This is a genomic window from Pseudomonas sp. PDM17, from assembly GCF_014851985.1.
In the GTDB taxonomy this organism is placed as follows: domain Bacteria; phylum Pseudomonadota; class Gammaproteobacteria; order Pseudomonadales; family Pseudomonadaceae; genus Pseudomonas.
Window position 1 is genome coordinate 283834 of the sequence record NZ_JACVAT010000005.1, and the last position, 54384, is coordinate 338217.

Consider the following 54384-nt stretch of genomic DNA (forward strand, 5'->3'; position numbering starts at 1 on the left):
CCTACGCCAAGCCCTTCGTCGAGGGCGGCGATCTGGTGTCGTACGTGCTCGGCACCTACTCCGGCCGCAAGCTGGGCATGCCCAGCACGGCCAACTCCGGTGGCGTACACAACCTGTTCGTCAGCCATGGCGATGAGGACCAGGCCGCCCTGATCCGCCGGATGGGCCGTGGTCTGCTGGTCACGGAGCTGATGGGGCAGGGCGTCAACCTGGTGACCGGCGACTACTCCCGTGGCGCTGGCGGTTACTGGGTCGAGAATGGCGAAATCCAGTTCCCGGTGCAGGAAGTCACCATCGCCGCCAACCTGCGCGACCTGTTCCGCAATATCGTCGCCATCGGCAACGATGTGGAGTACCGAGGCAACCTGCATACCGGCTCCGTGCTCATCGAAAAGATGATGGTCGCCGGCAACTGATCCAGTCGCCGCGGCCCTGCTGGCCGCGGCTTTCAGCCCTTCTTCGATTCCCTTCTCCAGGCGAGCCACTCCGCGCAATGCGTTCGGGCGGCTTGTTTTTTTGTCTTTCGGAAACAATAATCAATCTCATTATCGATTGAGAGATTGCCATGTTCGCCGAAATCGACAGTTCAATCACCGACCGCTGGTATCGCCTGGGCACGCGTATCCGCTGTGCGCTGGAGCCGAACGAGCCGCGCCTGATCGAGCAGTATCTCGGCGAAGCGCGCTACCTGGCCGCCTGGGAGCCGGTGCCGGCTTGGCGCCTGTTCGAGAAGTGCTTCGGGCTGCTGCTCGACAGCAGCCGCGACATCGCGCTGCCCTGGCACTGGCGCGTGCTCTGCCTGGACCACGCCTATCTCCCTCTGCGTGAACTGCAACGCCTGGCGACTTCGACCGCCCAGCGCCAACGCCTGTGCCTGCTGGCCCGGCGCATGGCGCAGCAGGAGATGGCGCCTTCCCTGAGACTGCAAGAAGGAATCGAGAATGACTGACAGCCGTATCGAACGCGACAGCATGGGCGAACTGGAGGTGCCGGCTTCGGCGCTGTACGGCGCCCAGACGCAGCGGGCGGTGAACAACTTCCCGGTGAGCGGCCAGCGCATGCCGCGTCCGTTCATCCGCGCGCTGCTGCTGGCCAAGGCGGCCGCGGCGCGCGCCAATGTCAGCCTGGAACAGCTGGACGCAGAAACCGGCGCCGCCATCGTCGCCGCCTGCGAAGAGCTGCTGGCCGGTGATCTGCAGCAGCATTTCCCGGTGGACGTGTTCCAGACCGGCTCGGGCACCAGTTCGAACATGAATGCCAACGAGGTGGTCGCGACCCTTGCCAGCCGCCGCCTCGGCAAGCCGGTCAATGCCAACGACCAGGTCAACTGTGGGCAGAGCAGCAACGACATCATCCCCTCGACCATCCACATCAGTGCGGCGCTGGAGATCCATCAGCATCTTCTGCCAGCGCTTGACCACCTGCATGCCACCCTGGAGAGGAAAGCCAAGGTTGTTCACCAGCACGTAAAGACCGGCCGGACCCATCTGATGGACGCCATGCCGGTACGCCTGAGCCAGGTACTCGGTGGCTGGGCCCAGCAGGTGCGCCAAGCATTGCAGGGTATCGAGGCACAACTGCCGGCGCTGCAGCAGCTAGCCCAGGGTGGCACTGCGGTCGGTACCGGGGTGAACGCCCATCCGCAGTTCTCCGCGCGCTTCTGCGAGGAACTCAATGGCCTGACCGGCCTGCTGTTCCGCCCCGGCGACGACTTCTTCGCGCTGATCGGCGCGCAGGACATTGCCGTAGCCACCTCCGGCCAGCTCAAGGCTCTGGCCGTGGCGCTGATGAAAATCGCCAACGACCTGCGCTGGATGAACTCCGGGCCGCTGGCCGGCCTTGCCGAGATTGAACTGGAGGCGCTGCAGCCGGGATCTTCGATCATGCCGGGCAAGGTCAACCCGGTGATCCCCGAAGCCACCGCCATGGTCGCCGTCCAGGTGATGGGCAACGACACCACCATCGCGGTCGCCGGGCAGTCCGGCAACTTCGAGCTGAACGTGATGCTGCCGGTGATCGCCGACAACCTGCTGCACAGCATCCACCTGCTGGCCAACGTCAGCCGCCTGCTGGCGGACAAGGCCATCGCCAGCTTCAAGGTCAACGAGACGAGCCTGCGCGAGGCGCTGTCGCGCAACCCGATCCTGGTCACCGCGCTGAACCCGATCATCGGCTACCAGAAGGCCGCGGAGATCGCCAAGCAGGCTTATCGCGAGGGCCGGCCGATCATCGACGTTGCGCTGGAGAACACTGACCTGGACCGCGCCCGCCTCGAGCAACTGCTCGATCCCGAGAAGCTCACCGCCGGCGGACTCTGAGTCCGCCCCACCCGCTGGAGGAACCTGCCATGCGTCATTGGCAACGCACCATCGAACTGGGCAACCGCTGCTTCATTCGTCAGGAATTGATCGATGCCCGTGAGCACTACCTCCACGCTCTGGCGCTGGCACAGGTGCTGCTGGATCGCTGGCATGACGCCGAGGAGGCGGTGATGGCCTTCGTCATCTCGCACCACAACCTCGGCGACCTGCACTTACAGCTGGGCCAGCCCGAAGAGACCGCCGAGTACCTCTGCGCCTGCCACGAGCGCCTGCTGGCGCTGGGTGAGGACCTGCGCAAATGCTCGGAATTGCGTGCGGCTGCTGTTCAGCACAGCCGCCGCACCTACGTCGAGCTGCTCAACTTCATCGGTGAACACGGCACCTACCCGCGCACCCAGCGCCTGCTGCGCCGCCAGGGTGCGGTAGAGCTGCGTCCGGGGCTGTTCACTGCCGTGCATTCGATGCGTTACCACTAGTCGATGCGCTATCGCTGAGTCGATGTGCTACCACTGATAGAAGGTTTGAAGATGCCTCACGTCCTGCCTGCCTTGCCCTATGCCTACGCTGCGCTGGAGCCGCACATCGATGCGCAGACCATGGAAATCCACCACAGCAAGCACCACCAGACCTACATCAACAACCTCAATGCCGCGTTGGAAGGCACCGCATTCGCCGAAGTGCCGGTGGAGCAGCTGCTGCAGCAGCTAGACAGTCTTCCCGCCCCCCTGCGCGGGCCGGTGATCAATAACGGCGGCGGCCACGCCAACCATTCACTGTTCTGGACCGTGATGGCGCCGGATGGCGGTGGCCAGCCGCAGGAAGAGCTTCGCCAGGCGATAGACGCTGAACTGGGCGGCTACGACGCCTTCTGCCAGGCTTTTACCAAGGCGGCGCTGACTCGCTTCGGCAGCGGCTGGGCATGGCTGAGCGTCGATCCGCAGGGCCATCTGGTCGTAGAGAGCAGTGGAAACCAGGACAGCCCGCTGATGCAGGGCAACCTGCCGATCCTCGGCCTGGATGTCTGGGAGCACGCCTACTACCTGCGTTACCAGAACCGCCGGCCGGAATATATTGCGGCTTTCTACAACGTGGTCGCCTGGCCGGAGGTGCTGCGCCGCTACCGTGTAGCCCAGCAGGCACGAGGTAAAGGATGAAACCGAAGGCGGCAGCATGCGTCTGATCGTGCAGAGTCTGCGTGAAAGCGGAGGACGCAATTTGCGTTGGTTGCTGGGACTGAGCATCGTCCTTGGCGGCGGTGTGCTCGTGGTCCAGCACCTGATGGAACTGGCGCGGCTGCAGCTGTCTCCGCCGATGTACCTGGCCCTGCATGGCGGCATGCTCTGCGCGCTCGGGACGGCCCTGGGCGCTCTGCCGGTGTTGCTGGTGCGCAGCATGCCGGCGCGCATCGCCGACACCATGCTTGGCTTCGGCGCCGGGGTCATGCTGGCCGCCACGGCCTTTTCCCTGCTGCTGCCGGCGCTGGAGGCGGCGGAAGCTTCCGGGCGCCCGACCTGGCTGGCCTCGCTGCTGGTCAGTCTTGGCCTGGCCCTGGGAGCCTTCGGTCTGGCGGTGTTCGGTCGGGTGCTCGAAGACGCCCAGGCGAATATTCAGGGCGTGGCCGAAGGCAAGGTGCCCGCGCGCATCCTGCTGTTCGTCGCCGCCATCGTTCTGCACAACATTCCCGAAGGCATGGCCGTGGGGGTTGCTGCCGGAGGAGAGGTGCAGGGCGCAGGCGGCCTGGCGTTGGGGATCGCGCTGCAGGATGTGCCCGAAGGGCTGGCGATCGCGCTGGTGCTGGCCGGGGCGGGCGTTTCGCGCGGCAAGGCGGCGCTGGCGGGTGCGGCTTCCGGGTTGGTGGAGCCGCTGTTCGCGGTACTTTGCGCCTGGTTGATCGGCATCTCGCGGATGTTCCTGCCCTGGGGGCTGGCCGCGGCGGCGGGCGCGATGCTCTACGTGGTGGTGCGCGAGATCATTCCCGAATCGCAGCGGCGCGGCCACGCGGCGCAGGCCACCCAGGGGCTAATCATCGGATTCTGTCTGATGATGGTGCTGGACACTTCGCTGGGCTGAGCGCCCGGCGTGTCACTCGCCTTCGTCGAAGTAGTTGTTGATCAGGTCGACGAGCGCCTTGATCGCTTCGTCTTCCTGCTCACCGTCGGCGGCGAGGTGCAGATTGGTGCCCTTGCCGGCGGCCAGCATCATCACTGCCATGATGCTCTTGCCGTCCACCGTACTCTCCGGGTTGCGGCCCACGCGAACCTGGCAGGGGAACCGCCCTGCGACGCCGACGAATTTGGCCGCCGCGCGGGCGTGCAGGCCAAGCTTGTTGATGATGGTGACTTCGAGGGCGGGCATCGCGAGGGGCTGTCCTTTTGTTGTCTGTCGCTGCTTAGCTCAGGTCGCGGTGGCGAATCTGTACGTTGGTGAGAGTTTCCTTGAGGGCCTGACCAATGCGCTCGGCAATGTAGGTCGAGCGGTGCTGGCCACCGGTGCAGCCGATGGCGATGGTCACGTAGGCCCGGTTGCTCGCGGCGAAGCGCGGCAGCCATTTGTTCAGGTAGGCGAGGATATCCTGGTACATCTCCTCGACGTCCGGTTGCGCCGCCAGGTACTCCTGGACTTCCGCTTCCAGCCCGGTGTGCTCGCGCAGTTCGGGCTTCCAGTACGGATTGGGCAGGCAGCGCACGTCGAATACCAGGTCGGCGTCCACCGGCATGCCACGCTTGAAGCCGAAGGATTCGACCAGGAATGCGGTGCCCAGTTCGGGCTTGTTCAGCAGGCGCAGCTTGAGCACGTCGCGCAGCTGGTAAAGGTTCAGGTTGGTGGTGTTGAGCTTGAGATCGGCCAGGTCGGCGATCGGCGCCAGCAGGTTCGACTCGTCGCTGATGGCCTCGGCCAGGGAGCGGGTGTCGGTGGTCAGTGGGTGGCGCCGGCGAGTCTCGGAGAAGCGTTTGAGCAGCGTCTCATCATCAGCATCGAGGTACAGCACGTCGCACTGGATGTGCTTGTCGCGGGCTTCCTGCAGCAGCTCGGGGAAGCGCTGCAGCTGGCTGGGCAGGTTGCGCGCGTCGATGGAGACGGCGACCTGCGGGTGCAGCAACTCGGTATGCAGCAGTGCGCGCTGGGCCAGGTCCGGGAGGAGGCTGGCCGGCAGGTTGTCGATGCAGTAGAAGCCGTTGTCCTCGAGCACGTTGAGCGCAGTGCTCTTGCCCGAGCCGGATCTCCCACTGATGATGATCAGGCGCATGATCAGTGCCCGTTGTTCTGGAAGTCCACGACGATCCGGTACAGGTCCTCGCCGTTGGCGGCGTGACGCAGGCGGTCGCGGACGTCGGAGCGGTCGAGCATGGAGGCGATCTGCCGCAGCAGTTCCAGGTGCTCCTCGGTGGCCGCTTCCGGCACCAGCAGCACGAACACCAGGTCGACCGGCGCGCCGTCGAGGGCGTCGAAGTCTACCGGGTGGTCAAGGTGCAGGATGGCGCTGATCGGCGACTGGCAGCCGGGGAGGCGGCAGTGCGGAATGGCGATGCCATTGCCGAAGCCGGTGGAGCCCAGGCGTTCCCGGGCCACCAGGCTGTCGAAGATGTCTTGGGAATCGAAACCCGGCAGCTCGCGAGCCACCAGGTTGGCGATTTGTTCGAGGACACGTTTCTTGCTGCCGCCCGGCACGTTCACGAGGGAACGGCCGGGGGTCAGGATTTGCTCAAGTCGGATCATAGGGAGGGGTTAACGGACGCCAACACCTTGCTGGCGTTCGAGGTATTTTTCCTTGTGCTTGATCAGTTGGCGGTCGAGCTTGTCGGTGAGCAGGTCGATGGCCGCGTACATGTCTTCATGTTCGGCGCAGGCCACCACTTCGCCACCGGCGATGTGGAGGGTGGCTTCAATTTTCTGCTTCAGCTTCTCGACCTCCATGATGACCTGAACATTGGTGATCTTGTCGAAGTGGCGCTCCAGTCGGCCAAGTTTCTCGCCGACATAGTCGCGCAGGGCGTCGGTCACATCCAGTTGATGTCCACTGATGTTGACTTGCATACCGCTTTCTCCTTGTTGCCCGTGTGTAAGTGGCAGGTTAGGGGGCCTGCCGCCGGAACACCTTGGCGTGGATCAACGTCACACCAGCCGCTTGCGCTCGCTCGAGGGAGAGATTCCTAGGGACTCCCGGTACTTGGCGACGGTACGACGTGCCACTTGAATGCCCTGTGCCTCCAGTAAACCAGCGATCTTGCTGTCACTCAATGGCTTTTTCGGACTTTCCGCCGCGACCAGTTTCTTGATGATGGCGCGAATCGCGGTGGACGAGCACTCGCCGCCTTCGGAGGTGCTGACGTGGCTGGAGAAGAAGTACTTCAGCTCGAAGATGCCACGCGGCGTGTGCATGAACTTCTGCGTGGTGACGCGGGAGATGGTCGACTCGTGCATGCCCACCGCCTCGGCGATGTCGTGCAGGACCAGCGGCTTCATCGCTTCCTCGCCGTACTCGAGGAAACCGCGCTGGTGCTCGACGATCTGTGTCGCCACCTTCATCAGCGTCTCGTTGCGGCTCTGCAGGCTCTTGATGAACCAGCGCGCTTCCTGCAACTGATTGCGCATGAAGGTGTTGTCGGCGCTGGAGTCGGCTCGGCGCACGAGGCCCGCGTACTGCGAGTTCACGCGCAGTCGCGGCACCGCTTCCTGGTTCAGTTCCACCAGCCAGCGGTCGTTGTTCTTCCGCACGATGACATCCGGAACGACGTATTCGGCTTCGCCGGATTCGATCTGCGAGCCGGGGCGCGGGTGTAGCGACTGGATCAGCTCGATGGTCTCGCGCAGCTCGTCTTCCTTGAGCTTCATGCGGCGCATCAGCTGGCTGTAGTCGCGGCTGCCGAGCAGGTCCAGGTGATCGCTGACCAGGCGGACAGCCTCGGCCAGCAGGTAGGTCTTGGCCGGCATCTGGCGCAGTTGCAGGAGCAGGCATTCGCGCAGGTTGCGCGCACCGACCCCTGCGGGTTCGAGTTGCTGCACGCGGCGCAGGACGACTTCCACTTCATCCATCTCCACGCCCAGTTCCGGGTCGATGGAGGCGAGGATGTCGTCGAGGGACTCGTCGAGGTAACCGTCATCGGTGATGCCGTCGATGATGCTCAGGGCGATCAGGCGGTCGGTATCGGACATCGGCAGGAGGTTGAGTTGCCACAGCAGATGGCTCTGCAGGCTTTCGCCGGCGGAGGTGCGAGAGGTGAAGTCCCACTCGTCGTCATCGTTGCTCGGCAGGCTGCTGGCGCTGGTCTGATAGATGTCTTCCCAGGCAGTGTCGACCGGCAGCTCGTTGGGGATGCGCTCGGCCCACTGGTCCTCGTCGAGGCTGTCGGCGTTGGGCGTGGTGCTTTCCTGGAAGTTGTCCTGGGAGCTGCTGCTGGTGCCGTTGGCGCCCGACTCGGCACCGTCTGCCATGGGATCGCTGTTGTCGAAGTCCTCGCCTTCTTCCTGGCGCTCCAGCATCGGGTTGGACTCCAGGGCTTCCTGGATTTCCTGTTGGAGGTCCAGCGTGGAGAGCTGGAGCAGTCGGATGGCCTGTTGCAGCTGCGGAGTCATCGTCAGCTGCTGGCCCATCTTGAGGACTAGCGATGGTTTCATGGCTGGAACTAGGCACCTTGTTCGCTGGCGCGAAGCGCGCCATATCCACGACTACGGACACCGGGGTGCCGCGAGGAAGCAAATTATATGCCTGAGTTTGGACGCTTTGCCTAGGGGCTGTCGACCTTTCGTTACAACCCGGTTGCGCCAGGGCAGCCCAGGCAGCCGGGTACGTCGCGGAACGGCCGACGAGCCGCGCCACGCTTGGGGGAGAGGTGGAGCTGCTGTGCCCTGGAAAGGGCGCGCCGCAGGGGCTTAGAGGCGGAACTCGTGGCCCAGGTAGACTTCCTTCACCAGGTCATTGGCGAGGATGCTCTCGGCACTGCCTTCGGCGATCAACTGACCGTCGTTGACGATGTACGCCGTTTCGCAGATATCCAGGGTCTCGCGGACGTTGTGGTCGGTGATCAGTACGCCGATGCCCTTGGCCTTGAGGTGATGGATGATCTGCTTGATGTCGCCTACGGAGATGGGGTCGACGCCGGCGAAGGGTTCATCGAGCAGGATGAACTTCGGCGAACTGGCCAGCGCGCGGGCGATTTCCACGCGGCGACGCTCACCACCGGACAGGCTCATGCCGAGGTTGTCGCGGATGTGGTGGATGTGGAATTCCTCGAGCAGACCTTCCAGGGCTTCCTGGCGGCCGGCGCGATCGAGGTCGGTGCGGGTCTCGAGGATCGCGCCGATGTTGTCCGCCACCGACAGCTTGCGGAAGATCGAGGCTTCCTGCGGCAGATAGCCGATACCGGCGCGCGCGCGGCCGTGCATGGGCAGGTGGGTGACATCCTGCTCGTCGATGCGCACAACGCCCTGATCGGCGCGGACCAGGCCGACGATCATGTAGAAGCAGGTGGTCTTGCCCGCTCCGTTGGGGCCGAGCAGGCCGACGATCTGCCCGCTCTCGATGCTCATGCTGACGTCGCGGACGACTTGCCGGCTCTTGTAGCTCTTGGCGAGGTGCTGGGCGGTTAGCGTAGCCATTACTGCGCTTGATCCTGCTTTTTCTTGGGCTGGATGACCATGTCGATACGCGGGCGCGGCGTGGTCACCTGGGAGCCGGTGGCGCGGCCTGCGTTGACGATTTGGCGCTGGGTGTCATAGACGATCTTCTCGCCTTCGAAGGTGTTGCCTTCCTGGATCACCTTGGCCTGGTCGATCAGAACGACGCGGTTCTGCGAGACGAAGTACTGGATGGTCAGGCCATAGGCCTGGGTGATCTGCTTGTCCGGCGCCGGCTTCTGTTCGAAGTAGGCGGGCTTGCCGACCGAGGTGACGACTTCGATCTCGCCGTCCTTGTTCTGCTTGAGCGTAACGGTGTTGCCAGTCAGCTTCATGCTGCCCTGGGTTACCACCACGTCGCCGCGATACACGGCCACGCCCTGCTTGTCATCCAGTTCGGCGCTGTCGGCCTGGACGCGGATCGGCTGTTCCCGGTCGGTGGGAAGAGCCCAGGCGGCAGAGCTGCCGATGGCGGCGGCGAGGCTGAAAAGAAGGGGGAGGGTGTTAACGAGCCTCATGCTGACCTCTTACGTTGGACAGCAGGAGCATCCGGCTGTCTTTCAGATACGCTTTCATGCCAACTGCCGTGGTCACACCATTGGGTTCGGTGATCTTCACGGGCTGGTCAGTCTGCGCATAGTCCTTGTCTGGGAACACCGTCATGCGTGAGGTGTTGAGCAGGAGCGTGCGCTGCTGGGCGTCGGTGCGCGCGACGCGCACATCGTCGATCAGCTCGACCTGCTTGCCTTCGGGGGCCACTTCGGCGCGAACGCTCTGGACGTGCCACGGCTGAGGCTCATTCTCCCGGTGGAAGTAGAGATCGGGCGTGGTAACCAGGGTCACGTCGCTTGCTTTCAGGTGTTCGAGTTTGTCGGCGGTCATCTCGTAGGCGAGGGAACCGTCGACGCGGTACTGAACGCTCTTGGCGTTCACTACGTAGAAATCGATGGCGTCGCTGGTCTGCGACTTGAGTTGGCGCTCGTTGAAGTCCAGGCGCACGTTCCAGTAATAGCCGAGGGCGATCAGCCCGATGGCGATCAGGGCGAACAACAGCTTCTGTTGGAATGTCTTGGGCATGTTCGGCTCTAGAGATACGCGTTCTGGGCAGCTTCGAGGTTGCCCTGGGCGCGCAGGATCAGTTCGCAGAACTCGCGGGCCGCGCCTTCGCCGCCACGGGCCTGGGTCACTCCGTCGGCGTGCTGACGGACGAAAGCGTCGCCGCTGGCGACTGCCATGCCGAGGCCTGCACGGCGAATGGCTGGCAGGTCAGGCAGGTCGTCGCCCAGGTAGGCGACTTCTTCATAGCCTAGACCCAGTTCGGCAAGCAGTTCATCGAGGGCGACCAGCTTGTCCTCGCGGCCCTGGAACAAGTGATTGATGCCCAGGTTCTTCGCCCGGCGCTCGACCACCGGGCTCGAGCGGCCGGTGATGATCGCGGTGCGCACGCCGGAGTTCATCAGCATCTTGATGCCCTGGCCGTCCAGGGTGTTGAAGGTCTTGAATTCGCCACCGTCGGGCAGGAAGTAGAGCTTGCCGTCGGTGAGCACGCCATCGACGTCGAACACCGCCAGGCGGACCGCCTTCGCGCGTTGCAGCAGGTCGGCGGTCATTCAGATGACTCCCGCGCGGGTCAGGTCGTGGACGTGCAGGACGCCGACCGGATGGTCCTTGTCGTCGACCACTACCAGTACGTTGATCTTGTGGTCGTCCATGATCTTCAGGGCTTCGGCGGCGAGCATGTCCGGGCGGGCGGTCTTGCCATGCACGGTCATTACCTGGTCGATGGTCACCTGGCGGAAGTCCAGCCCCTTGTCCAGGGTGCGGCGCAGGTCGCCGTCGGTGAAGACCCCGGCCAGGCGGCCGTCCTCGCCGAGGATGACGGTCATGCCCAGGCCCTTGCGGGTCATTTCCAGCAGGGCGCCGCTGAGCGAAGTGCCGGGAGAAACCTGCGGCAATGCTTCACCCACGTGCATGATGTTTTCCACTTTCAGCAACAATCGGCGGCCCAGTGCACCGCCCGGATGCGAGAAAGCGAAGTCTTCGGCGGTGAAGCCGCGGGCTTCCAGCAGGGCGATGGCAAGCGCGTCGCCGATCACCAGGGAAACCGTGGTGGAGGAGGTCGGTGCCAGGTTCAGCGAGCAGGCTTCGTGCTCGACGCTGGCGTCGAGATTGACTGCGGCGGCTTTGGCCAGCGGGGACTCGGCGTTGCCGGTCATGCTGATCAGGGTGATGCCCAGGCGCTTGATCAGCGGCAGCAGGGTGATGATTTCGGCGGTAGAGCCGGAGTTGGACAGGGCCAGGACGACGTCGTCCTTGGTGATCATGCCCATGTCGCCGTGGCTGGCCTCGGCCGGGTGTACGAAGAAGGACGGGGTACCGGTGCTGGCCAGGGTGGCGGCTATCTTGCGGGCGATGTGCCCGGACTTGCCCATGCCGACCACGACCACGCGGCCCTTGCAGGCCAGCAGCAGCTCGCAGGCCAGGGAGAAATCGGCGCCAATGCGCGGCAACAGAGCATCCACCGAGTCGCGCTCGAGGCGGATGGTGCGTTGTGCCGACTGGATGAAATCGTGTTTCTGGCTCATGTTCGAAAGGCGCGGGGCAAAATGAAGTGCGAGATTATAACGGGAAAGCGGCAAAGGCTTCATCACTGGTATCTCAATGTTGTGCGCATTTTGCTGAACTGTGCCTTAACAGTGGCTTAGCAGTCCTTGGGGCGTGGCTTCGCGGGGTGTTATAGTTCGCGGCCGTTCGGCCTGCCGCGCCGTGTTTCTGCCGTGTGACAGACGGGGCAACGGACAGCGCCGTGATGAAAGGAGTTCTATGAGCACCAATGACCAATACGCGGTCGAGCTGAAGGGCCTGAGCTTCAAGCGTGGCACGCGTAAGATTTTCGATAACGTGGACATCCGCATTCCACGCGGCAAGGTCACCGGGATCATGGGACCGTCGGGTTGTGGCAAGACCACCCTGTTGCGACTGATCGCCGCCCAGCTGCGTCCGGCGAGCGGTGAGGTGTGGGTCAATGGCCAGAACCTTCCCACGCTGGGTCGCAGCGATCTGTTCGACATGCGCAAGCAGTTCGGCGTGCTGTTCCAGAGTGGAGCGCTGTTCACCGACCTCGATGTCTTCGAGAACGTCGCCTTCCCGCTGCGCGTGCACACCGAGCTGCCCGAGGACATGATCCGCGACATCGTGCTGATGAAGCTGCAGGCTGTTGGTCTGCGCGGAGCGGTCGAGCTGATGCCCGATGAGCTGTCCGGCGGCATGAAGCGTCGCGTGGCGCTGGCCCGCGCTATCGCGCTGGACCCGCAGATCCTGATGTACGACGAGCCTTTCGTGGGCCAGGACCCGATCGCCATGGGCGTACTGGTGCGCCTGATCCGTCTGCTCAACGACGCCCTGGGGATCACCAGTATCGTGGTGTCCCACGACCTCGCGGAAACCGCGAGCATCGCCGATTACATCTATATCGTCGGTGACGGCCGCGTGCTCGGTCACGGAACGCCGGCCGACCTCCAGGGTCTCGATGATCCGCGGGTTCGTCAGTTCATGAAGGGCATCCCGGATGGTCCGGTGCCGTTCCACTATCCTGCTCGCGATTACCGCGCCGACCTGCTGGGAGAACGTTGATGCGCAAGACTTCACCGCTCGAGCGAGTTCGCCTGCTCGGGCGTGCGGGCCTCGATGTCCTCGAATCGCTGGGCCGTTCGACCCTGTTCCTGGTGCACGCCATCTTCGGTCGCCGCGTGCACAGCGGCGCCTTCCAGCTGCTTATCAAGCAGCTGTACTCGGTTGGCGTGTTGTCGCTGGCGATCATCGTCGTCTCCGGCCTGTTCATCGGTATGGTGCTGGCCCTGCAGGGCTACAACATACTGGCGAGCTACGGCTCCGAGCAGGCGGTCGGCCAGATGGTCGCGCTGACGCTGCTGCGTGAACTGGGACCGGTGGTGACCGGTCTGTTATTCGCCGGGCGTGCGGGTTCCGCGCTGACCGCCGAGATTGGCAACATGAAATCCACCGAGCAGCTGTCCAGCCTGGAGATGATCGGCGTCGACCCGCTCAAGTACATCATCGCTCCGCGCCTGTGGGCGGGCTTCATCTCGATGCCGCTGCTGGCAGCTATCTTCAGTGTCGTCGGCATCTGGGGCGGAGCCCTGGTCGCCGTGGACTGGCTGGGCGTGTATGACGGTTCGTACTGGTCGAACATGCAGAACAGCGTGCAGTTCACCAAGGACATTCTCAATGGCGTGATCAAGAGTGTGGTGTTCGCCTTCGTCGTGACCTGGATCGCCGTGTTCCAGGGTTATGACTGCGAACCCACCTCCGAGGGGATCAGCCGCGCCACCACCCGTACCGTTGTGTATGCCTCCCTGGCCGTGCTGGGGCTGGACTTCATCCTGACCGCCTTGATGTTTGGAGACTTCTGATGCAAACCCGCACCCTGGAAATCGGTGTAGGCCTGTTCATTCTGGCCGGCCTGCTGGCCCTGCTGCTGCTGGCCCTGCGTGTCAGCGGACTGACCATCGGCAATTCGGGCGATACCTACAAGCTGTATGCCTACTTCGACAACATTGCCGGCGTCACCGTGCGTGGCAAGGTCACCATGGCTGGCGTCACCATCGGCAAGGTCACTGCGGTAGACCTGGACCATGACAGCTATCGTGGTCGTGTGACCATGGAGATCAATCGCCAGGTCAACAACCTGCCGGACGACTCCACCGCTTCGATCCTGACCGCCGGCCTGCTGGGCGAGAAGTACATCGGCATCAGCGTTGGTGGTGATGAAGAGCTGCTGAAGGAAGGCGATACCATCAAGGACACCCAGTCGGCACTCGTGCTGGAAGACCTGATCGGCAAGTTCCTGCTGAATTCGGTCAACAAAGACGACTCGAAGAAATGAGGACTCACTCCATGTTGAAAACCTTGCGCCGTGGCTTTCTGGTTCTGCTCGCGATCCTGCCGCTGTTCGCCCAGGCCGAACAGACCGCTCAGCAGGTCGTGCAGCAGACCGTCGACAGCCTGCTGTCGGACCTGAAAACCAACAAGGCCAGCTACAAGGCCAATCCCCAGGCGTTCTACGACACCCTGAACCGCATTCTCGGCCCGGTCGTCGACTCCGAGGGCATCGCCAAGGGCGTGATGACCGTCAAGTACTCCCGCCAAGCGACTCCGGAGCAGGTCAAGCGCTTCGAGGAAACCTTCAAGAACAGCCTGTTCCAGTTCTACGGCAACGCGCTGCTGGAGTACGACAATCAGGACATCCGTGTGCTGAACAGCGGCAAGCAGGATCAGGATCGCGCTTCGGTGAACATGGAAGTGGTTGGCGGAAACGGTGCCGTCTATCCGGTGCAGTACACCATGGTCAACCAGGGCGGCAACTGGCGCCTGCGTAACGTGATCATCAACGGCATCAACATCGGCAAGCTTTTCCGTGACCAGTTTGCCGATTCCATGCAGAAGAACCGCAACGACCTGGAAGCCACCATCGCCGGATGGGGCCAGGTGGTCGCCAAGGCCAAGGACGCTGCCAAGGGCCAGCCGGAAGGCGGCGCAGAATGAGTCAGGGCAGTATCACGGAGCGTAGCGAGGGCGACCTGGCCCTCGCTGGCGTGCTGGACTACAGCACTGGCCCCGCGCTGCGTCAGCAGGGCGCGCGGCTGATCGCTTCCAGCAAGGCTGGCGCGCTGCGCCTGGACTGCTCGGCGGTGGAGCGCTCCAGCAGCGTCGGATTGTCGCTGCTGCTGTCCTACACCCGTGATGCGCGCAAGGCCGGCAAGACCCTGCAGATCTCCGGCCTGCCCAAGGACATGCAGGAAATCGCCAAGGTTGGCGAGCTCCTGGAGATCCTGCCGTTACAGCATTGAAACACTGAAAGGGCCCTCCGTCCGCGACTTCCCCTGCCGGGGTTCGCAGGCGGGGGGCTTTTTTGTATCATGGCCGACCCGCGCGCGTAGGGCGCCGAACGAGGTTGAGCATGCAGGCCGTAGAAGTCAAAAACTTCCTGGAATCGAAACTCCCAGGTACCCAGATCGAAGTGGAAGGCGAAGGCTGCAATTTCCAGCTGAACCTGATCAGCGACGAGCTCGCCGGCCTGAGCCCGGTCAAGCGCCAGCAACAGATCTATGCCCACCTGAACGAGTGGATCGCCTCCGGCGCCATCCATGCCGTCACCATGAAATTCTTCAGCCGCGCCGCCTGGGCCGAGCGTTCCTGAGCCCACGGGGAAAATAGCAATGGATAAACTGATCATTACCGGCGGCACTCGTCTCGATGGCGAGATCCGCATCTCCGGCGCGAAGAACTCGGCGCTGCCGATCCTCGCCGCGACCCTGCTTGCGGACACCCCGGTGACCGTCTGCAACCTGCCGCACCTGCACGACATCACTACCATGATCGAGCTGTTCGGCCGCATGGGTGTGCAGCCGATCATTGACGAGAAGCTCAACGTCGAAGTCGATGCCAGTACCATCAAGACCCTGGTGGCGCCGTACGAGCTGGTCAAGACCATGCGTGCGTCGATCCTCGTGCTCGGCCCGATGGTCGCCCGCTTCGGTGAAGCCGAAGTCGCGCTGCCCGGCGGTTGCGCCATCGGCTCGCGTCCGGTGGACCTGCACATCCGCGGCCTGGAGGCCATGGGCGCAGAGATCACCGTCGAAGGCGGCTACATCAAGGCCAAGGCCCCTGCCGGTGGCCTGAAGGGCGCGCACTTCTTCTTCGATACCGTGTCCGTGACCGGTACCGAGAACATCATGATGGCGGCAGCCCTTGCCAATGGCCGTTCCGTGCTGGAAAACGCCGCGCGGGAGCCCGAGGTCGTCGACCTGGCGAACTTCATCAACGCCATGGGCGGTGATGTGCAGGGCGCGGGCACCGACACCATCGTGATCAACGGTGTGAAAAGTCTGGGTGGCGGCGCCAAGTACAGCGTCATGCCCGACCGCATCGAGACCGGCACCTACCTGGTCGCCGCGGCGGCCACCGGTGGCCGCGTCAAGCTCAAGGACACCGATCCGACCATCCTCGAGGCCGTGCTGGCCAAGCTGGTCGAAGCCGGAGCGCACATCACCACCGGCAGCAACTGGATCGAGCTGGACATGAAGGGCAACCGGCCGAAGGCGGTGAACATCCGCACCGCGCCGTACCCGGCATTCCCGACCGACATGCAGGCCCAGTTCATCTCCCTGAATGCCATCGCCGAAGGCACCGGCGCGGTCATCGAAACCGTGTTCGAGAATCGCTTCATGCACGTCTACGAGATGAACCGCATGGGCGCGCAGATCCTGGTCGAAGGCAACACCGCCATCGTCACCGGCGTTCCGCAACTCAAGGGCGCACCGGTCATGGCGACCGACCTGCGGGCTTCCGCCAGCCTGGTGATCGCAGCCCTGGTGGCCGATGGCGATACCATGATCGACCGCATCTACCACATCGACCGTGGTTACGAGTGCATCGAAGAGAAACTGCAACTGCTCGGGGCGAAGATTCGCCGCGTGCCAGGCTAGGGCTGAGCCAGACAATGCTGACGATTGCCCTGTCCAAGGGCCGTATCCTCGACGACACCCTGCCGCTGCTCGCAGCGGCAGGCATCGTGCCGACCGAGAATCCGGACAAGAGCCGCAAGCTGATCATCCCCACCACCCTCGATGACGTGCGCCTGCTTATCGTGCGCGCCACCGACGTGCCGACCTATGTCGAGCACGGCGCCGCCGACCTTGGCGTCGCGGGCAAGGACGTGCTCATGGAGTACGGTGGCCAGGGCCTTTACGAGCCGCTGGACCTGAAGATCGCCAACTGCAAGCTGATGACCGCTGGTGCAGTCGGTGCGCCGGAGCCCAAGGGTCGCCTGCGCGTGGCCACCAAGTTCGTCAATGTCGCCAAGCGCTACTATGCCGAACAGGGCCGCCAGGTCGACGTGATCAAGTTGTACGGCTCCATGGAGCTGGCACCGCTGGTCGGCCTCGCCGACAAGATCATCGACGTAGTCGACACCGGCAACACCCTGCGTGCGAACGGCCTGGAACCCCAGGAACTGATCGCGCACATCAGCTCGCGCCTCGTCGTGAACAAGGCTTCGATGAAGATGCAGCACGCTCGCATCCAGGCCCTGATCGACACCCTGCGCGAAGCGGTGGAGTCTCGACACCGGGCGTAATTTCCCGCGCGGCCTCCCCGCCGCGCCGTGACCGCCATGGATGGCGGGAATGCCGAAAACGCAGGAGCAGCTTTTCGGCCCTATCCGTGTCATAGCCAAATTTTCTCGGGTGCCCGCACGGAAGGCTTGATAGTCTTGCGGCGCCCGAGATCATGCCAATTAAAGAGGCCAGCTATGACCGCACCCTTCGCTATCCGTCGACTCAACGCCGCCGATCCGGACTTCGCGCGTCATCTGGACCATCTGCTCTCCTGGGAAAGCGTGTCCGACGAGTCGGTGAACCAGCGCGTCCTGGACATCATCGCCGACGTGCGCAAGCGCGGTGACGCTGCCGTGGTCGAATTCACCCAGCGTTTCGACGGTGTCGATGCCAAGACCATGGCCGACCTGATTCTGCCGCGCGAGCGCCTGGAACTGGCCCTGACCCGCATCACCCCGGCCCAGCGCGAGGCGCTGGAAGTCGCCGCTGAACGCGTGCGCAGCTACCACGAGAAGCAGAAGCAGGATTCCTGGCGCTACACCGAAGCCGACGGCACCGTGCTCGGTCAGCAGGTCACCCCGCTGGATCGCGCTGGCCTTTACGTGCCCGGTGGCAAGGCGTCCTACCCATCTTCCGTGCTGATGAACGCCATTCCGGCCAAGGTCGCCGGCGTTGCCGAAGTGGTGATGGTGGTGCCGACCCCGCGTGGCGAGATCAATGAGATCGTCCTGGCGGCGGCCTGCATCGCCGGCGTCGACCGCGTCTTCACCATCGGCGGCGCCCAGGCTGTGGCAGCGCTGGCCTATGGCACCGAGAGCGTGCCGCAGGTGGACAAGATCGTCGGTCCGGGCAACATCTATGTCGCCACCGCCAAGCGCCATGTCTTCGGCCAGGTCGGCATCGACATGATCGCCGGCCCCTCCGAAATCCTCGTGGTCTGCGATGGCGGCACCGATCCGGACTGGATCGCCATGGACCTGTTCTCCCAGGCCGAGCACGACGAGGACGCCCAGTCGATCCTGGTCAGCCCGGACGCTGCGTTCCTCGACAAGGTGGCTGCCAGCATCGAGAAGCTGCTGCCGACCATGGAGCGCGCCGAGATCATCCGCACGTCGTTGACCAACCGCGGGGCGCTGATCCTCGTCGCTGACCAGGAGCAGGCCTGCCAGGTTGCCAACCGCATTGCCCCGGAACACCTGGAGCTGTCGGTGGAAGACCCGGAAAGCTGGCTGCCGAAGATCCGCCACGCCGGCGCCATCTTCATGGGCCGCTACACCGCCGAGGCGCTGGGCGACTACTGCGCCGGGCCGAACCACGTGCTGCCGACTTCCGGCACCGCGCGCTTCTCCTCGCCGCTGGGCGTGTATGACTTCCAGAAGCGCTCCTCGATCATCTTCTGCTCCGCGCCGGGTGCTTCCGAGCTGGGCAAGACCGCATCGATCCTAGCCCGTGGCGAGTCGCTGACCGCCCATGCGCGCAGCGCCGAATTCCGCATCCTTGACGGCAAGAGTGAGTAACCCATGAGCAAGTTCTGGAGTCCCTTCGTCAAGGAACTGGTGCCCTACGTTCCGGGCGAGCAGCCGAAGCTGGCCAAGCTGGTCAAGCTGAACACCAACGAGAACCCCTACGGCCCGTCGCCGAAGGTGGTTGCCGCGATCCAGGCCGAACTGAACGACACGCTGCGCCTGTATCCGGACCCGAACGCCGACCGCCTGAAGCAGACCATCGCCGAGTACCACGGCGTAAAGACCTCCCAGGTCTTCGTCGGCAACGGTTCGGACGAAGTCCTGGCCCACGCCTTCCACGCACTGTTCCAGCACGGCAAGCCGCTGCTGTTCCCGGACGTGACCTACAGCTTCTATCCGGTCTACTGCGGCCTCTACGGCATCGACTTCGAAGCCCTGCCGCTGGACGAGCAGTTCCAGATTCGTGTCGAGGAATACGCGCGCCCGAATGGTGGCATCATCTTCCCCAACCCCAATGCGCCGACCGGTTGCCTGCTGCCGCTCGACGCCATCGAGCGCCTGCTGCAAGCGAGCCCGGACAGCGTGGTGCTGGTGGACGAGGCCTACGTCGACTTCGGTGGCGAGACTGCGATTTCCCTGGTCAGCCGTTACCCGAACCTGCTGGTGGCGCAAACCCTGTCCAAGTCCCGTTCGCTGGCGGGCCTGCGGGTCGGCTTCGCGGTTGGCCACGAAGACCTGATCGAAGCGCTGGAGCGGGTGAAGAACAGCTTCAACTCCTATCCGCTGGACCGCTTGGCGCTGGCCGGCGCGGTGGCGTCCTTCGAGGACCAGGCCTATTTCGAACAGACCTGCAACGCGGTTATCCACAGCCGCGCAAAGCTGGTGGCCGAGCTCAAGACGCTGGGTTTCGACGTACTGCCGTCGGCGGCGAACTTCATCTTCGCCCGCCACCCGCAGCGCGACGGCGCCGAACTGGCTGCAGCCCTGCGTGAGGAAGGCGTGATCGTGCGTCACTTCAAGCAGCAGCGGATCAACCAGTTCCTGCGCATCAGCATCGGCACCGAAGAGCAGAACCAGGCTCTGATCGATGCCCTGCGGCTGAAACTGTAAGACTGTCGCTGGAAAAGAAAACGGCGCCCTCGGGCGCCGTTTTTCATTGGTCTGGAAAAGAGGACGGCATCAGTTGCCGTTCGGGGCGGGCGGTGGGCGCAGGCCGACTTCGGCGTTGAGCGTCACCGGCTTGCCGTTGCGCAGCACTTCGATGGTGATCTTCTCGCCGGGCTTGGTGCGCGCCACCTGATTCATCGAGCGTCGGCCATCGCTGGCAGCCTCGCCATCGATGTTCAGGATGATGTCGCCCGGCAGCAGGCCAGACTTGGCTGCGGGGCCGTCGCGGTAGACGCCGGCGACGACGATGCCGGCCTTGTCCTTGAGGTCGAAGGATTCGGCCAGTTCCGGGGTCAGCGGTTGGACTTCGACGCCGAGCCAGCCGCGGATGACCTGACCATGCTCGATGATCGATTGCATGACTTCCAGGGCCAGCTTGGTCGGGATGGCGAAGCCGATGCCCTGGGAGCCGCCGGATTTGGAGAAGATCGCGGTGTTGATGCCGATCAGGTTGCCGTTGGCGTCCACCAGCGCGCCGCCGGAGTTGCCCGGGTTGATCGCCGCGTCGGTCTGGATGAAGTCTTCGTAGGTGTTCAGGCCCAGCTGGTTGCGGCCGGTAGCGCTGATGATGCCCATGGTGACGGTCTGGCCGACGCCGAAGGGGTTGCCGATGGCCAGGCAGACGTCGCCGGTACGGATGCCGTCGGAGCGGCCGAGCATGATCGAGGGCAGGTCCTTGAGGTCGATCTTCAGTACCGCGAGGTCGGTCTCCGGATCGCTGCCCACCAGGCGGGCGATGGTCTCGCGGCCGTCGCGCAGGGCCACGACGATCTGGTCGGCGCCGGAGGTCACGTGGTTGTTGGTCAGCAGGTAGCCTTCGGGGCTCATGATCACTGCCGAACCCAGGCTCGACTCCATGCGCTTCTGCTGCGGCAGGTTATCGCCGAAGAAGCGCCGGAACAGCGGGTCGTCGAGCATCGAGTTGTTCGGCTTGCTGACCATCTTGGTGGTGTACAGGTTGGCCACGGCCGGCGAGGAGCGTGTCACGGCGTCGGCGTAGCTGACCGGGCCCTGCTGCAGGCGGCTGAGCAGCGGGGCCTGCTGCAGGTGCACTTCCTGCTGCGGAAGGCCGACCCATTGCGGGTTATGCTGGATGATCAGCAGCGCCAACAGGACGCCAACCAGCACGGGCCAGCCGAGGAAACGCAGGGCCTTCAGCATCGAAGAAAATCCTTGGGGTTGCTTGGCCGGGGGATGGCCGATAGGGTGGCGGCCATTATACGGGCGGCGAGCCAAGAAAATAGACGCTCGCAGCCGATGTTGGAGGAATTTCGATGGCAATCGCACTGAGCACGCTGGTCGAGGAAGCGGACCGTTTTCTCGACGCGGCGAAGATCCAGGATTACTGCCCCAACGGCCTGCAGGTCGAGGGCCGCCCGCAGGTGCGCCGCATCGTTTCCGGTGTCACCGCCAGCCAGGCGCTGCTGGATGCCGCCGTGGAAGCGGGCGCCGATGTGGTGCTGGTCCACCACGGCTATTTCTGGAAGGGCGAGGACGCCCGCGTGGTCGGCATGAGGCAGCGTCGCCTGAAGACCCTGCTGAACAACGACATCAGCCTGCTGGCCTATCACCTGCCACTGGACCTGCATCCTGAGGTGGGTAACAACGTGCAACTGGGCCGCCAGCTCGGCTTCGAGATCGAAGGGCCGCTGGAACCGGGCAACCCGCGCTCCATCGTGCTGGTCGGTTCGCTCGCCGAGCCCATGCTGCCGAGCGATCTCGCGCTGCATGTGCGCGACGTGCTGGGCCGCGAGCCGCTGCTGGTGGATGGCGGCCAGCCGATCCGCCGCATCGCCTGGTGCACCGGTGGTGCCCAGGGCTACATCGATCAGGCGATTGCCGCTGGCGTCGACGCCTATCTGACTGGGGAAGTCTCCGAGCAGACCGTGCACAGCGCGCGCGAGAACGGTATCAGCTTCATCGCCGCTGGCCACCACGCCACTGAGCGCTACGGCGTGCAGGCGCTGGGCGATTACCTGGCCAAGCGCTTCGCCATCGAGCACCTGTTCATCGATTGCCCGAACCCGGCTTGATTTTCCGGTGCCATGAAAAAAGCCGGCTCGACGAGCCGGCTTTTTTGTGTGCGCCTCAGCGGTAGCCGTGGCGCTGGCGGTCGACCGCCTTGCCCAGCTCCCACACCGCCATCGCGTAGTGCGTGCTGTGGTTGTAGCGGGTGATCACGTAGAAGTTCGGCAGGCCATACCAGTACTGGTAGGTGTTGCCCATGTCCAGGCGCAGCAGGCTGGCGCTCTGGTGGTTACCCAGCGAGCCCTGCGGACGCAGGCCGGCGTTGGCCAGTACGCTGACGGGGTACTGGGTCTTGAAGCCGTCTTCCAGGGAACGCGCCTGGCCGACGGCCGGGATCGCCACCGCATCGCCGGTAACCCAGCCGTGCTGCTTGAAGTAGTTGGCCACGCTGCCAATGGCATCGCGCGGGTTCCACAGGTCGCGGTGACCGTCGCCGTCGAAGTCCACCGCGTATTTTGTGAACGAGGAGGGCATGAACTGCCCGTAGCCCATGGCGCCGGCGTAGGAGCCGCGCATCTCCAGCGGATTGTCGCCTTCCTTGCGCGCCTGCAGGAGGAACTGCTCCAGTTCGCCGCTGAAGAACTCGGCGCGGCGCGGGTAGGAGAAGGAGAGGGTGGCCAGAGCGTCGATGATCCGCGTCTTGCCCATCACGCGGCCCCAGCGGGTTTCCACGCCGATGATGCCGACGATGATTTCCGCCGGCACGCCATAGGTGCGCGAGGCGCGCTGCAGGTCGGCTTCGTACTGGTCCCAGAACTGCACGCCCTTCTGTACGTTGTCCGGGGTGATGAACTTCTTCCGGTAGCGTAGCCACGCGCCATTCGGGCCGCTGGGCGGAGTGTAGGTCGGCGCCTGGCGGTCCATCAGGCGGATCACCCAGTCCAGTTCCTGTGTCTGGGCGAACAGGTCGTGCAGGTCTTGCCGGTTGAAGCCGTGCTTGCTCACCATCATGTCGATGAAGCGATTGGCGTTGGCATTGTTTGCGTAATCGCCGCGCAGCGGGGTGATCGGCTGCACCGAGCCGAACGCCGGATGGGCGCTCGGCGTGATCAAGTTCGGCGTCTTCGGCTTCTCGGCCGGCTGCGGGGCGGGAGTCGGTTTGCTGCTGCACGCGGAGATGAGGACAAGCAGAGGCAGGGCGAAAGCGATGCGGCGCATGGGAAATCTTCTGGGACAGGAAAACGTGTCGCTATGCTAGCGCAGTGCCGGCCGGGCACAAGCCGGGAGAGCATCGTAGAAGCCGCTGACTCTGTTGCAGGAAAAGTCCCCATGTTGTTTCCGAGAGGGTATTTGGGCCTTTGCTGCGCCTCGTTCGAGCGTCTCGGGAGCGCACCTTCAGACGCCGGTTGAAAACGGTTTTCACACTGAGCGCGTATGGCTATATCAGTATATTTTTTCGGTATAACCCGGCCGCCGGTTAGAGCCTTGCGCTGTGATAGAGTGCGCGCTCGTCTACGGCCCGCCGGCCGTCCATAAGCAATTCCGTGAGTAGCCATGGTCGACAAACTGACGCATCTGAAACAGCTGGAGGCCGAGAGCATCCACATCATCCGCGAGGTCGCCGCCGAGTTCGACAACCCGGTGATGCTGTACTCGATCGGCAAGGATAGCGCGGTGATGCTTCACCTCGCGCGCAAGGCCTTCTTCCCCGGCAAGCTGCCTTTCCCGGTGATGCATGTCGACACCCGCTGGAAATTCCAGGAGATGTACAGCTTCCGCACCAAGATGGTCGAGGAACTGGGCCTGGACCTGATCACCCACATCAACCCCGATGGCGTGGCTCAGGACATCAACCCGTTCACCCACGGCAGTGCCAAGCACACCGACATCATGAAGACCGAAGGCCTCAAGCAGGCCCTCGACAAGCACGGCTTCGATGCCGCCTTCGGTGGTGCCCGCCGCGACGAGGAGAAGTCCCGCGCCAAGGAGCGCGTCTACTCCTTCCGTGACAGCAAGCACCGCTGGGACCCGAAGAACCAGCGTCCGGAGCTGTGGAACGTCTACAACGGCAAGGTGAAGAAGGGCGAATCGATCCGCGTCTTCCCTCTGTCGAACTGGACCGAGCTGGACATCTGGCAATACATCTACCTGGAACAGATCCCGATCGTGCCGCTGTACTTCGCCGCCGAGCGCGAAGTCATCGAGATGAACGGCTCGCTGATCATGATCGACGACGAGCGCATCCTCGAGCACCTCACGCCCGAGCAGAAGGCCAGCATCCAGAAGAAGATGGTGCGTTTCCGTACCCTGGGCTGCTACCCGCTGACCGGCGCGGTGGAGTCCACCGCTACTTCGCTGCCGGAAATCATCCAGGAAATGCTGCTGACGCGAACTTCCGAACGCCAGGGCCGGGTCATTGACCACGACGCCGCCGGTTCGATGGAAGAAAAGAAACGTCAGGGCTACTTCTAAGGTTCTCGCACCATGTCGCATCAATCCGATCTGATCAGCGAGGACATCCTCGCCTACCTGGCCCAGCACGAGCGCAAGGAACTCCTGCGCTTCCTCACCTGCGGCAACGTCGACGACGGCAAGAGCACCCTGATCGGGCGCCTGCTGCACGACTCCAAGATGATCTACGAGGACCACCTCGAGGCCATCACCCGCGACTCGAAGAAAGTCGGCACCACCGGCGATGACGTCGACCTGGCGCTGCTGGTCGACGGCCTGCAGGCCGAGCGCGAACAGGGCATTACCATCGACGTGGCGTACCGCTACTTCAGCACTGCCAAGCGCAAGTTCATCATCGCCGACACCCCCGGCCATGAGCAGTACACCCGCAACATGGCTACCGGCGCATCTACCTGCGACCTGGCCATCATCCTGATCGACGCCCGCTACGGCGTGCAGACCCAGACTCGCCGGCACAGCTTCATCGCCTCGCTGCTGGGCATCAAACACATCGTCGTCGCCATCAACAAGATGGACCTCAAGGGTTTCGACCAGGGCGTCTTCGAGCAGATCAAGGCCGACTACCTGCAGTTCGCCGACAAGATCAACCTCAAGACCAACTCCCTGCACTTCGTGCCGATGTCGGCGCTGAAGGGCGACAACGTGGTCAACAAGTCCGAGCGCTCGCCGTGGTACACCGGCCAGTCGCTGATGGAAATCCTCGAGACCGTGGAAGTCGCGGGCGACCGCAACCTCGACGACATGCGCTTCCCGGTGCAGTACGTCAACCGTCCGAACCTGAACTTCCGCGGCTTCGCCGGCACCCTGGCGAGCGGCATCGTGCGCAAGGGCGACGAAGTCATCGCCCTGCCGTCGGGCAAGGGCAGCAAGGTCAAGTCCATCGTCACCTACGAGGGTGAGCTGGAGCAGGCCGGTCCAGGGCAGGCGATCACCCTGACCCTGGAAGACGAAATCGACGTCTCCCGCGGCGACATGCTGGTTCACGCCGACAACCGTCCGCAGGTGACCGACGGCTTCGACGCCATGCTGGTGTGGATGGCCGAAGAGCCGATGCTGCCGGGCAAGAAGTATGACATCAAGCGCGCTACCAGCTACGTGCCGGGCTCGATCCCGAGCATCAGCCACAAGGTGGACGTGAACACCCTGGAAGAGACCGCCGCCAGCGAACTCAAGCTCAACGAGATCGCCCGTGTGAAGGTCAGCCTGGATGCGCCGATCGCGCTGGACGGCTACGGCGAGAACCGCACTACCGGTGCCTTCATCGTCATCGACCGCCTGACCAACGGTACAGTCGGCGCCGGCATGATCATCGCCGCCCCGCAGTCGAGCCACGGCGCTGTCGCCCACCATGGTGCGAACGCCCATGTCGCTCGCGAGGAGCGCGCTGCACGCTTCGGCCAGCAGCCCGCTACGGTGCTGTTCAGCGGCCTCTCAGGCGCCGGCAAGAGCACCCTGGCTTATGCCGTAGAGCGCAAGCTGTTCGACATGGGGCGTGCTGTCTATGTGCTGGATGGCCAGAACCTGCGCCATGACCTGAACAAGGGGCTGCCGCAGGATCGCGCCGGTCGTACCGAGAACTGGCTGCGCACTGCTCATGTGGCTCGGCAGTTCAACGAAGCCGGCCTGATCAGCCTGTGCGCTTTCGTCGCCCCGAGCGCCGAAGGCCGCGAGCGCGCCAAATCGCTGATCGGCGCCGAGCGCCTGGTCACCGTTTACGTCCAGGCCTCCCCGCAGGTCTGCCGTGAGCGTGACCCGCAGGGCCTGTACGCCGCCGGCCAGGACAACATTCCGGGTGAGTCCTTCCCGTTCGACGTGCCGCTGGATGCCGATCTGGTGGTCGACACCCAGAGTCAGTCGGTGGAAGAGGGCGTCAAGGCAGTCCTCGACCTGCTCCGCCAGCGCGGCGCGATCTGATCGCCTCCGCGTTGTGAAAAAGCCCCGCTTCTGCGGGGCTTTTTTTGTTCTTTGTAGGAGCGAGCCCTCGAGACGACTCGCGAACGTTCACTGGCAGATGGCTATTGCCGCCGACCTGTATGCTGCCTAATAATGAGACTGATTATTATTTGCTGAATGGCAGGTGCGGCGGTGTCGCTATTGGGTCGTACACAACTCGCGGATCACGACATCCACCGCCTCTATGCTGATCACCATGGCTGGCTGCAGGTCTGGATTCGGCGCAAGACCGGCTGCTCGCAGCGCGCCGCCGACCTCGCTCAGGACACCTTCCTGCGTGTGCTCATGACGCGCGCCAAGGGCGTTGCGGTGTACCTCGACCAACCGCGCACCTACCTGGCGACCATTGCCCGTGGCCTGGTGATCGACCAGTGGCGCCGCCAGCAACTGGAGCAGGCGTGGCTGGAGTCGCTGGCCGCTCAGCCCGAAGCGGTGCAATCGTCGCCCGAGCAACTGGCGCTGATCCTGGAAACCTTGCATCAGGTCGATGCCATGCTGCTGCGCCTGCCGCTCAAGGTGCGTCGGGCCTTCCTGCTGGCGCAGATCGATGGCCTGCCGTACCGCGAAATCGCCATGGAGTTGGGGGTGTCCGAGCGCATGGTGAAGAAGTATCTCGCCCAGGCCTTCCTGCATTGTGCGGTGCTCGAAGCCGAGCTGGACGGAGTACTGGTGGAGTGAACGGCCACGAAAACAAACTCAGCCACGCCAGCCTGCAGCAGGCGGCGAACTGGTACGTGCTGCTGCAGGATGAAAATCCCAGCGCGCAACTCCACGCGCAATGGCGCCAGTGGTTCGAGCTGCACGCCGAGCACCAGGCCGCCTGGTATTACGTCGAGCGCATAGGCCAACGCTTCGCGCCATTACAGGGTGAGCGGCAACTGGCGGGGCGGGTGCTCAAGACCAGCGGCGAGCGCCAGCTTTCGCGTCGCCAGGGGCTCAAGAGCCTGCTGGTACTCAGCGGCGGCCTGTTGCTCGGCTGGAGCACATGGCGCGGCACGACCTTGCCGAGGCTGGTGCAGGGCTGGAGCGCCGACTACAGCACCAGCACCGCGGAGACTCGCGAGACGATTCTCGCCGATGGCACGCACCTCTGGCTGGCGGCGATCAGCGCGGTGGATGCCGATTTCGGCCCAGACCAGCGCCTGCTGCGGCTGCGCTTCGGCGAAGTCCTGGTGGACACCGCCAGGGACGCCGCGAACCGGCCCTTCCTCGTCGACACCGAGCAGGGGCGCCTGCGTGCGCTGGGTACGCGCTTCGCGGTCAGGCAGATGGGCGACGCCACGCGACTCAACGTTTACAGCGGAGCGGTGGAAATCCGCACGGCGGAGAGTGGCCAGAGGAGGGTGCTGGAAGCCGGTCAGCGCGTCGACTTCACGCGTCGTGCCATCGGCGAGGTGTCGGCAGCACAGACGGCAGGGGAGTCCTGGGTACGCCATGTGCTTACTGCCGAGAACATGTCGCTGGGCCAGTTGGTCGAGGAACTGGGGCGGTATCGCCACGGCTACCTGGGCTGTGATCCTGCAGTCGCGCAGTTGCCGGTGATGGGCGCCTTCCCGCTGGACGACAGTGATCAGGCGTTGCGCCTGTTGGCGGCGGCGTTGCCGGTGCAGGTCCAGCGCCTGACGCCCTGGTGGGTCAGCATCGAGTCAGCCTGAGGTATCGCGAAAAAACTTTCCGCAGCGGTTCCCTTTTCAGTTTCCCGTTCGGTCACTCCATGGAAACGCACTTTTACCCACTGCACCGAACCAGGGAATTCCATGTACTCGTCCACTTCCACCTCGCGCCGCTTCGCCCGGCGGCCGCTGGCGCTGGCCATCTCGTTGTCGCTCTGCAGCGTCGCTGCGCTGCCCCTGAACTCACCCGCCCAGGCGGCCTCTGGCACAGAACAGGCTGTTCTGCGCGACTACCACATCGCGCCGGGCGCCCTGGCGGCCTCGCTCAACCAGTTCAGTAGCCAGGCCGGGATCTACCTGGTCGGCCACAACGACCTGACTGCCGGCAAGTCCAGCAAGGGCCTCGATGGTCGCTACAGCGTCGAGCGCGCCCTGGCGTTGCTGCTCGATGGCACCGGCCTGCAGGCGGTGCCGCAGGAGTCGGGCGGCTACGTGCTGCAACCTGACCCGAGCGGCACGGTGTTGCAGATGGATTCGACCTCGATCATCGGCACAGGCGCTGCTGGCGCGCAGCAGGATGACAACGGCTACAACGCCAAGGTCAGCTCCACGGCTGGCAAGACCAGCACTTCCCTGGCGGAGACGCCGCGCTCGATCTCGGTGGTGACCCGCCAGCGCATGGAGGACCAGCAGTCGCAGACCCTGACCGATGTGCTGGGCTACGTACCGGGCATCTTCGCCCCGCCGTTCGCCGCCGGCGATGGCCTGGCTGGCGACCTGTTCTTCATTCGCGGCTTCAATGCCACCGACTGGGGCTATGGTCTGCTGCGCGACGGCCTGCGCGTGCAGGGCAACCGCTACGACACCACCAGCGAACCCTATGGCCTGGAACGCGTCGAGGTGTTTCGCGGCCCGACTTCGATCCTCTACGGCGAGAATGCGCCCGGAGGCATCGTCAACCTGGTCAGCAAGCGCCCGACCGTCGATCCGCGCGGCGAGGTCGAGCTGACCTACGGCTCCCATGACCGCAAGCAGCTGGGCGTCGACGTCTCCGGCCCGCTGACCGACGAGGGCAATATCCTCGGTCGCGTGGTGATGCTCGGCCGCGACTCCGACACCCAGGTCGATCACCAGCCCGATGACCGCATCTACATTGCCCCGTCGATGACCTTCAACTTCGACGATGCGACCTCGCTGACGCTGCTCTCGACCTACCAGCGCGACCGCACGCTGATGGAGCTGGGCTACCCGGCAGCCGGCACCCTGCTGCACAACCCCAACGGCAAGATCGACAAGGACACCCTGTCCGGCAACCCGGACTGGGACAAGTTCGAACGCGAGGCCTGGACGCTGGGCTATGAGTTCAGCCATCAGTTCAACGACACCTGGCAGTTCCGCCAGAACTCGCGCTACATGCAGTCGCGCATCGACCGCCGCGAGATGTGGCCGGGCAACCTGAACAACGGCGGTTTCGGCACCAACGTCAACAACACCGCTTACGACCGCTACAACAAGTCGATGACCTACTCGCTGGATAACCAGTTCGAGGGGCATTTCCAGTCCGGCGAACTGGCCAATACCGTGCTGGTGGGGGCGAGCTTCGACCGCACCTCGTTCAACCAGGACTGGGACGCGGGCGCCGGCGGCTCGGTGAACGTGTTCGATCCGGTGTGGACGACCAGGCCGACCACGCCGATCCACGTGCAGGACGCGTTGCTGGAGCAGAAGATGTACGGTCTCTATGGCCAGTTGCAGACGCGCTATGACAACTGGATCGCCCTGCTTGGCGGGCGCCTCGACGAGGTCAACAGCCAGTACCGCAACCGCGCCGGTACCACCAACGGCCTGGCCGACCTCGACTACTGGGACCATGACTTCACCTGGCAGGCTGGCCTGATGTACCAGTTCGACAATGGCCTGTCGCCCTATGTCAGCTACTCCACGGCCTTTGCACCGACCCAGCAGACGTCGAGCAAGTCCGGCACCCTCGACCCGACCACCAGCGAGCAGTACGAAGTCGGCGTGAAGTACGAGCCCAAGGGCTGGAACACCTCGATGACCGCCTCGGTCTATGACCTGCGCAAGACCGACGACGTGATCTACGACAGCACGGTCGGCGACTACCGGCAGGTGGGTGAAAGCCGTTCCAAGGGGCTGGAGCTGGAGGTCAGCAGCGACATCACCGAGAACCTCAGCCTGACCGCGTCCTACACCTACACCGATTCGCGGATTACCAAGGATTCCCCCGGCTCGCTGCTGGAGGACCACCAGATGACCGGCGTGCCGCGCAATCAGGCGTCGGCCTGGGGCACCTACCGCTTCCTCGACGGCTATCTCAAGGGCCTGCGGGTGGGCGGCGGCGTGCGGCACTTCGACAGCACCTTCGCCTACACCCCGGCCACGCTCTACGGCAAGCTGGATACCGGCGACGTGACCCTGGTGGACGCGCTGGTCGGCTACCAGCTCGACGAGCACTGGTCTGCCGAAGTGAACGCGAAGAACCTGCTGGACAAGGAATACGTCGCCGGCTGCAACAACGCCGGGCGTTGCTACTGGGGCGAGGAGCGAACGCTGCTGGGCAGCGTCACCTTCCGCTGGTAATCCCTGCCGGAATGAAAAAGCCCCGCATCGGCGGGGCTTTTTCTTTGGCGCGAGGTATCAGTACTTGCTCTTCAGCCCGTACGTCTCGTCGAGAGTGCCCGGACCGTCGCCGGTCTTGGGCGCATAGTCACGCGGCGCTTCGTTGTTTGCCGGCGGCGTCAGGCGCTCGCGGCGCTCGGGGTACTCGTCGGCGTGCAGGGCGGCCAGCAGGCGCTGCTTGGTCTGTTCGTCCAGGGCCAGGCGCTCGGCGCCTTCGGACAGGTGCTCCTGCACATCCTGATAGCTCTGGGTGAGCTTCTTCATCAGGCTGGCGGAGGTGCTGAAGTGGGTCACCACTTCGCGCTGGTAGCTATCGAAACGATCCTGCATGTCGTCCACCTGACGCTGCAGCTTGTTGGGCGCGGCGTTGGGCAGAAGACGGGCGATCAGAAAGCCGATGCCGACCCCGACGATCAGGGCGAGTAGCGGCAGCAACCAGGTGGTGAGGGACTGTTCCACGCGAATCCTTCCTCTATAGACGGCTTTGCTTTACGTTAGCGGCTTGCACCTGTGCTTGTATACCGTGGCGATTGCTTCGCCGCCTGCGCAGGTATTGAGCTAGACGAGACGACCCGCCACGGGGTCACGGAGCTGTTGTTTGACCACCCGCGAAATCCCCCTGTTCCTCGACGGCCCCGACGGCCAGCTGGAAGCCCTGCACCTCGCCACGCCCGACGCCAGGGGCGTCGCGCTGATCTGCCATCCGCATCCATTGTTCGCCGGCACTATGCAGAACAAGGTGGTCGCCACCCTGCAGCGCGCCGCACGGGATGCAGGATACGCCACCCTGCGTTTCAATTTTCGTGGCGTGGGTCAGAGCGCCGGCAGTTATGCCGAAGGCCGCGGTGAGATCGACGATGCGCTGGCCGTCGCGCACTGGCTTGCCGAGCAGCATCCGGGGCTGCCGCTGACGCTGATGGGCTTCTCCTTCGGTTCCTGCGTGGCCGGCAACGCCGCCGAGCGCCTGGAAGAAGAGGGCGCTGACCTTGCGCAACTGTTCATGCTGGCGCCGCCGGTGGAGCGTTTCGACGTCGACCTGCCCGAGCGCTGCCCGCTCACGGTGATCCAGCCGGAGGCCGATGAAGTGGTCACCCCTGAGCGCGTTTACGCCTGGAGCGCGGAGCTGAGCAAGCCCCACGAGCTGATCCGCATCCCCGAGTGCAGCCATTTCTTCCACGGCAAGCTGATCGAGCTCAAGGACCTGATACAGGCCCGGCTCGCCTAGGTCGGTCAGCCGCGTTACCATCCGGCCCGCCCTTTCATTTGCGTTGATTCCTGGATTCCCATGACGACCCGTATCCTGACCGGCATCACCACCACCGGTACTCCGCACCTGGGCAACTACGCCGGCGCCATCCGCCCGGCCATCGTTGCCAGCCGCGATCCGCAGGCAGATTCCTTCTACTTCCTGGCCGACTACCACGCGCTGATCAAGTGCGATGACCCGGCGCGCATCCAGCGTTCGCGCCTGGAGATCGCCGCCACCTGGCTGGCCTGCGGCCTGGATGCGGACAAGGCGACCTTCTATCGCCAGTCCGATATTCCCGAGATCCCCGAACTGACCTGGCTGCTCACCTGCGTCAGCGCCAAGGGCCTGCTCAACCGCGCCCACGCCTACAAGGCCTCGGTGGACAAGAACGTCGAGGCCGGTGAAGACCCGGACGCCGGCGTCACCATGGGCCTGTACAGCTACCCGGTGCTGATGGCCGCGGACATCCTGATGTTCAACGCCCACAAGGTGCCGGTCGGCCGCGACCAGATCCAGCACGTCGAGATGGCCCGCGACATCGGCCAGCGCTTCAACCACCTGTTCGGCAACGGCAAGGAACTGTTCACCCTGCCGGAAGTGGTGATCGAGGAAGACGTGGCGACCCTGCCGGGCCTGGATGGCCGCAAGATGTCCAAGAGCTACGACAACACCATTCCGCTGTTCGGCAGCGCCAAGCAGCTCAAGGAAGCCGTGGCACGCATCGTCACCGACTCCCGCGCGCCGGGCGAGCCGAAGGACCCGGACAACTCGCACCTGTTCACCCTGTACCAGGCCTTCTCCACCCACGAGCAACAGGCTGCGTTCCGCGCCGAGCTGCTCGGTGGCCTGGCCTGGGGCGAGGCCAAGCAGCGCCTGTTCGAGCTGCTCGACAACGAGCTGGGCGAAGCCCGCGAGCGTTACCACGCACTGATCACCCGCCCGGCCGACCTGGAAGACATCCTCCTGGCCGGCGCCGCCAAGGCCCGCCGCATCGCTACCCCGTTCCTCGGCGAGCTGCGCGAATCCGTCGGCCTGCGTTCGTTCCGCGAGCAGGTGCAGGTAGCCAGTGAAGGCAAGAAAAAGGCCACCAAGGCCGCGCGTTTCGTCAGTTTCCGTGAGGACGACGGCTTCCGCTTCCGCCTGCTGGATGCCGCTGGCGAGCAACTGCTGCTGTCCATCGCCTTCGCCGATGGCAAGGCTGCGGGCCAGGTGACCAAACGCCTGCAAGCCGAGGAGCTGGACCTGCACGCCGAGCTGAATGCCTTCAGCGTGCGCCTGGATGGCGAATCCGTGGCGTACAGCCCGGAGTTCTCCTCCGACGCGGAGCGCGACGCTGCCATGCAGCGCCTGCGTGAGGCTCTCGCTCCGCAGGAGTGAGGGTTGGCAGGCCGGTACGACTACCGGCCAATTGCCAAGCAACGGGGGCGCCGCTAAAGTGTGCGCCCCCGTTTTCGTTGCCTTGCTACCGATCATGACGCCTCTTCAGCGCTACCAGGAAGACCTGAAACGCCCCGATTTCTTCCACGACGCCGCGCAAGCGAACGCCGTGAAGCACCTGCAACGCCTCTACGACGACCTGGTTGCCGCCGATAAGGGCAAGACCGGCCTGTTCGGCAAGCTGCTGGGCAAGAAGTCCCAGGAGCCGGTGAAGGGCCTGTACTTCTGGGGCGGCGTCGGCCGCGGCAAGACCTACCTGGTGGATACCTTCTTCGAAGCGCTGCCCTTCAAGCAGAAGATGCGCACGCACTTCCACCGCTTCATGAAGCGCGTCCACGAGGAAATGAAGACCCTCAAGGGCGAGAAGAACCCGCTGACCATCATCGGCAAGCGTTTCGCCGACGAGGCCCGGGTTATCTGCTTCGACGAATTCTTCGTCTCCGACATCACCGACGCGATGATTCTCGCGACCCTGCTGGAAGAGCTGTTCAAGAACGGCGTCAGCCTGGTGGCGACCTCCAACATCGTGCCGGACGGCCTGTACAAGGACGGCCTGCAGCGCGCCCGCTTCCTGCCGGCCATCGCGCTGGTCAAGCAGCACACCGAAGTGGTCAACGTCGACAGCGGCGTGGACTACCGCCTGCGTGCCCTGGAACAGGCCGAGCTTTACCACTGGCCGCTGTCCGAGCAGGCCGAGCAGGCCATGACCCGCGACTTCAAGGCGCTGACCCCGGAATGTGCCGCGGCGACCCGCGATGACGCTCTGATGATCGAGAACCGCGAAATCCGCGCGCGCATCACCTGCGATGACGTGGCCTGGTTCGAGTTCCGCGAGCTGTGCGATGGCCCGCGCAGCCAGAACGACTACATCGAGCTGGCGAAGATCTTCCACGCGATCCTGATTTCCAACGTCGAGCAGATGGGTGTGGCGAAGGACGACATGGCCCGCCGCTTCATCAACCTGGTGGACGAGTTCTACGACCGCAACGTCAAGCTGATCCTCTCCGCCGAGGTCGAGCTCAAGGACCTGTACACCGGTGGCCGCCTGGAGTTCGAATTCCAGCGCACCCTGAGCCGCCTGCTGGAAATGCAGTCCCACGAATACCTGAGCCGCCCGCACCGTCCTTGACGGTCGGATGAACGAAAAAGGCTGCCCGAGGGCAGCCTTTTTCGTTTCCAGCTCTTCTACAAGTGAAGAATCAGCGCTGCGCCATCTCCTGCTGCGCCTTTTTCAGCAATTGCTGGGCATGGGCGACTTCCAACGCTTCCATGGCGTTGATCGGCTTGATCGCCACGGCCTTCTTCAACTGCTCCAGCGCCTTCTGCTCCTCGTCCTCGCCGTACACATAGCTCAGCGCGTTGGCGTATTCGTAGTGGCCGATGGGCAGGTCGTCGGAGGCGCGGAAGGAGCGGGCAAAGTACTGCTCCATCTTGTCCGCGCTGACTCCGTAGGTCATCTTGCCCACCAGCTTGCCAACCTTGCGGATCACGCCCGCTTCATAACCGCCGTAGAGCGCCAGGGCGAACGGCTGGTTCGGCTGCTTGGCCAGCAGGGCGTCCAGTTCCTTGGGGATGTCGCCGGTGTAGCCGCGCTTGAGCACTACCGGCACCGGCAGGTCTTCGGCCAGACGGGCCTTGGCGTAGGCGCGGCCGAACTGGGCGATCGGGTCGGCGTTGAGCAGCGGACCGGCCTCGTCGGTGTAGCTGATGACTTCCTCCAGCAGGCGCTGCTTCTCGTCCTGATTCGGCGCGAGGAACATGGCATAGAGTACCTGGGCGAACATGCCCGGCACCTGCCCGCCGACACCCAGAGCGAGACCGTCCTTCCTGGCCTGGGCGAAGTCGCCGCGGAATACCTTGCGCCACACGTCCTGCAGCTTCTCGGCGTAGACCTGTGCCTCTTCCGGCTTGCCGCTGAAGCCGGTGCCGGCGGTCACGGTCTTCTCCAGTGCATCCGGATGCTTGGTGGCCATGCTCACGACCCAGTCCGCATCCGGGAAGGGGTAGTTGGCGCCGAAGCCGCGAGTCAGGCGCGGCCAGGCTTCGCGCAGTTTGTCCCCGCTGTAGTCGAAGGCGCTCTGGTCGTAGGGGAAGGGTTTCCAGGTGTCGTCCGCCACAGCGTTCAGGCTGAAGACGGCCAGCAGGGCAAGCAGAAAGCGGCGCATGGCGATATCCCGTTGGGTTCTTGTTGTCGAAAGCTGCCCCGATCATAGGGCGGCCCCCGAGTCCGTGAACCCATCCTAGGGATGGCCTGTTTCAGGCTTCCTTCTGTTCGTACTGGCGCCGGTAATGATTCGGCGACAGCCCGGTGTGCTGTCTGAACAGGCGAGCGAAGAAGCTGGCGTCGTCGTAGCCGACTTCGTAGCTGATGGTCTTGATGCTCTTGCGGCTGGTCGACAGCAGATTGCGCGCGGTCTCGATGCGCAGGCGCTGCAGGTAGTGCAGTGGCTTGTCTCCGGTGGCCGCCTGGAAGCGCCGCATGAAGTTGCGGATGCTCATGCCGTGCTCGCGGGCGACATCCTCGAAGCGGAACTTGTCGCAGAAGTGTTCTTCCAGCCAGTGCTGGATCTGCAGGATCGCCGGGTCGTGGTGCAGCTTCTGCCCGCCGAAGCCCAGGCGCCCGGGCGTGTAGGTGCGCTGCACCTCGTAGAGGATGTCGCGAGCCACGCCCTGGGCCACGGCGGCGCCGCAGAAATGCTCGATCAGGTAAATGTACAGGTCGCGCACCGAGGTCAGGCCGCTGGCGCTGTAGATATTGTCGGCGTCGGCGATGTGCTTGTCCTGGTTGAGCAGCACCCGGGGGTAGCGCTCGGCGAATTCGCGGAAGAAGCGCCAGTAGGTGGTTGCTTCCTTGCCGTCCAGCAGGCCGGCCTCGGCCAGCCAGAAGACTCCCGAGACCTCGCCGCACAGCACGCAGCCGGCCGCGTGGCGCTCGCGCAGCCAGGGCATCACCTGCGGGTAAAGGGTCAGCAGTTCGTCGAAGTCGCCCCAGAAGGCCGGGAGGATGATCAGCTCCGGTTCGTCCAGGGCGCCGTGGACCGGCAGGAGGTCGCCACTGAAACTCATCACCGGCTGGCCGTCGGGGCTGACGATGCGGGTCTCGAAGCTGGGCTGCAGGCCGAGGCCCTGTTGGCGGCCGTGGCGCAGGGCAGCCATGTGGAAGAAGTCCTTGGCCTGCATCAAGGTGGAGCCGAACACGCCATGGGTGGCGAGGATGCTGACGCGGCGCAGCACGCGGGAAGCTGGGTTGGGCATCGGTTCTTGTACTTCTTATGGATGTCTTTGCATGACGCTAAAGCGGTCATGATGCGGCTGGATCGTCTTATTTTTTGGCGAAAGTGTCCAGTGCAGAGCGGTTCGTGCTTGGCCTACAGTCGGCCTTCCAATAATTCCTACAACCGATCCGCAGGTGCAGCGCATGATTCCAAGAACCCTGTTCAGTTCCGACCACGAGCTGTTCCGCGACAGCGTCCGCAAGTTCCTCGAACAGGAGGCGGTGCCCTTCCATGCCCAGTGGGAAAAGGACGGCCACATCGATCGCCAGCTGTGGAACAAGGCCGGCGAGGCCGGGATGCTCTGTTCGCACCTGCCCGAGACCTACGGCGGCATGGCGGCGGACTTCCTCTACAGCGCCGTGGTGATCGAGGAGATCGGTCGCCTGGGCCTGACCGGCATCGGCTTCTCCCTGCACTCGGATATCGTTGCGCCCTACATCCTTCACTACGGCAGCGAAGAGCTGAAGCAGCGCTACCTGCCCAAGCTGATTTCCGGCGAGATGGTCTCGGCCATCGCCATGACCGAGCCGGGCGCCGGCTCCGACCTGCAGGGCGTGAAGACCACCGCCGTGCTGGATGGCGACGAGTACGTGATCAACGGCTCGAAGACCTTCATCACCAACGGCTGGCTGGCCGACCTGGTGATCGTGGTCGCCAAGACCGACCCCAAGGCCGGTGCCAAGGGCACCAGCCTGTTCCTGGTGGAGGCCGGTACGCCGGGCTTCAGCAAGGGCAAGCGCCTGGAAAAGGTCGGCATGAAGGCCCAGGACACTTCCGAGCTGTTCTTCCAGGACGTGCGTATCCCCAAGGAAAACCTGCTGGGCAAGGATGGGCAGGGGTTCATCTACCTGATGCAGGAACTGCCTCAGGAGCGCCTGACCGTGGCCCTCGGCGCGCTGGCCTCGGCCGAGGCGGCGCTGAAATGGACACTGGACTACACCCGCGACCGCAAGGCCTTCGGAAAATCCGTCGCGGACTTCCAGAACACGCGCTTCAAGCTTGCGGAAATGGCTACCGAAATTCAGGTTGGCCGCGTCTTTGTCGACCGCTGCCTGGAGCAGCACCTGGAAGGCAAGCTGGACGTGCCCACGGCGGCGATGGCCAAGTACTGGACCACGGACCTGCAGTGCAAGGTGCTCGATGAGTGCGTGCAACTCCACGGCGGCTACGGCTTCATGTGGGAGTATCCGATTGCCCGCGCCTGGGCCGATGCGCGGGTGCAGCGCATTTACGCCGGCACCAACGAGATCATGAAGGAAATCATCGCCCGCGCGCTGTAACCGTCGCGGATGAAAAAAGCCCGGCATTGGCCGGGCTTTTTCGTGGCGCGCAGACGATCAGGGGGCCGGGTTCGGCTGATCCTTGTGGATCGCCTCGATGCCGGCCAGCACCTCGTCGGAGAGCTTCAGCTCGAAGCTGCCGAGATTGGCTTCCAGTTGTTCGAGGTTAGTCGCGCCGATGATGTTGCTGGTCACGAACGGTCGGCTGGTGACAAAGGCCAGAGCCATCTGCGCCGGGTCCAGACCGTGCTCGCGGGCCAGGGTGACGTAGCGGTCGCAGGCGCTGGCGGTCTGCGGGTTGGTGTAGCGGGTGAAGCGGCTGAACAGGGTAATCCGCGCATTGGCCGGGCGCGCGCCACCGAAGTACTTGCCCGAGAGCATGCCAAAGGCCAGGGGGGAGTAGGCCAGCAGGCCGATCTGCTCGCGGATGGCGACTTCTGCCAGGCCCACCTCGAAGCTGCGGTTGAGCAGGTTGTAGGGGTTCTGGATCGACACCGCGCGCGGCCAGCCGCGATCCTGGGCGATCTGCAGGAAGCGCATGGTGCCCCAGGGCGTTTCGTTGGACAGGCCGACGTGGCGGATCTTGCCGGCGCGAACCTGCTCGTCCAGGGCCTCCAGGGTGTCCTCCAGTGCGGTGAAGCTTTCTTCCTTGTGCTGGTAGCCCGGTTGGCCGAAGAAGTTGGTGCTGCGCTCGGGCCAGTGCAGCTGGTAGAGGTCGATCCAGTCGGTCTGCAGGCGCTTGAGGCTGCCGTCCAGCGCCGCGACGATGTTCTTGCGGTCGAGCTTCGGCTGGCCGTCACGGATGTGGCTGATGGAATTGCCGGGGCCGGCGATCTTGCTGGCGAGCACCCAGTCGGCGCGATCGCCGCGCTGGGCGAACCAGTTGCCGATGATCTGCTCGGTGCGGGAGTAGGTTTCCGCGCGCGGCGGCACCGGGTACATCTCTGCGGTATCGATGAAATTCAGACCGGCGGCCTTGGCTCGTTCGATCTGGGCGAAGGCCTCGCTTTGCGTGTTCTGCTCGCCCCAGGTCATGGTCCCCAGGCAGAGGGCGCTGACTTTCAGTTCGGTGCGGCCGAGCGGGCGGTACTCCATGCAGGTCTCCTCATGAAAACAAGTGCGTAAGACGGTTGAAAATTCTGCCGGAATCTGCATAATTCCGCAGCCTTTCATCGGTGGGGGATGCCAAAGCCTGCCGATCGATACATCTAGTCGTTACGGACGCACACCGACCCGAGCCCCAATTCGTGTCTGTCTTCGGCTGTCCTTGACTTGTCAAGGCAACCACTGTCCAGTAAGATTCGCCGTCTTATTTTCAGGCGGCCCCTGAGGCTATAACGAATGAAAACTTATACCGCGAAACCAGAAACTGTTAAGCGCGACTGGTTCGTCGTCGACGCTGCTGGCCTGACCCTGGGTCGTCTGGCTACCGAGATTGCTACCCGCCTGCGCGGCAAGCACAAGCCGGAATACACCCCGCACGTTGACACCGGCGACTACATCGTCGTCATCAACGCCGAGCAGGTTCGTGTCACTGGCGCCAAAGCTACCGACAAGATGTACTACCATCACTCGGGCTTCCCGGGCGGTATCAAGTCGATCAACTTCGAGAAGCTGATCGCCAAGGCTCCTGAGCGTGTTATCGAGACTGCCGTCAAAGGCATGCTGCCGAAGAACCCGCTGGGCCGCGACATGTACCGCAAGCTGAAAGTGTACAAGGGTGCCAACCACCCGCACACCGCTCAGCAGCCTCAAGAACTGAAGATTTAACGGGATAGCTCATTATGTCGGCGACTCAAAATTACGGCACTGGCCGTCGTAAGACCGCTACCGCTCGCGTCTTCCTGCGTCCGGGCACTGGCAAGATCTCCATCAACAACCGCTCCATCGAGCAGTTCTTCGGTCGTGAGACCGCTCGCATGGTTGTCCGTCAGCCGCTCGAGCTGACCGAGAACACCGAGAAGTTCGATATCTACGTAACCGTCGTCGGCGGTGGCGTAAGCGGTCAAGCTGGTGCGATCCGTCACGGTATCACCCGCGCTCTGATCGAGTACGACGAGACCCTGCGCAGCTCGCTGCGTAAAGCCGGCTACGTCACTCGCGACGCCCGCGAAGTTGAGCGTAAGAAAGTCGGTCTGCGCAAAGCGCGTAAGCGTCCGCAGTACTCCAAGCGTTAATACGACGCTTCGAAAAAAACGCCCAGATCCTTTGGACTGGGCGTTTTTTTATGTCTTCAATAAGTTCGTGCGGCAAGGTGTCGCATCCGCGCAAGCCGCGCGGGGCAAGGGTTCCAGGGGTTGCGTAACAGGCTATTACCTTGTCATCACAAGGGCTTTTCTTTACCATTTGGCGAATTTTTTGCGCGGCTCGAATTTTTACTTAAAAGCCTGATTTGAACAGGCTTGAAGCTGATGGGAGACGACTGAATGAGTAATGACGGCGTGAATGCAGGCCGGCGTCGCTTCCTTGTCGCGGCCACTTCGGTGGTTGGTGCGGCAGGAGCGGTCGGAGCTGCGGTCCCGTTCGTGGGGTCATGGTTCCCCAGTGCCAAGGCGAAGGCCGCTGGCGCGCCGGTGAAGGTCAACGTAGGGAAGATCGAGCCGGGCCAGCAGGTGATCGCTGAGTGGCGCGGCAAGCCCGTATTCCTGGTGCATCGCACCAAGGAAATGCTGGACGCGCTGCCGACCCTCGACGGGCAACTGGCCGACCCCGAGTCGAAGGCTTCGGACCAGCCGGCGTACGTCGATCCCAAGGTGCGCTCGATCAAGCCTGAACTGGCTGTGATCGTCGGCATCTGTACCCACCTGGGCTGCTCGCCGACCTTCCGCCCGGAAGTCGCTCCCGCAGACCTCGGTCCGGATTGGAAAGGTGGCTACTTCTGCCCGTGCCACGGCTCCCATTACGACCTCGCCGGCCGCGTTTACAAGGGACAGCCCGCGCCCCTGAACCTGCCGATTCCGCCTTATTCGCTTGATGGTGACGAGCTGACCATCGGTGTGGACCAGGAGAAAGCCTGATGAACAAGTTCATGGCTTGGGTCGATGCCCGCTTCCCCGCGACCAAGATGTGGGAAGACCATCTGAGCAAGTACTACGCCCCGAAGAACTTCAACTTCTGGTACTTCTTCGGCTCCCTCGCACTGCTCGTCCTGGTTAACCAGATCCTCACCGGTATCTGGCTGACCATGAGCTTCACCCCGTCGGCCGAAGAAGCTTTCGCGTCCGTCGAGTACATCATGCGAGATGTAGATTACGGCTGGATTATCCGCTACATGCACTCCACCGGTGCATCGGCGTTCTTCGTGGTCGTCTACCTGCACATGTTCCGTGGTCTGCTGTACGGTTCGTATCAGAAGCCCCGCGAGCTGGTGTGGATCTTCGGCATGCTGATCTACCTCGCCCTGATGGCCGAGGCCTTCATGGGCTACCTGCTGCCCTGGGGCCAGATGTCCTACTGGGGTGCCCAGGTGATCATCTCGCTGTTCGGCGCCATCCCGGTCGTCGGCGAAGACCTGGCCCAGTGGATCCGTGGTGACTTCCTGATCTCCGGTATCACTCTGAACCGCTTCTTCGCCCTGCACGTGATCGCGTTGCCGATCGTCCTGCTCGGCCTGGTCGTATTGCACATCCTGGCGCTGCACGAAGTCGGCTCGAACAACCCCGACGGCGTGGACATCAAGAAGAAGAAAGACGAGAACGGCATCCCGCTGGATGGCATCCCGTTCCACCCGTACTACACCGTGAAGGACATCGTCGGTGTCGTGGTCTTCCTGTTCGTCTTCTGCACCGTGATCTTCTTCTTCCCGGAAATGGGCGGTTTCTTCCTCGAGAAGCCCAACTTCGAGATGGCGAACCAGTTCAAGACCCCCGAGCACATCGCTCCGGTTTGGTACTTCACTCCGTTCTACGCCATCCTGCGCGCCGTTCCGGACAAGCTGATGGGTGTTATCGCCATGGGCGCCGCCATCGCCGTGCTGTTCGTGCTGCCGTGGCTCGACCGTAGCCCGGTTCGCTCGATCCGCTACAAGGGCTGGCTGAGCAAGATCTGGCTGGTGATCTTCGCGGTTTCCTTCGTGATCCTTGGCTACTACGGCTCGCAAGCGCCGTCGCCGCTGGGTACCACGCTGTCCCGCCTGTGCACCATTCTGTATTTCGCCTTCTTCATCCTGATGCCGTTCTACACCCGGATGGAGAAAACCAAACCGGTTCCGGAAAGGGTGACTGGCTGATGAAAAAGCAATTCGCTGCATTTGTTCTGGCTCTGCTGCCTGTCTTCGGCTTCGCCGCCGAAGGCCATGGCCCGGCCCTGGACAAGGTCGATATCGACCTGACCGACAAGGCCGCCATGCAGGATGGCGCGCGTACCTTTGCCAACTACTGCATGGGCTGCCACAGCGCCAAGTTCCAGCGTTATGAACGTGTTGGCCGTGATCTGGGTATCCCGGAAGAGCTGATGATGAGCCACCTGGTGTTCACCGGTGCGAAGATCGGCGACCACATGGACATCGGCATGAAGCCGGCCGACGCCAAGGCATGGTTCGGTGCTGCGCCGCCGGACCTGACTCTGGTGGCCCGCGTTCGTGGTGCTGACTGGCTGTACACCTACCTGCGTTCGTTCTACGAAGATCCCAAGCGCCCATGGGGCGTGAACAACAAGATCTTCCCGAACGTCGGCATGCCGAACGTGCTGGTGAGCCTGCAGGGTCGCCAGGTCGTCGGTTGCAAGCAGGTTCAGGTCGTCGAGGATGGCAAGAAGCAGTACGATCCTCTGACTGGTACCCCGCTGACCCACGAAGCCTGCGACCAGCTGACCATCGTGCCGAAATCCGGCCAGCTGACCGAAGCTCAGTTCGACGAGAAGGTGAAGAACCTGGTGACCTTCCTGGCTTATTCGGCTGACCCGAACAAGCTGGATTCTCACCGCATCGGCACCTACGTTCTGCTGTTCCTGGCCTTCTTCTTCGTATTCGCCTATCTGCTCAAGCGTGAATACTGGAAGGACGTGCACTAAGCACCATCCGTCGTAGTAACAAGCGCGCGCCCTACGGGGCGCGCGTGCGTTTTTCTACCTCCCACAAGAAGATCCTGCGAGGAGGCGCGCGGCATGGCCGCAATCAACAAGCTCACCTGCTTCTCCGACCCTTCCTGCCATTACAGCCATCGCGTGCGCCTGGTGCTGGCCGAGAAGAGCGTCGTCGCCGACATCATTGACGTGCCTGTCGGCAACATCCCGGCCAAACTCGCCGAAGTGAATCCCTATGGCAGCCTGCCGACCCTGGTGGATCGTGATCTCGCGCTCTACGAGTCGACGGTGGTCATGGAGTACCTCGATGAACGTTATCCACACCCGCCGCTGCTTCCGGTCTATCCGGTAGCCCGCGCCAACAGCCGCCTGCTGATGCACCGCATCCAGCGCGACTGGTGCAGCCTGGTGGATCGTATCCTCGAGACCCGCCGCAAGGATGCCGAACGAGCCTTGGCGCGCAAGGAGTTGCGTGAGAGCCTGACTGGAGTGTCGCCGCTGTTCGCCGACAAGGCGTTCTTCCTCAGTGACGAGCTGAGCCTGGTGGATTGCTGCCTGCTGCCGATCCTCTGGCGCCTGCCGATCCTGGGCATTGAGCTTCCGCGGCCGGCGAAGCCTCTGCTGGATTACATGGAGCGGCAGTTTGCGCGGGAAACTTTCCGTGCGAGCCTGTCCTCTATCGAACGTGATATGCGCTAAGGAGCCTGATGATGAACTCCAGTCGTCCCTACCTCGTGCGAGCCCTCTATGAGTGGATCGTCGACAACGGCTGCACGCCGCATATCCTGGTGAACTCCGAGTACCCGGGGGTGCGGGTTCCGCCGGGTTATGCCAGCGACGGCCAGATCGTGCTCAACGTCTCGCCGACCGCAGTGCGCCACCTGCAGATGGACAACGAGGCGGTCAGCTTCGAAGGTCGCTTCGGTGGCGTTGCGCAGAGCTTGTACGTCCCGTCACAGGCGGTGATGGCCATCTACGCGCGGGAGAACGGCCAGGGCATGGTCTTCGATCTGGAGCCGCCGGTACCCACCGATGACGAGGACCTTCCCGATGACGGCCCCTCTGACGAGCCGCCGCGCCCCAGTGGCCGGCCGAGCCTCAAGGTGGTGAAGTAATAAAAAAGGCGACCCGAGGGTCGCCTTTTTCATGTCTGCAATCGAGTGATCAGTCGATGTACTCGAACAGGCGGACGATCTTCTGTACGCCGTCCACGCCCTGCACCACCTGGGTGGCCAGGTCGCCTTCCTTGCGGGTCACCAGGCCCAGCATGTAGACGATGCCGTTCTCGGTCAGGACCTTGATGCGGGTGGAGGGCACGTTCGCGTCAGCGAGCATCTGGCTCTTGATCTTGGTGGTCAGCCAGGTGTCGTTGCTGCGGGCGGCCAGGGAGGAGGGCTGCAGGATCTGCAGCTCGTTGTGCACGGTCTTGACCTTCTGCACTTCCTTGGCGGCCTGCTCGGCCTTGTTCTTCAGGTCGGCGCGGGGTGTCTGGCCGGCCAGCAGTACCACGCCGTTGTAGCTGATCACCACGACGTGGGAGTTGCGGTCGAGGTCTGCATCGGCCTTGGCGACGTTCACCGCCACCTTGGTTTCGATCAGCGAGTCGTCGATCTTGCTGCCAAGGGTGCGGGTGCCCTTGTCATCGTCGATCGGCTTGTCGCGGGTGGCGCTGACAAAGCTGCTGCAGCCACCCAGTGCCATGGTCACGGCCAGTGCGGCTGCGATCAGAGGGGTGCGGGTCATTCTTCACTCCCGAACAGTTGACGGTCGATTAGGTCGCACAGGCAGTGGATGACCAGCAGGTGGACTTCCTGGATGCGTGCGGTGACCTTGGCCGGAACGCGGATTTCCACGTCTTCGGGCAGCAGCAACGATGCCATGTTGCCGCCGTCGCGGCCGGTCAGAGCTACGACAACCATTTCGCGATCATGTGCGGCCTGAATCGCCTGAATGACGTTCGCCGAGTTGCCGCTGGTGGAAATCGCCAGCAGTACATCGCCGGGTTGGCCCAGGGCGCGGATCTGCTTGGAAAAGACTTCGTTGTAGCTGTAGTCGTTGGCGATCGAGGTGATGGTGGAGCTGTCGGTGGTCAGCGCGACTGCCGGCAGGCTCGGGCGCTCGCGCTCGAAGCGGTTCAGCAGTTCGGAAGAGAAGTGCTGGGCGTCGCCGGCGGAGCCGCCGTTGCCGCAGGAGAGAATCTTGCCCTCGTTCAGCAGGGCATTGACCATGACCATGCTGGCCTGCTCGATATGCGGGATGAGCACCTCGGTAGCCTGTTGCTTGGTCTCGATGCTGGCATGGAAGAGCTGGCGGATACGGGATTGCATGTCCATCAGGTGTGACCTTTCGTCGGGCGTCTGATCAGGTGTCAAAAGCGTTGGGAATCCAGTTCAATTGCCCTGCGGAGCCTGGGACGCGCGCGTCGATGGCGACGATGTCGAACCGGCAGGGATGACTGCTCCAGCGGGCGTTCTGTTGCAGGAAGAGTTCGGCGGAGATGGCCAGGCGCTGTCGCTTGCGCCAGTCCACGCTTTCCAGCGCTCCTCCCCAGGCCGAATGCCGGCGGGAGCGAACTTCGACGAATACTACTGTATCGCCGTCCAGCATGACCAGATCAAGCTCGCCTCGGCGGCATGTCCAGTTCTGCGCCAGGAGGCGCAATCCATGCTGTTCCAGGTGGGTCAGGGCGGCGGCTTCGGCCAGCCGCCCGGCCTTCTGGGTAGGGCTGTTGCCGATCAAATACCGCTGTTCTCCAGCGGCTGGACCTGGCCATTCTTGAACTCGGCCCAGGGCAGACGGCGTTCAACGCGCTGGCCGGCGCTGACGCTCAGGGTGCCGGTCAGGCCGTCCACCTGCATGCTCGGCACGGCCTTGAGTTCCGGCAGGCGCGGGGCCAGTTGGTAGGCGTCGGCACCCATGGCGTAAAGGCGGCCGAGGCTGCCGTTGGCTGTTGGCCACTGCGCGGCGACCTGCTGGCGCAGGGCATTGTTCGGGTTCAGCAGCCACGGGGTCTCGCAGAAGCGGATGCCGTTCAGATCCTGGTCCTGCGCCGGGTTGTTTACGCCGGTGTACAGGTTGGAGGTGGCGTAGACGGGCAGGTCACCGGCGTACTGGAATGCCAGGGTCGGCTTGATCTGGCGGGCCTGCTGCGGGGTGGCGGCGAGGAAGATGAAGTCGATGTCCTGGCGGCGCGACGGCTGGGTGTCGACGCTGCTGTCGAGCACACCCTGTAGGCGCTTGGCGCGGCCTTCACTCTGGCGCAGTTGCAGCAGGTCGGCGATCTGGCGGGCCAGTTCCACCGGCTGGTCGACGTGCTCGGCGGCGATCAGGGTGCCGCCAGCGGCCTGCCAGTTGCGGCTGAAGGAGGCAAGTACGCGGTCGCCCCACTCACCGCGTGGCACCAGGGCCACGGCGCGGCGCATGCCGTCGTTCCAGGCGCGGTTGGCGACTTCGCGGGCCTCGTCCTCGGCGGACAGGCCGAACTGGAACAGTTGGGCCGGACCTTCCTGGTTGCCGTCGGCGTAATTCAGCGCCAGGGTGGTGATCGGCAGTTGCGGCTGGCTGCTCATCTGCTTGACCAGATTCTTCTCCAGCGGGCCGACGACCAGTTGTACGCCATCGGCCTGGGCCTGGCGGTAGAACTCGTCTAGCGAGCGCACCTGGCTGCTGTCGTAGAGCTTGATTGCCGGCTGCGCCTGGCCGCTCTGCTGGGCCTGGTAGTGGGCGGCGAGGAAGCCGTCCTGCAGAGCGCGGGCGACGGAGGCGAGCTGGCCCTGTTGCGGCAGCAGCAGGCCGATGGTGTTCAGCGGCTGGGCGGCCAGGGACTTCAGCTTGGTCAGGGCGTCAGGCAGTTGCTTGGCGGCCGGGTGATCCGGGTTCTGTGCGACCCAGTTGTCGATGTTCGACTGTTGTTCCTTCAGGGTCGAGGAAGACTTGGTGATGCGCGCCAGCTCCAGCCAGCCGTTCAGGTCGCCTTCGTTGCTGCTGGCCTGCATCTGGTCCAGGGGCAGGCTGGACACCAGTTTCCAGATTTCTTCATGGTTGGCCTTGCTGGCTTCGGCGTTCAGCAGAGGATCGATGAACACGCGCTCGCGGGCGGCGCTCAGGGTCTGGCCGTCGGCGGCCAGGGCCAGGGATTTGACCATGCCGGCACGGGCCTGCAGGTCCACGGGCATTTCGCCCAGGCGCTGGAAGCTGGGGTTGTCGAAAGCTTTCAGGGCGGCCTTGGTCTTGTTGCGGGCGAGTTCGAGCTGGGCACGCAGGGTGCTGGCGAAGACCTGCTGGGCGGGCTTCAAGCTGTCCATCGGGATCTGATCGAGGATCTGCGTGGAGCGGCCGAGATCCTTCTGCTTGTAGGCCAGATCGGCAGCGGACAAGCGCAGGACGGCGGCTTCGTCCGGCTTGGCGGTGGAGGCCTGCTGCAGCAGCTGTTCGATGCTGGCGTCCGGGGTGCGCGGCAGTTCGCCGAGGTTGGACGACGGGGAGGATGCACAGGCGGCGAGCATGCCGGCCAGGAACAGAGCGGATAGCGGACGCAGGCGAGCGATCATGTCGGGCTTCTCGTGACGCATTCAAAGAGCTGCCGATTGTACCCAAGCGGCGAGGGTGGCGCGATGGCGGCTGCCGGAATCGGGATACAATGCGGCTTTTTCAGATACTTCCGGCGAGGTTAGCGCGTGACCCTTGGCACTCTCTATGTGGTGGCCACTCCCATTGGCAACCTGGACGACATCAGCGCTCGGGCGCTGAAGGTGCTGGCCGACGTGGCCCTGATCGCGGCCGAAGACACCCGTCATTCCGTGCGCCTGCTGCAGCACTTCGGCATCCAGACGCCGCTGGCTGCCTGCCACGAGCATAACGAGCGGGAGCAGGGTGGGCGCTTCCTCACCAAGCTGCAGGCGGGCGAGGATGTCGCGCTGATCTCCGATGCGGGCACGCCGCTGATTTCCGATCCGGGCTACCACCTGGTGCGCCAGGCGCGTGCGGCAGGCATTGCCGTGGTGCCGGTGCCGGGGGCCTGCGCGCTGATCGCCGCGCTTTCTGCCGCCGGCCTGCCGTCGGATCGTTTCGTCTTCGAAGGCTTCCTGCCCGCCAAGGTCGCCGGTCGTCGTGGGCGCCTGGAGGCGCTGGTGGATGAGCCGCGCACCCTGATCTTCTACGAGGCGCCGCACCGTGTGCTGGAATGCATCGAGGACATGGCGACAATCTTTGGCGACGAACGGCCGGCGCTGCTGGCCCGTGAACTGACCAAGACTTTCGAGACCCTGAAGGGGCTGCCGCTGGGCGAGTTGCGCGAATTCGTGGCGTCCGACAGTAACCAGCAGCGGGGCGAATGCGTGCTGCTGGTGGCTGGAAAACCCGCGCCGGAAGGCGATGAGGCGGTGGACGCGCAGACTTTGCGGGTACTCGATCTGCTGCTGGCGGAGCTGCCGGTCAAGCGCGCTGCAGCGCTTGCCGCGGAGATCACCGGGGCACGCAAGAACCAGCTTTACCAGCTCGCACTGGAGCGCCAGGGCAAGGCTTGAGCTTGTCCTGAACGTCGTCAACCGCTAATCTTGCGGACTGAGAGTCGATTGGACAGTCGCTGTTCCGTGGTGTTCCACCACGGGGTGGAGGAAAGTCCGGGCTCCATAGGGCAGAGTGCCAGGTAACGCCTGGGAGGCGCGAGCCTACGGAAAGTGCCACAGAAAATAACCGCCTAAGCGCGCAAGCGCCGGTAAGGGTGAAAAGGTGCGGTAAGAGCGCACCGCACGGCTGGCAACAGTTCGTGGCTAGGTAAACCCCACTCGGAGCAAGATCAAATAGGAACCCATTGGCGCGGCCCGCGTTGGGTTCGGGTAGATCGCTTGAGGCATGCAGTGATGTATGTCCCAGAGGAATGGCTGTCCTCGACAGAACCCGGCTTACAGATCGACTCTCACCACTTTCTCTCCACTTCTTCCCACATGACCATTTGTCGCTGACCGGAAGAAGCTACGAACTTAAGAAATCACTTTAAGTGTGAAAGCCCAGTGTTTTGAAAACACTGGGCTTTTCTCTTTCCTGGCGCGTCAAATTCCCTCCTCGAACCTCGCAAAAGCACGCTAAATCTCGGTCCTGTAAGGATTTTTCCCCTCTGGCTCGCCTTGACGGTGGGGAGCGCGGATTTCTATAGTGTGCGGAAGTGGTACGAAGTGGGTAAAAGTGGGATCAACAGGCATGGATAGCCAACCACAGGGGAAGCGCTGACGTGTTTCGCGGAGCTAACGCCATCAGTCTCGACGCCAAAGGGCGCCTCGCGATGCCGAGTCGGTATCGTGACGAGCTCGTTTCGCGTTGCAATGGCCAGCTCATCGTCACCATCGATGCCGTCGACACCTGCCTCACCGTATACCCCCTCCCTGAATGGGAACTCATCGAAGCCAAGCTGCGCGAACTGCCCTCGCTGCGTGAAGAAACGCGGCGCCTGCAGCGTTTGCTGATTGGTAATGCCGTTGACCTGGAGCTGGATGGCGCCGGGCGTTTTCTCATTCCGCCGCGCCTGCGCGAGTACGCCGGCCTGGACAAGAAGGCGATGCTGGTCGGCCAGCTGAACAAGTTCCAGTTGTGGGACGAAGACAAATGGAATGCGGTTGCCGAGGCCGATCTCGCAGCCATCAAAGAGCCCGGCGGCCTGCCGGATGAATTGCGCGACCTTATTCTGTGAGCCTGCCTGTGACCAGTACCTTCCAACACATCACCGTTCTGCTCGAGGAGGCCGTAGAAGCGCTGGCCCCCCTGGAGGGCGGCCGCTATGTGGACGGAACCTTCGGAAGGGGAGGGCACAGCCGGGCCTTGCTCGGCAAGCTCGGGCCGGGCGGTCAACTGCTCGGGTTCGACAAGGATCCCCAAGCCATCGCGACGGGAAAAACACTGGCGGCCGAAGACGGCCGCTTCGTCATTGTGCAAAGGTCCTTCGCCGAGATGGCGGAAGAGTTCACCGCGCGTGGCCTGCAGGGCAGCGTGAATGGGGTTCTGCTGGACCTTGGCGTGTCCTCGCCGCAGCTGGATGACCCCGAGCGCGGCTTCAGCTTCCTCAATGACGGCCCGCTGGACATGCGCATGAACCCGGACCAGGGCGTCAGCGCGGCGCAGTGGATCGCCACTGCGGCGGAAGACGAGATCGCCCGCGTGTTCAAGGACTACGGCGAGGAGCGTTTCGCCAAGCGCATGGCTCGCGCCATCGTGCAGCGCCGTGCGGAAGCGCCGTTCGAGCGCACCGCCGATCTGGCGGCCGTGATCACCGAGGCCAATCCGGCCTGGGAGAAGGGTAAGAACCCGGCTACCCGAGCCTTCCAGGGGCTGCGGATCTTCATCAATAACGAGCTGGGCGATCTGGAGCGGGGTCTCGAAGCCGCGCTGGAAGGCCTGGCCGTGGGCGGGCGCCTGGTGGTGATCAGTTTCCATTCGCTGGAGGACCGCATCGTCAAACAGTTCATGCGCAAGCAGGTGAAGGGCGAGGCGGACAACCTGCCGCGCAACCTGCCGATTCAGGTCAAGCCTTTTGACCCGCGCATGAAGCTGATCGGCAAGCCGGTCTACGCCTCCGAGGCTGAACTCAAGGCCAACCCGCGCTCGCGCAGCGCAGTCATGCGCATCGCGGAGAAGCTCAGATGAGCCGGCTCTTCTCCAAGCGCCTGCCGACCGGCAGCTTCTTCATGTTGCTGCTGTTCATCGGTGTGCTGCTGTCGGCCATCTCCGTTTCCTATAGCGCGTACTGGAACCGCCAGTTGCTCAACTCGCTGTACGCCGAGCTCAACATTCGCGACAAGGCGCAGGCCGAGTACGGCCGCCTGATCCTCGAACAGAGCACCTGGACGGCCCACAGCCGCATCGAGGGCCTGGCGACTGACCAACTGAAGATGCGCGTGCCCGATCCGACCGAAATCATCATGGTGGCGCCATGAGAGACCTGGCCGGCGCTCGCTATCCCTGGCGCTTCCGCGTCGTCATCGCCCTGCTGCTGGCGATGGTGGCGGCGATCGCCTGGCGGATCGTCGACCTGCACGTCATCGACCATGATTTCCTCAAGGGCCAGGGTGATGCGCGCAGCGTGCGGCACATCACCATTCCCGCGCACCGTGGCCTGATTACCGACCGTAATGGCGAACCGCTGGCCGTGAGTACCCCGGTTGCCACGCTCTGGGCCAACCCCAAGGAGCTGGTGCTCGAGCGTGAAAAGTGGGGCTTCCTCGCTGACGCCCTTGGCCAGCCCAAGGCGGCGCTGTCCGAGCGCCTGGACGCGAACGCCGACAAGGAGTTCATCTATCTGGTCCGTGGCCTGACTCCGGAGCAGGGCGAGGCCGTGATGGCCCAGGTGAAGACCCATCGCATCCCTGGCGTCTATTCGGTTGAAGAATTCCGCCGCTTCTACCCGTCCGGCGAAGTCGCCGCGCAGGTGGTGGGCTTCACCGACGTCGACGACCGCGGCCGTGAAGGTGTGGAGCTGGCCTTCGACAGCTGGCTGGCCGGCGTGCCGGGCAAGCGCCAGGTGCTCAAGGACCGCCGTGGCCATCTGATTCGCGATGTGCAGGTCACCCGCAACGCCAAGGCCGGCAAGACCCTGGCCCTGTCCATCGACCTGCGCCTGCAGTACCTCGCCAACCGCGAGCTGCGCAATGCGCTGGTGGAGAACGGCGCCAAGGCCGGCAGCCTGGTGATCCTCGACGTGAAGTCCGGCGAAGTGCTGGCCATGGCCAACCAGCCGACCTACAACCCGAACAACCGTCGCAACCTGCAGCCGGCGATGATGCGCAACCGCGCCATGATCGACGTGTTCGAGCCGGGTTCGACCATGAAGCCGTTCTCCATGAGTGCGGCGCTGGAAACCGGCCGCTGGAAACCCACCGACAAGGTCGAGGTCTACCCCGGCACCCTGCAGATCGGCCGCTACACCATTCGTGACGTGTCCCGTACCGAGGGGCCGGTGCTGGACCTGACCGGCATCCTGATCCGCTCCAGTAACGTGGGGATGAGCAAGGTCGCTTTCGATATCGGTGGTGAGGCCATCTACAGCCTGATGCAGAAGGTCGGCCTCGGTCAGGACACCGGCCTGGGCTTCCCCGGCGAGCGTGTCGGCAACCTGCCGAACTACCGGGAATGGCGCAAGGCAGAAACTGCGACCCTTTCCTACGGCTACGGCCTGTCCGTCACTGCCATCCAGCTCGCCCATGCCTATGCGGCGCTGGCCAACAATGGTCGCAGCGTTCCGCTGACCATGGTCCGCGCCGATCGTCCGGCCGAAGCCACCCAGGTCATCCCCGAGCCGGTCGCCAAGACCATGCAGGGCATGCTGCAACAAGTGATCGAAGCGCCGAACGGCGTGTACCGCGCCCAGGTGCCGGGTTACCACGTTGCCGGCAAGTCCGGTACCGCGCGCAAGACCGCGACCGGCGCCAAGGGCTATGCCGAAAACTCCTACCGCTCCCTGTTCGCCGGCTTCGCGCCAATGAACAACCCGCGCTACGTCGCCGTGGTGGTCATCGATGAACCCAGCAAGGCCGGCTACTTCGGTGGTCTGGTCTCCGCGCCGGTGTTCAGCAAGGTGATGTCCGGCACGCTGCGCCTGATGAACGTGCCGCCGGACAACCTGCCGGCGACCCCGCAGCAACAAGCTGATGCTGCGCCCGCTGCCAAAGGAGGGCGTGGCTGATGCCGATGAGCCTGAATCAACTGCTGCCGCAAGCCGAAAGTGGCGAACTGATCCGTGAGCTGACCCTGGACAGCCGCACCGTCAAGCCGGGCGACCTGTTCCTGGCTGTGCCGGGTGGCCGTCAGGACGGCCGCGGGCACATTGCCGCCGCGCTCACCCAGGGTGCAGCCGCTGTCGCCTATGAAGCAGAGGGGGCTGTAGACCTGCCACCCAGCGATGTGCCGATGATTGCCATCAAGGGCCTCGCCAAGCAGCTGTCCGCTATCGCCGGGCGCTTCTACGGCGAACCCAGCCGTGGCGTCGAACTGGTCGGCGTGACCGGTACCAACGGCAAGACCAGCGTCAGCCAGCTGGTGGCCCAGGCGCTGGACCTGCTCGGCGAACGCTGTGGCATCGTCGGCACCCTCGGCACCGGTTTCTATGGCGCGCTGGAAAGCGGTCGCCACACCACGCCTGACCCGCTTGCCGTGCAGGCGACCCTGGCACGCCTGAAACAGGCTGGCGCCAAGGCCGTTGCCATGGAAGTGTCCTCCCACGGCCTGGAACAGGGCCGCGTTGCGGCGCTGGGCTTCGATGTGGCGGTGTTCACCAACCTGTCCCGCGACCATCTGGACTACCACGGCTCGATGGAAGCCTACGGCGCCGCCAAGGCCAAGCTGTTCGCCTGGCAAGGCCTGCGTTGCCGGGTGATCAACCTGGACGACGACTTCGGCCGCCAGCTGGCTGCCGAGTCCCAAGAATCCCGACTGATGGGTTACAGCCTGAGCGACCCGTCGGCCTACATCTATTGCCGCGAAGCCACCTTCAGCGATGCCGGCGTGCAAGCGCAGATCGTCACCCCGCAGGGCGAAGGCCTCCTGCGCAGCTCGCTGCTGGGCAAGTTCAACCTGAGCAACCTGCTGGCCGTGGTCGGCGCTCTGCTGGGGCTGGACTACCCGCTGGGCGACGTGCTCAAGGTGCTGCCGCAGCTGGAAGGGCCGATCGGCCGCATGCAGCGCCTGGGCGGCGGCGAAAAGCCGCTGGTGGTCGTGGACTACGCCCACACCCCGGACGCGCTGGAAAAAGTCCTGCTGGCCCTGCGTCCGCACGTACATGGCCAGTTGCTTTGCCTGTTCGGCTGCGGCGGCGACCGTGACAGCGGCAAGCGCCCGATCATGGCGCAGATCGCCGAACAGCATGCCGACCGCGTGCTGGTTACCGATGACAACCCGCGCACCGAGAAGAGCGAGGCGATCATCGCCGACATCCGTGCCGGTTTCGCCAAGCCCGAAGTGGTGGAGTTCGTGCCCGGCCGCGGCGAAGCCATCGCTCGCCTGATCGCCGCTGCCGGCGTCGATGACGTCGTGCTGCTGGCCGGCAAGGGTCATGAGGATTACCAGGAGATCGACGGTGTTCGCCACCCGTTCTCCGATCTGGAACAAGCCGCCAAGGCGCTGGCTGCCTGGGAGGTGAAGCGTGCTTAAACCCCTTTCGCTCAACGAGGTCGCTGGTGCGCTGCAAGGCCGTGTGGTCGGCGCCGACACCAGCTTCGACGCCGTGAGCACCGACAGCCGCGCCATCGTGCCCGGCCAGCTGTTCATTGCCCTGACCGGTCCGCGTTTCGACGGCCACGACTACCTGGCTGACGTCGCCGCCAAGGGCGCGGTTGCTGCCCTGGTCGAGCGCGAAGTCGCCGGTGCGCCGCTGCCGCAACTGATCGTGGCAGATACCCGTATCGCGCTGGGCCAGCTTGGCGCGCTGAACCGTGCTGCCTTTACCGGTCGCGTCGCGGCTGTGACGGGCTCCAGCGGCAAGACCACCGTGAAGGAGATGCTTGCCAGCATCCTGCGGACCCAGGGCGAAGTCCTGGCGACCCGCGGCAACCTGAACAACGACCTCGGCGCACCGCTGACCCTGTTGCAGCTGGCGCCTGAGCACAAGAGTGCGGTCATCGAGCTGGGCGCCAATCGTGTCGGCGAGATTGCCTACACCGTCGCGCTGACCCGCCCGCAGGTCGCCATCATCACCAACGCCGGCACCGCCCATGTGGGTGAGTTCGGCGGCCAGGACAAGATTGTCCTGGCCAAGGGCGAGATTCTCGAGGGGCTGGCTGCCGACGGCG

Annotated in this window: 60 protein-coding genes and 1 other RNA gene (2 of these 61 cut by a window edge); 41 read left to right on the forward strand and 20 right to left on the reverse strand. The window is 63.9% G+C overall.

Translation table 11 applies throughout. From position 1 onward, the window contains the following. The 6 genes from pmbA to IB256_RS19530 all read left to right on the forward strand — a co-directional run. Positions 1-416, forward strand: the 3' end of a protein-coding gene (gene pmbA, locus IB256_RS19505) for a metalloprotease PmbA (RefSeq protein WP_192290027.1). The gene continues 934 nt to the left of window position 1, outside the view; the window shows 416 of its 1350 coding nt (coding positions 935-1350); the start codon falls outside the window, past its left edge; the stop codon is at positions 414-416. 149 nt (positions 417-565) lie between these two features. After that, positions 566-949 (forward strand): FagA protein, encoded by a 384-nt coding sequence (locus tag IB256_RS19510; protein WP_192290025.1) that lies wholly within the window; start codon positions 566-568, stop codon positions 947-949. Then, positions 942-2318: a class II fumarate hydratase FumC gene (fumC, locus tag IB256_RS19515; protein WP_192403743.1), complete on the forward strand. Its 1377-nt coding sequence runs from the start codon at positions 942-944 to the stop codon at positions 2316-2318. Before IB256_RS19510 ends, fumC begins: the two co-directional genes overlap by 8 nt. Before the next feature lie 29 nt (positions 2319-2347). Continuing rightward, positions 2348-2797 (forward strand): hypothetical protein, encoded by a 450-nt coding sequence (locus IB256_RS19520; protein WP_192290020.1) that lies wholly within the window; start codon positions 2348-2350, stop codon positions 2795-2797. Positions 2798-2848: 51 nt separating this feature from the next. After that, complete coding sequence (locus IB256_RS19525; protein ID WP_192290018.1) at positions 2849-3475, forward strand: superoxide dismutase; 627 nt, start codon at positions 2849-2851, stop codon at positions 3473-3475. Between the two features lie 22 nt (positions 3476-3497). Beyond that, a complete protein-coding gene (locus tag IB256_RS19530) occupies positions 3498-4391 on the forward strand; it encodes a ZIP family metal transporter (protein WP_405306978.1) in 894 nt (297 codons plus the stop codon). Between the two features lie 12 nt (positions 4392-4403). On the opposite strand, the gene IB256_RS19535 is transcribed toward IB256_RS19530, so the two are convergent. The 10 genes from IB256_RS19535 to IB256_RS19580 all read right to left on the reverse strand — a co-directional run bounded on the left by IB256_RS19535 (position 4404) and on the right by IB256_RS19580 (position 11521). After that, positions 4404-4676 carry an HPr family phosphocarrier protein gene (locus IB256_RS19535; RefSeq protein WP_192290014.1) on the reverse strand — a complete coding sequence of 91 codons (273 nt, stop codon included), beginning with the start codon at positions 4674-4676 and terminating at the stop codon, positions 4404-4406. A gap of 34 nt (positions 4677-4710) precedes the next feature. After that, positions 4711-5568: an RNase adapter RapZ gene (gene rapZ, locus IB256_RS19540; RefSeq protein WP_138212280.1), complete on the reverse strand. Its 858-nt coding sequence runs from the start codon at positions 5566-5568 to the stop codon at positions 4711-4713. 2 nt (positions 5569-5570) lie between these two features. Beyond that, positions 5571-6038, reverse strand: coding sequence for a PTS IIA-like nitrogen regulatory protein PtsN (gene ptsN / locus IB256_RS19545; protein WP_037009823.1), 468 nt, complete (start codon positions 6036-6038; stop codon positions 5571-5573). Positions 6039-6047: 9 nt separating this feature from the next. Beyond that, complete coding sequence (gene hpf / locus IB256_RS19550; RefSeq protein WP_017518151.1) at positions 6048-6356, reverse strand: ribosome hibernation-promoting factor, HPF/YfiA family; 309 nt, start codon at positions 6354-6356, stop codon at positions 6048-6050. Between the two features lie 78 nt (positions 6357-6434). Further along, positions 6435-7937: an RNA polymerase factor sigma-54 gene (locus IB256_RS19555; protein WP_192290012.1), complete on the reverse strand. Its 1503-nt coding sequence runs from the start codon at positions 7935-7937 to the stop codon at positions 6435-6437. A gap of 255 nt (positions 7938-8192) precedes the next feature. Next, complete coding sequence (lptB, locus tag IB256_RS19560) at positions 8193-8918, reverse strand: LPS export ABC transporter ATP-binding protein (RefSeq protein ID WP_081517456.1); 726 nt, start codon at positions 8916-8918, stop codon at positions 8193-8195. Then, positions 8918-9454 (reverse strand): lipopolysaccharide transport periplasmic protein LptA, encoded by a 537-nt coding sequence (gene lptA, locus IB256_RS19565; protein WP_017518148.1) that lies wholly within the window; start codon positions 9452-9454, stop codon positions 8918-8920. Before lptA ends, lptB begins: the two co-directional genes overlap by 1 nt. Continuing rightward, positions 9441-10013 (reverse strand): LPS export ABC transporter periplasmic protein LptC, encoded by a 573-nt coding sequence (lptC, locus tag IB256_RS19570; protein WP_045209586.1) that lies wholly within the window; start codon positions 10011-10013, stop codon positions 9441-9443. The genes lptA and lptC overlap by 14 nt, the downstream gene beginning before the upstream one ends. An 8-nt stretch (positions 10014-10021) precedes the next feature. Then, a complete protein-coding gene (locus IB256_RS19575) occupies positions 10022-10546 on the reverse strand; it encodes a KdsC family phosphatase (RefSeq protein ID WP_054906618.1) in 525 nt (174 codons plus the stop codon). Next, a complete protein-coding gene (locus tag IB256_RS19580) occupies positions 10547-11521 on the reverse strand; it encodes a KpsF/GutQ family sugar-phosphate isomerase (protein WP_192290010.1) in 975 nt (324 codons plus the stop codon). Between the two features lie 238 nt (positions 11522-11759). Between IB256_RS19580 and IB256_RS19585 the strand changes: the two genes are divergently transcribed. From IB256_RS19585 to hisC, 10 genes are all read left to right on the forward strand, one after another. After that, the gene (locus IB256_RS19585) at positions 11760-12569 is read left to right on the forward strand and encodes an ATP-binding cassette domain-containing protein (protein WP_024766540.1); all 810 of its coding nucleotides are present in this window, start codon (positions 11760-11762) and stop codon (positions 12567-12569) included. Then, positions 12569-13366 carry a lipid asymmetry maintenance ABC transporter permease subunit MlaE gene (gene mlaE, locus IB256_RS19590; RefSeq protein ID WP_045209589.1) on the forward strand — a complete coding sequence of 266 codons (798 nt, stop codon included), beginning with the start codon at positions 12569-12571 and terminating at the stop codon, positions 13364-13366. The genes IB256_RS19585 and mlaE overlap by 1 nt, the downstream gene beginning before the upstream one ends. Further along, positions 13366-13839 (forward strand): outer membrane lipid asymmetry maintenance protein MlaD, encoded by a 474-nt coding sequence (mlaD, locus tag IB256_RS19595; protein ID WP_045209590.1) that lies wholly within the window; start codon positions 13366-13368, stop codon positions 13837-13839. The genes mlaE and mlaD overlap by 1 nt, the downstream gene beginning before the upstream one ends. 11 nt (positions 13840-13850) lie before the next feature. Beyond that, entirely contained in the window at positions 13851-14498 is a 648-nt protein-coding gene (locus IB256_RS19600; RefSeq protein WP_192290008.1) for an ABC transporter substrate-binding protein, read from the forward strand. Next, entirely contained in the window at positions 14495-14803 is a 309-nt protein-coding gene (locus tag IB256_RS19605) for a lipid asymmetry maintenance protein MlaB (RefSeq protein WP_192290006.1), read from the forward strand. Before IB256_RS19600 ends, IB256_RS19605 begins: the two co-directional genes overlap by 4 nt. A 110-nt stretch (positions 14804-14913) precedes the next feature. Then, positions 14914-15153, forward strand: coding sequence for a BolA family protein (locus IB256_RS19610; protein ID WP_017518139.1), 240 nt, complete (start codon positions 14914-14916; stop codon positions 15151-15153). A 19-nt stretch (positions 15154-15172) separates the two neighbouring features. Then, positions 15173-16441 (forward strand): UDP-N-acetylglucosamine 1-carboxyvinyltransferase, encoded by a 1269-nt coding sequence (murA, locus tag IB256_RS19615; protein WP_192290004.1) that lies wholly within the window; start codon positions 15173-15175, stop codon positions 16439-16441. A gap of 14 nt (positions 16442-16455) precedes the next feature. After that, positions 16456-17091 (forward strand): ATP phosphoribosyltransferase, encoded by a 636-nt coding sequence (hisG, locus tag IB256_RS19620; RefSeq protein ID WP_017518137.1) that lies wholly within the window; start codon positions 16456-16458, stop codon positions 17089-17091. Positions 17092-17265: 174 nt separating this feature from the next. Then, on the forward strand, positions 17266-18588 hold the full coding sequence (gene hisD / locus IB256_RS19625; RefSeq protein ID WP_192290002.1) for a histidinol dehydrogenase: 1323 nt from the start codon (positions 17266-17268) through the stop codon (positions 18586-18588). 3 nt (positions 18589-18591) lie between these two features. Then, the gene (hisC, locus tag IB256_RS19630) at positions 18592-19647 is read left to right on the forward strand and encodes a histidinol-phosphate transaminase (protein ID WP_192403745.1); all 1056 of its coding nucleotides are present in this window, start codon (positions 18592-18594) and stop codon (positions 19645-19647) included. Positions 19648-19716: 69 nt separating this feature from the next. Here the strand turns inward: hisC and algW are convergent, their stop codons facing one another. Next, positions 19717-20865 carry a Do family serine endopeptidase AlgW gene (gene algW / locus IB256_RS19635; RefSeq protein ID WP_081517465.1) on the reverse strand — a complete coding sequence of 383 codons (1149 nt, stop codon included), beginning with the start codon at positions 20863-20865 and terminating at the stop codon, positions 19717-19719. 113 nt (positions 20866-20978) lie between these two features. Between algW and IB256_RS19640 the strand changes: the two genes are divergently transcribed. Next, the gene (locus IB256_RS19640; RefSeq protein ID WP_192403753.1) at positions 20979-21737 is read left to right on the forward strand and encodes a Nif3-like dinuclear metal center hexameric protein; all 759 of its coding nucleotides are present in this window, start codon (positions 20979-20981) and stop codon (positions 21735-21737) included. A 55-nt stretch (positions 21738-21792) separates the two neighbouring features. Here the strand turns inward: IB256_RS19640 and mltB are convergent, their stop codons facing one another. Continuing rightward, positions 21793-22890, reverse strand: a complete 1098-nt coding sequence (mltB, locus tag IB256_RS19645) for a lytic murein transglycosylase B (protein WP_192289995.1) — start codon at positions 22888-22890, stop codon at positions 21793-21795. 336 nt (positions 22891-23226) lie between these two features. Between mltB and cysD the strand changes: the two genes are divergently transcribed. From cysD to IB256_RS19670, 5 genes are all read left to right on the forward strand, one after another. Continuing rightward, positions 23227-24144, forward strand: a complete 918-nt coding sequence (gene cysD, locus IB256_RS19650; RefSeq protein WP_045209600.1) for a sulfate adenylyltransferase subunit CysD — start codon at positions 23227-23229, stop codon at positions 24142-24144. Between the two features lie 12 nt (positions 24145-24156). Beyond that, positions 24157-26058: a sulfate adenylyltransferase subunit CysN gene (gene cysN / locus IB256_RS19655; protein WP_192289993.1), complete on the forward strand. Its 1902-nt coding sequence runs from the start codon at positions 24157-24159 to the stop codon at positions 26056-26058. Between the two features lie 180 nt (positions 26059-26238). Then, entirely contained in the window at positions 26239-26775 is a 537-nt protein-coding gene (locus IB256_RS19660) for a sigma-70 family RNA polymerase sigma factor (protein WP_192289991.1), read from the forward strand. Continuing rightward, a complete protein-coding gene (locus IB256_RS19665) occupies positions 26772-27752 on the forward strand; it encodes a FecR domain-containing protein (RefSeq protein WP_192403757.1) in 981 nt (326 codons plus the stop codon). Before IB256_RS19660 ends, IB256_RS19665 begins: the two co-directional genes overlap by 4 nt. A 102-nt stretch (positions 27753-27854) precedes the next feature. Continuing rightward, on the forward strand, positions 27855-30311 hold the full coding sequence (locus IB256_RS19670) for a TonB-dependent siderophore receptor (RefSeq protein WP_192403759.1): 2457 nt from the start codon (positions 27855-27857) through the stop codon (positions 30309-30311). A gap of 57 nt (positions 30312-30368) precedes the next feature. Here IB256_RS19670 and IB256_RS19675 read toward each other — a convergent pair whose 3' ends face one another. Next, positions 30369-30809 (reverse strand): YhcB family protein, encoded by a 441-nt coding sequence (locus IB256_RS19675; RefSeq protein WP_045209602.1) that lies wholly within the window; start codon positions 30807-30809, stop codon positions 30369-30371. Between the two features lie 139 nt (positions 30810-30948). Here IB256_RS19675 and IB256_RS19680 point away from each other — a divergent pair, with 139 nt between their 5' ends. The 3 genes from IB256_RS19680 (at position 30949) to zapE (ending at position 34165) form a co-directional block, all read left to right on the forward strand. After that, positions 30949-31575: an alpha/beta hydrolase gene (locus IB256_RS19680; RefSeq protein ID WP_192289986.1), complete on the forward strand. Its 627-nt coding sequence runs from the start codon at positions 30949-30951 to the stop codon at positions 31573-31575. A gap of 60 nt (positions 31576-31635) precedes the next feature. Further along, entirely contained in the window at positions 31636-32976 is a 1341-nt protein-coding gene (locus IB256_RS19685) for a tryptophan--tRNA ligase (RefSeq protein ID WP_192403761.1), read from the forward strand. A gap of 94 nt (positions 32977-33070) precedes the next feature. After that, positions 33071-34165, forward strand: a complete 1095-nt coding sequence (zapE, locus tag IB256_RS19690) for a cell division protein ZapE (RefSeq protein ID WP_081517474.1) — start codon at positions 33071-33073, stop codon at positions 34163-34165. Positions 34166-34235: 70 nt separating this feature from the next. Here the strand turns inward: zapE and IB256_RS19695 are convergent, their stop codons facing one another. Both IB256_RS19695 and IB256_RS19700 read right to left on the reverse strand, forming a co-directional pair. Beyond that, positions 34236-35201 (reverse strand): hypothetical protein, encoded by a 966-nt coding sequence (locus IB256_RS19695; RefSeq protein WP_192403763.1) that lies wholly within the window; start codon positions 35199-35201, stop codon positions 34236-34238. 91 nt (positions 35202-35292) lie between these two features. Continuing rightward, on the reverse strand, positions 35293-36192 hold the full coding sequence (locus IB256_RS19700; protein ID WP_167523310.1) for a GlxA family transcriptional regulator: 900 nt from the start codon (positions 36190-36192) through the stop codon (positions 35293-35295). Between the two features lie 253 nt (positions 36193-36445). Here IB256_RS19700 and IB256_RS19705 point away from each other — a divergent pair, with 253 nt between their 5' ends. Next, positions 36446-37591: an acyl-CoA dehydrogenase family protein gene (locus tag IB256_RS19705; RefSeq protein WP_192403765.1), complete on the forward strand. Its 1146-nt coding sequence runs from the start codon at positions 36446-36448 to the stop codon at positions 37589-37591. Between the two features lie 57 nt (positions 37592-37648). Here IB256_RS19705 and IB256_RS19710 read toward each other — a convergent pair whose 3' ends face one another. Then, positions 37649-38686 (reverse strand): NADP(H)-dependent aldo-keto reductase, encoded by a 1038-nt coding sequence (locus tag IB256_RS19710; protein WP_192403767.1) that lies wholly within the window; start codon positions 38684-38686, stop codon positions 37649-37651. A gap of 246 nt (positions 38687-38932) precedes the next feature. Between IB256_RS19710 and rplM the strand changes: the two genes are divergently transcribed. The 7 genes from rplM (at position 38933) to IB256_RS19745 (ending at position 43728) form a co-directional block, all read left to right on the forward strand. Next, the gene (gene rplM, locus IB256_RS19715; protein ID WP_015475857.1) at positions 38933-39361 is read left to right on the forward strand and encodes a 50S ribosomal protein L13; all 429 of its coding nucleotides are present in this window, start codon (positions 38933-38935) and stop codon (positions 39359-39361) included. A 14-nt stretch (positions 39362-39375) separates the two neighbouring features. Then, positions 39376-39768 carry a 30S ribosomal protein S9 gene (gene rpsI, locus IB256_RS19720; protein WP_015475858.1) on the forward strand — a complete coding sequence of 131 codons (393 nt, stop codon included), beginning with the start codon at positions 39376-39378 and terminating at the stop codon, positions 39766-39768. Positions 39769-40017: 249 nt separating this feature from the next. Then, entirely contained in the window at positions 40018-40608 is a 591-nt protein-coding gene (gene petA, locus IB256_RS19725) for a ubiquinol-cytochrome c reductase iron-sulfur subunit (RefSeq protein ID WP_081517479.1), read from the forward strand. Then, the gene (locus IB256_RS19730) at positions 40608-41819 is read left to right on the forward strand and encodes a cytochrome b (protein WP_045209611.1); all 1212 of its coding nucleotides are present in this window, start codon (positions 40608-40610) and stop codon (positions 41817-41819) included. The genes petA and IB256_RS19730 overlap by 1 nt, the downstream gene beginning before the upstream one ends. Beyond that, positions 41819-42601 (forward strand): cytochrome c1, encoded by a 783-nt coding sequence (locus tag IB256_RS19735; protein WP_081517481.1) that lies wholly within the window; start codon positions 41819-41821, stop codon positions 42599-42601. The genes IB256_RS19730 and IB256_RS19735 overlap by 1 nt, the downstream gene beginning before the upstream one ends. A 93-nt stretch (positions 42602-42694) precedes the next feature. After that, on the forward strand, positions 42695-43312 hold the full coding sequence (locus tag IB256_RS19740; RefSeq protein WP_192403769.1) for a glutathione S-transferase N-terminal domain-containing protein: 618 nt from the start codon (positions 42695-42697) through the stop codon (positions 43310-43312). Between the two features lie 11 nt (positions 43313-43323). After that, positions 43324-43728 carry a ClpXP protease specificity-enhancing factor gene (locus IB256_RS19745; protein WP_081517483.1) on the forward strand — a complete coding sequence of 135 codons (405 nt, stop codon included), beginning with the start codon at positions 43324-43326 and terminating at the stop codon, positions 43726-43728. Positions 43729-43777: 49 nt separating this feature from the next. Here IB256_RS19745 and IB256_RS19750 read toward each other — a convergent pair whose 3' ends face one another. Genes IB256_RS19750 through IB256_RS19765 form a run of 4 tightly spaced genes read right to left on the reverse strand, consistent with a single transcriptional unit; the run spans position 43778 to position 47163 of the window. Beyond that, a complete protein-coding gene (locus IB256_RS19750; RefSeq protein WP_192289978.1) occupies positions 43778-44356 on the reverse strand; it encodes a BON domain-containing protein in 579 nt (192 codons plus the stop codon). Continuing rightward, a complete protein-coding gene (locus IB256_RS19755) occupies positions 44353-44946 on the reverse strand; it encodes a phosphoheptose isomerase (protein ID WP_017518113.1) in 594 nt (197 codons plus the stop codon). The genes IB256_RS19750 and IB256_RS19755 overlap by 4 nt, the downstream gene beginning before the upstream one ends. Positions 44947-44974: 28 nt before the next feature. Then, complete coding sequence (locus IB256_RS19760; RefSeq protein ID WP_192289976.1) at positions 44975-45352, reverse strand: YraN family protein; 378 nt, start codon at positions 45350-45352, stop codon at positions 44975-44977. Further along, positions 45349-47163 (reverse strand): penicillin-binding protein activator, encoded by a 1815-nt coding sequence (locus IB256_RS19765; RefSeq protein ID WP_192403771.1) that lies wholly within the window; start codon positions 47161-47163, stop codon positions 45349-45351. Before IB256_RS19765 ends, IB256_RS19760 begins: the two co-directional genes overlap by 4 nt. A gap of 126 nt (positions 47164-47289) precedes the next feature. Between IB256_RS19765 and rsmI the strand changes: the two genes are divergently transcribed. The 8 genes from rsmI to IB256_RS19805 all read left to right on the forward strand — a co-directional run. Continuing rightward, entirely contained in the window at positions 47290-48138 is an 849-nt protein-coding gene (rsmI, locus tag IB256_RS19770) for a 16S rRNA (cytidine(1402)-2'-O)-methyltransferase (RefSeq protein ID WP_192289973.1), read from the forward strand. 40 nt (positions 48139-48178) lie between these two features. Further along, positions 48179-48535, forward strand: an RNA gene (gene rnpB / locus IB256_RS19775) — RNase P RNA component class A. Positions 48536-48842: 307 nt separating this feature from the next. Next, the gene (mraZ, locus tag IB256_RS19780; protein ID WP_081517487.1) at positions 48843-49298 is read left to right on the forward strand and encodes a division/cell wall cluster transcriptional repressor MraZ; all 456 of its coding nucleotides are present in this window, start codon (positions 48843-48845) and stop codon (positions 49296-49298) included. Positions 49299-49306: 8 nt separating this feature from the next. Further along, positions 49307-50248 (forward strand): 16S rRNA (cytosine(1402)-N(4))-methyltransferase RsmH, encoded by a 942-nt coding sequence (gene rsmH / locus IB256_RS19785; protein ID WP_192289969.1) that lies wholly within the window; start codon positions 49307-49309, stop codon positions 50246-50248. Continuing rightward, the gene (gene ftsL / locus IB256_RS19790) at positions 50245-50538 is read left to right on the forward strand and encodes a cell division protein FtsL (protein WP_192289967.1); all 294 of its coding nucleotides are present in this window, start codon (positions 50245-50247) and stop codon (positions 50536-50538) included. Before rsmH ends, ftsL begins: the two co-directional genes overlap by 4 nt. Then, positions 50535-52283, forward strand: coding sequence for a peptidoglycan D,D-transpeptidase FtsI family protein (locus IB256_RS19795; RefSeq protein ID WP_081517488.1), 1749 nt, complete (start codon positions 50535-50537; stop codon positions 52281-52283). The genes ftsL and IB256_RS19795 overlap by 4 nt, the downstream gene beginning before the upstream one ends. Continuing rightward, positions 52283-53746: a UDP-N-acetylmuramoyl-L-alanyl-D-glutamate--2,6-diaminopimelate ligase gene (locus IB256_RS19800; protein ID WP_192403773.1), complete on the forward strand. Its 1464-nt coding sequence runs from the start codon at positions 52283-52285 to the stop codon at positions 53744-53746. Before IB256_RS19795 ends, IB256_RS19800 begins: the two co-directional genes overlap by 1 nt. After that, positions 53739-54384, forward strand: the 5' portion of a protein-coding gene (locus IB256_RS19805) for a UDP-N-acetylmuramoyl-tripeptide--D-alanyl-D-alanine ligase (protein WP_192403775.1). 719 nt of this gene lie beyond the right edge of the window; only the first 646 of its 1365 coding nucleotides appear in the window; it begins with the start codon at positions 53739-53741; the stop codon falls past the right edge of the window. Before IB256_RS19800 ends, IB256_RS19805 begins: the two co-directional genes overlap by 8 nt.

Excerpts from the sequence above, each read along its gene's own strand:
- IB256_RS19575 (WP_054906618.1), bottom strand. The coding sequence starts at position 10,546 with ATGACCGCCGACCTGCTGCAACGCGCGAAGGCGGTCCGCCTGGCGGTG.
- IB256_RS19535 (WP_192290014.1), bottom strand. The coding sequence starts at position 4,676 with ATGCCCGCCCTCGAAGTCACCATCATCAACAAGCTTGGCCTGCACGCC.
- IB256_RS19580 (WP_192290010.1), bottom strand. The coding sequence starts at position 11,521 with ATGAGCCAGAAACACGATTTCATCCAGTCGGCACAACGCACCATCCGC.
- IB256_RS19710 (WP_192403767.1), bottom strand. The coding sequence starts at position 38,686 with ATGGAGTACCGCCCGCTCGGCCGCACCGAACTGAAAGTCAGCGCCCTC.
- rpsI (WP_015475858.1), top strand. The coding sequence starts at position 39,376 with ATGTCGGCGACTCAAAATTACGGCACTGGCCGTCGTAAGACCGCTACC.
- IB256_RS19640 (WP_192403753.1), top strand. The coding sequence starts at position 20,979 with ATGGCAATCGCACTGAGCACGCTGGTCGAGGAAGCGGACCGTTTTCTC.
- IB256_RS19740 (WP_192403769.1), top strand. The coding sequence starts at position 42,695 with ATGGCCGCAATCAACAAGCTCACCTGCTTCTCCGACCCTTCCTGCCAT.
- fumC (WP_192403743.1), top strand. The coding sequence starts at position 942 with ATGACTGACAGCCGTATCGAACGCGACAGCATGGGCGAACTGGAGGTG.
- rplM (WP_015475857.1), top strand. The coding sequence starts at position 38,933 with ATGAAAACTTATACCGCGAAACCAGAAACTGTTAAGCGCGACTGGTTC.
- mlaD (WP_045209590.1), top strand. The coding sequence starts at position 13,366 with ATGCAAACCCGCACCCTGGAAATCGGTGTAGGCCTGTTCATTCTGGCC.
- rapZ (WP_138212280.1), bottom strand. The coding sequence starts at position 5,568 with ATGCGCCTGATCATCATCAGTGGGAGATCCGGCTCGGGCAAGAGCACT.
- IB256_RS19745 (WP_081517483.1), top strand. The coding sequence starts at position 43,324 with ATGAACTCCAGTCGTCCCTACCTCGTGCGAGCCCTCTATGAGTGGATC.
- hisG (WP_017518137.1), top strand. The coding sequence starts at position 16,456 with ATGCTGACGATTGCCCTGTCCAAGGGCCGTATCCTCGACGACACCCTG.
- algW (WP_081517465.1), bottom strand. The coding sequence starts at position 20,865 with ATGCTGAAGGCCCTGCGTTTCCTCGGCTGGCCCGTGCTGGTTGGCGTC.
- ftsL (WP_192289967.1), top strand. The coding sequence starts at position 50,245 with ATGAGCCGGCTCTTCTCCAAGCGCCTGCCGACCGGCAGCTTCTTCATG.
- petA (WP_081517479.1), top strand. The coding sequence starts at position 40,018 with ATGAGTAATGACGGCGTGAATGCAGGCCGGCGTCGCTTCCTTGTCGCG.
- IB256_RS19800 (WP_192403773.1), top strand. The coding sequence starts at position 52,283 with ATGCCGATGAGCCTGAATCAACTGCTGCCGCAAGCCGAAAGTGGCGAA.
- IB256_RS19735 (WP_081517481.1), top strand. The coding sequence starts at position 41,819 with ATGAAAAAGCAATTCGCTGCATTTGTTCTGGCTCTGCTGCCTGTCTTC.
- cysN (WP_192289993.1), top strand. The coding sequence starts at position 24,157 with ATGTCGCATCAATCCGATCTGATCAGCGAGGACATCCTCGCCTACCTG.
- zapE (WP_081517474.1), top strand. The coding sequence starts at position 33,071 with ATGACGCCTCTTCAGCGCTACCAGGAAGACCTGAAACGCCCCGATTTC.
- murA (WP_192290004.1), top strand. The coding sequence starts at position 15,173 with ATGGATAAACTGATCATTACCGGCGGCACTCGTCTCGATGGCGAGATC.
- mlaE (WP_045209589.1), top strand. The coding sequence starts at position 12,569 with ATGCGCAAGACTTCACCGCTCGAGCGAGTTCGCCTGCTCGGGCGTGCG.
- IB256_RS19730 (WP_045209611.1), top strand. The coding sequence starts at position 40,608 with ATGAACAAGTTCATGGCTTGGGTCGATGCCCGCTTCCCCGCGACCAAG.
- IB256_RS19765 (WP_192403771.1), bottom strand. The coding sequence starts at position 47,163 with ATGATCGCTCGCCTGCGTCCGCTATCCGCTCTGTTCCTGGCCGGCATG.
- lptC (WP_045209586.1), bottom strand. The coding sequence starts at position 10,013 with ATGCCCAAGACATTCCAACAGAAGCTGTTGTTCGCCCTGATCGCCATC.
- IB256_RS19600 (WP_192290008.1), top strand. The coding sequence starts at position 13,851 with ATGTTGAAAACCTTGCGCCGTGGCTTTCTGGTTCTGCTCGCGATCCTG.
- IB256_RS19685 (WP_192403761.1), top strand. The coding sequence starts at position 31,636 with ATGACGACCCGTATCCTGACCGGCATCACCACCACCGGTACTCCGCAC.
- mltB (WP_192289995.1), bottom strand. The coding sequence starts at position 22,890 with ATGCGCCGCATCGCTTTCGCCCTGCCTCTGCTTGTCCTCATCTCCGCG.
- IB256_RS19755 (WP_017518113.1), bottom strand. The coding sequence starts at position 44,946 with ATGGACATGCAATCCCGTATCCGCCAGCTCTTCCATGCCAGCATCGAG.
- IB256_RS19585 (WP_024766540.1), top strand. The coding sequence starts at position 11,760 with ATGAGCACCAATGACCAATACGCGGTCGAGCTGAAGGGCCTGAGCTTC.
- IB256_RS19520 (WP_192290020.1), top strand. The coding sequence starts at position 2,348 with ATGCGTCATTGGCAACGCACCATCGAACTGGGCAACCGCTGCTTCATT.
- IB256_RS19555 (WP_192290012.1), bottom strand. The coding sequence starts at position 7,937 with ATGAAACCATCGCTAGTCCTCAAGATGGGCCAGCAGCTGACGATGACT.
- IB256_RS19700 (WP_167523310.1), bottom strand. The coding sequence starts at position 36,192 with ATGGCTGCCCTGCGCCACGGCCGCCAACAGGGCCTCGGCCTGCAGCCC.
- lptB (WP_081517456.1), bottom strand. The coding sequence starts at position 8,918 with ATGGCTACGCTAACCGCCCAGCACCTCGCCAAGAGCTACAAGAGCCGG.
- IB256_RS19695 (WP_192403763.1), bottom strand. The coding sequence starts at position 35,201 with ATGCGCCGCTTTCTGCTTGCCCTGCTGGCCGTCTTCAGCCTGAACGCT.
- IB256_RS19670 (WP_192403759.1), top strand. The coding sequence starts at position 27,855 with ATGTACTCGTCCACTTCCACCTCGCGCCGCTTCGCCCGGCGGCCGCTG.
- lptA (WP_017518148.1), bottom strand. The coding sequence starts at position 9,454 with ATGAGGCTCGTTAACACCCTCCCCCTTCTTTTCAGCCTCGCCGCCGCC.
- IB256_RS19605 (WP_192290006.1), top strand. The coding sequence starts at position 14,495 with ATGAGTCAGGGCAGTATCACGGAGCGTAGCGAGGGCGACCTGGCCCTC.
- ptsN (WP_037009823.1), bottom strand. The coding sequence starts at position 6,038 with ATGATCCGACTTGAGCAAATCCTGACCCCCGGCCGTTCCCTCGTGAAC.
- hpf (WP_017518151.1), bottom strand. The coding sequence starts at position 6,356 with ATGCAAGTCAACATCAGTGGACATCAACTGGATGTGACCGACGCCCTG.
- hisC (WP_192403745.1), top strand. The coding sequence starts at position 18,592 with ATGAGCAAGTTCTGGAGTCCCTTCGTCAAGGAACTGGTGCCCTACGTT.
- hisD (WP_192290002.1), top strand. The coding sequence starts at position 17,266 with ATGACCGCACCCTTCGCTATCCGTCGACTCAACGCCGCCGATCCGGAC.
- IB256_RS19795 (WP_081517488.1), top strand. The coding sequence starts at position 50,535 with ATGAGAGACCTGGCCGGCGCTCGCTATCCCTGGCGCTTCCGCGTCGTC.
- IB256_RS19525 (WP_192290018.1), top strand. The coding sequence starts at position 2,849 with ATGCCTCACGTCCTGCCTGCCTTGCCCTATGCCTACGCTGCGCTGGAG.
- cysD (WP_045209600.1), top strand. The coding sequence starts at position 23,227 with ATGGTCGACAAACTGACGCATCTGAAACAGCTGGAGGCCGAGAGCATC.
- IB256_RS19750 (WP_192289978.1), bottom strand. The coding sequence starts at position 44,356 with ATGACCCGCACCCCTCTGATCGCAGCCGCACTGGCCGTGACCATGGCA.
- IB256_RS19610 (WP_017518139.1), top strand. The coding sequence starts at position 14,914 with ATGCAGGCCGTAGAAGTCAAAAACTTCCTGGAATCGAAACTCCCAGGT.
- IB256_RS19510 (WP_192290025.1), top strand. The coding sequence starts at position 566 with ATGTTCGCCGAAATCGACAGTTCAATCACCGACCGCTGGTATCGCCTG.